47 protein-coding genes, 1 tRNA gene and 3 pseudogenes (2 of these 51 running past the window's edge) are annotated in these 57,671 nt (G+C 71.4%); 32 read left to right on the top strand and 19 right to left on the bottom strand.

All coding sequences use genetic code 11. From position 1 onward, the window contains the following. The 5 genes from AB0N16_RS24935 to AB0N16_RS24915 form a co-directional block, all read left to right on the top strand. Positions 1-434 carry the 3' portion of a type II secretion system F family protein gene (locus AB0N16_RS24935; RefSeq protein ID WP_365800625.1) on the top strand. The gene continues 418 nt to the left of window position 1, outside the view, so the window shows 434 of its 852 coding nt (coding positions 419-852); its start codon lies beyond the left edge, outside the window; its stop codon occupies positions 432-434. Continuing rightward, positions 431-1,210: a type II secretion system F family protein gene (locus tag AB0N16_RS24930; RefSeq protein WP_365800204.1), complete on the top strand. Its 780-nt coding sequence runs from the start codon at positions 431-433 to the stop codon at positions 1,208-1,210. Before AB0N16_RS24935 ends, AB0N16_RS24930 begins: the two co-directional genes overlap by 4 nt. Positions 1,211-1,277: 67 nt before the next feature. Further along, a complete protein-coding gene (locus tag AB0N16_RS24925; RefSeq protein WP_365800202.1) occupies positions 1,278-1,457 on the top strand; it encodes a DUF4244 domain-containing protein in 180 nt (59 codons plus the stop codon). A gap of 28 nt (positions 1,458-1,485) precedes the next feature. Further along, the gene (locus tag AB0N16_RS24920; protein ID WP_365800200.1) at positions 1,486-1,806 is read left to right on the top strand and encodes a TadE family type IV pilus minor pilin; all 321 of its coding nucleotides are present in this window, start codon (positions 1,486-1,488) and stop codon (positions 1,804-1,806) included. Beyond that, positions 1,803-2,189, top strand: coding sequence for an Rv3654c family TadE-like protein (locus tag AB0N16_RS24915; RefSeq protein ID WP_365800198.1), 387 nt, complete (start codon positions 1,803-1,805; stop codon positions 2,187-2,189). Before AB0N16_RS24920 ends, AB0N16_RS24915 begins: the two co-directional genes overlap by 4 nt. Here the strand turns inward: AB0N16_RS24915 and AB0N16_RS24910 are convergent. Further along, complete coding sequence (locus AB0N16_RS24910) at positions 2,140-4,608, bottom strand: DEAD/DEAH box helicase (protein ID WP_365800196.1); 2,469 nt, start codon at positions 4,606-4,608, stop codon at positions 2,140-2,142. The genes AB0N16_RS24915 and AB0N16_RS24910 overlap by 50 nt on opposite strands. Positions 4,609-4,691: 83 nt before the next feature. Here AB0N16_RS24910 and bldG point away from each other — a divergent pair, with 83 nt between their 5' ends. The 11 genes from bldG (at position 4,692) to AB0N16_RS24855 (ending at position 21,771) form a co-directional block, all read left to right on the top strand. After that, positions 4,692-5,033, top strand: a complete 342-nt coding sequence (gene bldG, locus AB0N16_RS24905) for an anti-sigma factor antagonist BldG (RefSeq protein ID WP_010986038.1) — start codon at positions 4,692-4,694, stop codon at positions 5,031-5,033. Positions 5,034-5,270: 237 nt separating this feature from the next. Then, positions 5,271-5,705, top strand: a complete 435-nt coding sequence (locus tag AB0N16_RS24900; RefSeq protein ID WP_365800194.1) for an ATP-binding protein — start codon at positions 5,271-5,273, stop codon at positions 5,703-5,705. Between the two features lie 326 nt (positions 5,706-6,031). After that, entirely contained in the window at positions 6,032-8,440 is a 2,409-nt protein-coding gene (locus AB0N16_RS24895) for a sodium-translocating pyrophosphatase (RefSeq protein ID WP_365800192.1), read from the top strand. Between the two features lie 297 nt (positions 8,441-8,737). Then, positions 8,738-9,346 (top strand): small secreted protein, encoded by a 609-nt coding sequence (locus AB0N16_RS24890; protein ID WP_365800190.1) that lies wholly within the window; start codon positions 8,738-8,740, stop codon positions 9,344-9,346. Between the two features lie 331 nt (positions 9,347-9,677). Then, a complete protein-coding gene (locus AB0N16_RS24885) occupies positions 9,678-11,207 on the top strand; it encodes a class I SAM-dependent methyltransferase (RefSeq protein ID WP_365800188.1) in 1,530 nt (509 codons plus the stop codon). 409 nt (positions 11,208-11,616) lie between these two features. Then, on the top strand, positions 11,617-11,814 hold the full coding sequence (locus tag AB0N16_RS24880; RefSeq protein ID WP_365800186.1) for a hypothetical protein: 198 nt from the start codon (positions 11,617-11,619) through the stop codon (positions 11,812-11,814). Between the two features lie 255 nt (positions 11,815-12,069). Then, the gene (gene topA, locus AB0N16_RS24875) at positions 12,070-14,892 is read left to right on the top strand and encodes a type I DNA topoisomerase (RefSeq protein ID WP_365800184.1); all 2,823 of its coding nucleotides are present in this window, start codon (positions 12,070-12,072) and stop codon (positions 14,890-14,892) included. Between the two features lie 199 nt (positions 14,893-15,091). After that, positions 15,092-18,379, top strand: a complete 3,288-nt coding sequence (tmk, locus tag AB0N16_RS24870; protein ID WP_365800182.1) for a dTMP kinase — start codon at positions 15,092-15,094, stop codon at positions 18,377-18,379. A 274-nt stretch (positions 18,380-18,653) separates the two neighbouring features. Beyond that, on the top strand, positions 18,654-19,859 hold the full coding sequence (locus AB0N16_RS24865; RefSeq protein WP_365800180.1) for a DNA polymerase III subunit delta': 1,206 nt from the start codon (positions 18,654-18,656) through the stop codon (positions 19,857-19,859). A gap of 105 nt (positions 19,860-19,964) precedes the next feature. Then, on the top strand, positions 19,965-21,590 hold the full coding sequence (locus AB0N16_RS24860) for an alpha/beta hydrolase (protein ID WP_365800178.1): 1,626 nt from the start codon (positions 19,965-19,967) through the stop codon (positions 21,588-21,590). Between the two features lie 107 nt (positions 21,591-21,697). Next, a tRNA-Thr gene (locus AB0N16_RS24855) sits at positions 21,698-21,771 on the top strand. 204 nt (positions 21,772-21,975) lie between these two features. Here the strand turns inward: AB0N16_RS24855 and AB0N16_RS24850 are convergent. Together AB0N16_RS24850 and AB0N16_RS24845 are read right to left on the bottom strand one after the other, a co-directional pair. Further along, positions 21,976-22,935: a D-2-hydroxyacid dehydrogenase family protein gene (locus tag AB0N16_RS24850; RefSeq protein WP_365800176.1), complete on the bottom strand. Its 960-nt coding sequence runs from the start codon at positions 22,933-22,935 to the stop codon at positions 21,976-21,978. Positions 22,936-23,152: 217 nt separating this feature from the next. Beyond that, positions 23,153-23,317: a hypothetical protein gene (locus AB0N16_RS24845; RefSeq protein WP_365800174.1), complete on the bottom strand. Its 165-nt coding sequence runs from the start codon at positions 23,315-23,317 to the stop codon at positions 23,153-23,155. Positions 23,318-23,611: 294 nt separating this feature from the next. On the opposite strand from AB0N16_RS24845, the gene AB0N16_RS24840 reads away from it, so the two are divergent. Continuing rightward, complete coding sequence (locus AB0N16_RS24840; protein ID WP_365800172.1) at positions 23,612-24,505, top strand: glycosyltransferase; 894 nt, start codon at positions 23,612-23,614, stop codon at positions 24,503-24,505. Between the two features lie 410 nt (positions 24,506-24,915). After that, positions 24,916-28,136: pseudogene (locus tag AB0N16_RS24835) on the top strand (BTAD domain-containing putative transcriptional regulator). Here AB0N16_RS24835 and AB0N16_RS24830 read toward each other — a convergent pair. Both AB0N16_RS24830 and AB0N16_RS24825 read right to left on the bottom strand, forming a co-directional pair. Continuing rightward, positions 28,137-29,825, bottom strand: a complete 1,689-nt coding sequence (locus AB0N16_RS24830; RefSeq protein ID WP_365800170.1) for a bifunctional 3'-5' exonuclease/DNA polymerase — start codon at positions 29,823-29,825, stop codon at positions 28,137-28,139. 83 nt (positions 29,826-29,908) lie between these two features. Next, entirely contained in the window at positions 29,909-30,724 is an 816-nt protein-coding gene (locus tag AB0N16_RS24825; protein WP_365800168.1) for a Clp protease N-terminal domain-containing protein, read from the bottom strand. Positions 30,725-30,868: 144 nt separating this feature from the next. Between AB0N16_RS24825 and AB0N16_RS24820 the strand changes: the two genes are divergently transcribed. Next, the gene (locus AB0N16_RS24820; protein WP_365800166.1) at positions 30,869-31,999 is read left to right on the top strand and encodes a DUF2786 domain-containing protein; all 1,131 of its coding nucleotides are present in this window, start codon (positions 30,869-30,871) and stop codon (positions 31,997-31,999) included. Positions 32,000-32,273: 274 nt separating this feature from the next. Here AB0N16_RS24820 and AB0N16_RS24815 read toward each other — a convergent pair whose 3' ends face one another. The 3 genes and pseudogenes from AB0N16_RS24815 to rpsN form a co-directional block, all read right to left on the bottom strand. Further along, complete coding sequence (locus AB0N16_RS24815) at positions 32,274-32,789, bottom strand: DUF4232 domain-containing protein (protein ID WP_365800164.1); 516 nt, start codon at positions 32,787-32,789, stop codon at positions 32,274-32,276. 172 nt (positions 32,790-32,961) lie between these two features. After that, entirely contained in the window at positions 32,962-33,444 is a 483-nt protein-coding gene (locus tag AB0N16_RS24810; protein ID WP_365800162.1) for a hypothetical protein, read from the bottom strand. Positions 33,445-33,718: 274 nt separating this feature from the next. Further along, a pseudogene (rpsN, locus tag AB0N16_RS24805) lies at positions 33,719-34,022 on the bottom strand (30S ribosomal protein S14). Between the two features lie 26 nt (positions 34,023-34,048). On the opposite strand from rpsN, the pseudogene AB0N16_RS24800 reads away from it, so the two are divergent. Both AB0N16_RS24800 and AB0N16_RS24795 read left to right on the top strand, forming a co-directional pair. Beyond that, a pseudogene (locus AB0N16_RS24800) lies at positions 34,049-34,174 on the top strand (cobalamin biosynthesis protein CobW); the annotation flags it as partial. 660 nt (positions 34,175-34,834) lie between these two features. After that, on the top strand, positions 34,835-35,104 hold the full coding sequence (locus AB0N16_RS24795; protein ID WP_351712088.1) for a DUF397 domain-containing protein: 270 nt from the start codon (positions 34,835-34,837) through the stop codon (positions 35,102-35,104). An 88-nt stretch (positions 35,105-35,192) separates the two neighbouring features. On the opposite strand, the gene AB0N16_RS24790 is transcribed toward AB0N16_RS24795, so the two are convergent. Then, on the bottom strand, positions 35,193-35,672 hold the full coding sequence (locus tag AB0N16_RS24790; protein WP_365800160.1) for an ATP-binding protein: 480 nt from the start codon (positions 35,670-35,672) through the stop codon (positions 35,193-35,195). A gap of 354 nt (positions 35,673-36,026) precedes the next feature. On the opposite strand from AB0N16_RS24790, the gene AB0N16_RS24785 reads away from it, so the two are divergent. From AB0N16_RS24785 to AB0N16_RS24775, 3 genes are all read left to right on the top strand, one after another. Next, complete coding sequence (locus tag AB0N16_RS24785) at positions 36,027-36,851, top strand: helix-turn-helix transcriptional regulator (RefSeq protein WP_351747270.1); 825 nt, start codon at positions 36,027-36,029, stop codon at positions 36,849-36,851. Positions 36,852-37,022: 171 nt separating this feature from the next. Next, on the top strand, positions 37,023-38,483 hold the full coding sequence (locus tag AB0N16_RS24780; protein ID WP_365800158.1) for an aldehyde dehydrogenase family protein: 1,461 nt from the start codon (positions 37,023-37,025) through the stop codon (positions 38,481-38,483). 103 nt (positions 38,484-38,586) lie between these two features. After that, on the top strand, positions 38,587-39,126 hold the full coding sequence (locus AB0N16_RS24775) for a DinB family protein (RefSeq protein ID WP_365800156.1): 540 nt from the start codon (positions 38,587-38,589) through the stop codon (positions 39,124-39,126). A 7-nt stretch (positions 39,127-39,133) separates the two neighbouring features. Here the strand turns inward: AB0N16_RS24775 and AB0N16_RS24770 are convergent, their stop codons facing one another. Beyond that, entirely contained in the window at positions 39,134-40,543 is a 1,410-nt protein-coding gene (locus AB0N16_RS24770) for a glutamate decarboxylase (RefSeq protein WP_365800154.1), read from the bottom strand. Between the two features lie 47 nt (positions 40,544-40,590). After that, positions 40,591-41,877 carry an ion channel protein gene (locus AB0N16_RS24765; protein ID WP_365800152.1) on the bottom strand — a complete coding sequence of 429 codons (1,287 nt, stop codon included), beginning with the start codon at positions 41,875-41,877 and terminating at the stop codon, positions 40,591-40,593. Positions 41,878-42,007: 130 nt separating this feature from the next. Between AB0N16_RS24765 and AB0N16_RS24760 the strand changes: the two genes are divergently transcribed. Further along, a complete protein-coding gene (locus AB0N16_RS24760) occupies positions 42,008-42,769 on the top strand; it encodes a MerR family transcriptional regulator (RefSeq protein ID WP_365800150.1) in 762 nt (253 codons plus the stop codon). 166 nt (positions 42,770-42,935) lie between these two features. Here AB0N16_RS24760 and AB0N16_RS24755 read toward each other — a convergent pair whose 3' ends face one another. Continuing rightward, positions 42,936-43,304, bottom strand: a complete 369-nt coding sequence (locus tag AB0N16_RS24755) for a YbjQ family protein (protein ID WP_365800148.1) — start codon at positions 43,302-43,304, stop codon at positions 42,936-42,938. A 140-nt stretch (positions 43,305-43,444) separates the two neighbouring features. Here AB0N16_RS24755 and AB0N16_RS24750 point away from each other — a divergent pair, with 140 nt between their 5' ends. After that, positions 43,445-44,386, top strand: a complete 942-nt coding sequence (locus AB0N16_RS24750; RefSeq protein ID WP_365800146.1) for a VTT domain-containing protein — start codon at positions 43,445-43,447, stop codon at positions 44,384-44,386. A gap of 152 nt (positions 44,387-44,538) precedes the next feature. On the opposite strand, the gene AB0N16_RS24745 is transcribed toward AB0N16_RS24750, so the two are convergent. Both AB0N16_RS24745 and AB0N16_RS24740 read right to left on the bottom strand, forming a co-directional pair. After that, positions 44,539-46,194 (bottom strand): threonine/serine exporter family protein, encoded by a 1,656-nt coding sequence (locus AB0N16_RS24745; RefSeq protein WP_365800144.1) that lies wholly within the window; start codon positions 46,192-46,194, stop codon positions 44,539-44,541. Positions 46,195-46,346: 152 nt separating this feature from the next. After that, positions 46,347-46,838 (bottom strand): inorganic diphosphatase, encoded by a 492-nt coding sequence (locus AB0N16_RS24740; RefSeq protein ID WP_046730908.1) that lies wholly within the window; start codon positions 46,836-46,838, stop codon positions 46,347-46,349. A gap of 124 nt (positions 46,839-46,962) precedes the next feature. On the opposite strand from AB0N16_RS24740, the gene dacB reads away from it, so the two are divergent. From dacB to folE, 6 genes are all read left to right on the top strand, one after another. Next, positions 46,963-48,561 (top strand): D-alanyl-D-alanine carboxypeptidase/D-alanyl-D-alanine-endopeptidase, encoded by a 1,599-nt coding sequence (dacB, locus tag AB0N16_RS24735; RefSeq protein WP_365800142.1) that lies wholly within the window; start codon positions 46,963-46,965, stop codon positions 48,559-48,561. 143 nt (positions 48,562-48,704) lie between these two features. After that, positions 48,705-49,838: a zinc-dependent metalloprotease gene (locus AB0N16_RS24730; protein ID WP_365800140.1), complete on the top strand. Its 1,134-nt coding sequence runs from the start codon at positions 48,705-48,707 to the stop codon at positions 49,836-49,838. Positions 49,839-50,029: 191 nt separating this feature from the next. Beyond that, positions 50,030-51,142, top strand: a complete 1,113-nt coding sequence (tilS, locus tag AB0N16_RS24725; protein ID WP_365800138.1) for a tRNA lysidine(34) synthetase TilS — start codon at positions 50,030-50,032, stop codon at positions 51,140-51,142. A gap of 49 nt (positions 51,143-51,191) precedes the next feature. Next, on the top strand, positions 51,192-51,752 hold the full coding sequence (gene hpt / locus AB0N16_RS24720) for a hypoxanthine phosphoribosyltransferase (protein ID WP_351747268.1): 561 nt from the start codon (positions 51,192-51,194) through the stop codon (positions 51,750-51,752). A gap of 208 nt (positions 51,753-51,960) precedes the next feature. Next, positions 51,961-54,000: an ATP-dependent zinc metalloprotease FtsH gene (gene ftsH / locus AB0N16_RS24715; protein ID WP_365800136.1), complete on the top strand. Its 2,040-nt coding sequence runs from the start codon at positions 51,961-51,963 to the stop codon at positions 53,998-54,000. A gap of 135 nt (positions 54,001-54,135) precedes the next feature. Continuing rightward, complete coding sequence (gene folE, locus AB0N16_RS24710; RefSeq protein WP_362575957.1) at positions 54,136-54,741, top strand: GTP cyclohydrolase I FolE; 606 nt, start codon at positions 54,136-54,138, stop codon at positions 54,739-54,741. Positions 54,742-54,758: 17 nt separating this feature from the next. On the opposite strand, the gene AB0N16_RS24705 is transcribed toward folE, so the two are convergent. From AB0N16_RS24705 to folP, 5 genes are all read right to left on the bottom strand, one after another. Beyond that, positions 54,759-55,244 (bottom strand): DUF3180 domain-containing protein, encoded by a 486-nt coding sequence (locus AB0N16_RS24705; RefSeq protein ID WP_365800134.1) that lies wholly within the window; start codon positions 55,242-55,244, stop codon positions 54,759-54,761. A 50-nt stretch (positions 55,245-55,294) separates the two neighbouring features. After that, positions 55,295-55,906, bottom strand: coding sequence for a 2-amino-4-hydroxy-6-hydroxymethyldihydropteridine diphosphokinase (gene folK / locus AB0N16_RS24700; RefSeq protein ID WP_365800132.1), 612 nt, complete (start codon positions 55,904-55,906; stop codon positions 55,295-55,297). Further along, entirely contained in the window at positions 55,903-56,262 is a 360-nt protein-coding gene (folB, locus tag AB0N16_RS24695; protein ID WP_351748877.1) for a dihydroneopterin aldolase, read from the bottom strand. Before folB ends, folK begins: the two co-directional genes overlap by 4 nt. A 257-nt stretch (positions 56,263-56,519) precedes the next feature. Beyond that, positions 56,520-57,023, bottom strand: coding sequence for a nuclear transport factor 2 family protein (locus tag AB0N16_RS24690; protein ID WP_351712126.1), 504 nt, complete (start codon positions 57,021-57,023; stop codon positions 56,520-56,522). Continuing rightward, a protein-coding gene (gene folP, locus AB0N16_RS24685; protein ID WP_365800129.1) for a dihydropteroate synthase crosses the window boundary here: on the bottom strand, positions 57,020-57,671 show its 3' portion. Its footprint extends 338 nt past the window's final position; the window shows 652 of its 990 coding nt (coding positions 339-990); the start codon falls outside the window, past its right edge — the gene reads right to left on this strand; the stop codon is at positions 57,020-57,022. Before folP ends, AB0N16_RS24690 begins: the two co-directional genes overlap by 4 nt.

Raw genomic sequence — 57,671 nt, 5'->3', positions numbered from 1 at the left:
GTGGGCTGGGCGAGGCCCAGGCGGCCGTGGTCGCGGCGGCACGCTTCGGCGGGGACGTGCCGGGCGCGCTCGCGACGGCCGCACGCCAGCCGGGCGCCGACGGCCTGCTGGGACTCGCGGCCTGCTGGCGGGTGGCCGTCGACCAGGGCGCCGGGCTCGCGGCCGGCCTCGACCGCCTGGACGCGGCCCTGCGCGCCGAACGGGACCAGCGCGCAGACCTGCGCGCCCAGTTGTCCGGCGCCCGGGCCACCGCGGTGCTGCTCGCCGCGCTGCCCGCCCTCGGCCTCCTGCTCGGCTCGGCCATGGGCGCCGACCCGCTGCGTGTACTGCTGCACACCGGGGCCGGGCTGGGCTGCCTGGTCGTCGGAGCGGCGTTCGAGGGCGCCGGGATGTGGTGGGCGGCCCGGATCGTGCGGGGAGCTGAGTCGGCATGAGCGCGGAAGTTGTCCACCGGCTGGGGATGACGGTCGTGGCGCTGCTGGCCCTGGGCTGGGCGGCGTGGTGGCTGGAGCGGGCCAGGCGCAGGCGCTGGGCCCGGCGCAGGGTGGCCGGAGTGCTGGCCCTGCAGATGCCGGAGCGGCGGTCCGACGTCGGCGGTGCGGTCCGCGGGTGGCTGCCGGCGGTCGGTGCGGTGTGCGGCGGCTGGGTGCTGGTCGGTGGGGTCGTCGGAGCGCTGCTGGGGCTGGGCGTCGCCGTGGGGCTGTGGCAGTGGCGGCGCCGGGAGGGGGACGCGGGACGGGCGGCGCAGGCAGAGGCGTCCCGGGCGGCGCGCCAACTCCCGCTCGCCTCCGACCTGCTGGCCGCCTGCATCGCAGCCGGGGCGGGTCCGGTGGTGGCCGCCCAGGCAGTCGGCGAGGCGCTCGGCGGACCCGTCGGGGAAGGGCTCGCGCGGGGTGCGGCGGAGGTCCGGCTGGGCGGTGAACCGGCCGAGGCCTGGCGACGGTTGGCGGCCTTGCCGGGTGCCGCCGCCCTTGCCCGGCTGCTGGAGCGCGCGGACGAGTCCGGGCTGCCGGCGGCCACCCCGGTCGCGCGGCTTGCCGCGGACGCCCGCGCGGAGTGGGCGAGAAGCGCGACCACGCGTGCGCGGCGGGCGGCCGTGCTGATCTCCGCGCCGGTGGGGCTCTGTTTCCTGCCCGCGTTCATCGCGGTCGGGGTCCTGCCCGTGGTGATCGGGCTGGCGGGCGGGGTGCTGCGAGGGGGTGGTGGATGACACGGGGGCGACGACGGGCCGTCAACAGGAACTGATCACTGGATTCAAGGGATTCAAGGGAGTCGAGATGTACCAGAAGATGCGTAAGTTGCTGCGCGGGGACGCGGGAATGGTCACGTCCGAGTACGCGATGGGGATCATCGCCGCCGTCGGGTTCGCGGCGGTCCTCTACGCGGTCGTGACGAGCGGACAGGTCAGTGCGGAACTCCAGAACATCGTGAAACGAGCCCTCAGTGCGCGGATGTGAGCAAGTACGCGGGGCGGACCGCGGGTTCGTGACGGCGGAGGCGGCCGTGGTGCTGCCGGTGCTGGTGGCGTTCACGATGGCGCTGGTGTGGGGGCTGCTCGTGATGGCCGCCCAGATCCGGTGCGTGGACGCCGCCCGCACCGGGGCGCGGGCCGCCGCGCGGCAGGACGCCGAGGACGCGGTGGTCACCGTGGCGAAGCAGGCGGCGCCGGACGGGGCGACGGTCACGATCGGCCGGGAGGGCGACCAGGTGCGGGTGACCGTGGCGGCGCGGCCACCGCTGCTGGGCGGGTTGCCGTTCCAGGTACGGGAGTCGGCGGTCGCGTTGGCGGAGGAGGCGGGGCCGTGAGACGCCGGTATTCGGATCGAGGGTCGGCCACCGTCTGGAGCGTGGGCGCGATCGGCGTCCTCTGCGTGGTGTTCGGCGTGGTGCTCGGGCTGGGGCAGGTTGTCGTGGTCCGGCACCGCGCGGCCGGGGGTGCCGACATGGCGGCCCTCGCCGCCGCGGATCACTGGGCCGAGGGGACCACCGCGGCCTGCGCCCGGGCGGACCGGGTGGCGAGGGCGCAGGGTGCACGGCTGACGCGGTGCGTGATCGTGGGGGACGTCTCGGATGTGACGGCTGCGTCGGGTGGTGGGCCGTTCACGGCGGAGGTCCGGGCCAGAGCGGGCCCCACCGCCGCTAGCCCTCCTCCGGCTTCTCCTCCGGCGCCCCCTGCAGCAGCACCGTGAGGAGCCGTACCGCCCCCCGCTTGTGCAACGGATCGTTTCCGTTCCCGCACTTGGGCGACTGGATGCAAGAGGGGCACCCGGCGTCGCACTCGCACGCGGCGATCGCCTCCCGTGTGGCCGTGAGCCACGCGCGGGCCGTGTGGAACGCGCGCTCCGCGAAGCCGGCGCCGCCCGGGTGGCCGTCGTAGACGAAGACCGTCGGCAGCAGCGTGTCGGGGTGCAGGGGGATCGACACGCCGCCGATGTCCCAGCGGTCGCAGGTCGCGAAGAGCGGGAGCAGGCCGATGGAGGCGTGTTCGGCGGCGTGCAGGGCGCCCCCGAGGATCTCCGGGTTGATCCGGGCCTCGTCGAGCTGGTCCTCGGTGACGGTCCACCACACGGCGCGGGTGCGCAGTGTCCGAGGAGGGAGATCGAGTTTCGTCTCGCCCAGCACCTCGCCGGTGATGAGCCGGCGGCGGAGAAAGGAGACCACCTGGTTGGTGACCTCGACGGAGCCGTAGCAGAGGCGGCCGTCGCCCCAGGGGATCTCGGTGTCGGTCTCCAGGACGGAGATGGCCGTGGTGTCGCGGGCGACCGTGGAGTACGGCGGGTCCGCCTGCTCGACCAGCGCCACCGAGTCCTCCAGGTCCAGGGACCGAACGAGGTAGGTGCGGCCCTGGTGGAGGTGGACCGCGCCCTCGTGGACGGTGGAGTGGGCGGCGCTCGCGTCCACCGTGCCGAGCAGCCGCCCCGTGCCCGCCTCGACGACCTGCACCGGGCGGCCGCCCTCGCCGCGGATGTCGGTCAGGTCGGCGGCCCGCTCCCGCCGGGTCCAATGCCAGGCCTTGGTACGGCGGCGCAGCAGCTTCGCGGCCTCCAGCTGCGGCAGCAGGTCCTTGCAGGCGGGACCGAACAGGTCGAGGTCGTCGTCGGTGAGCGGGATCTCGGCCGCGGCCGCGCACAGGTGCGGGGCGAGGACGTACGGGTTGTCGGGGTCGAGGACCGTCGATTCCACCGGTTGGTCGAACAGGGCCTCGGGATGATGGACGAGGAACGTGTCCAGCGGATCGTCGCGGGCCACCAGGACCGCGAGGGCGCCCTGCCCGGAGCGGCCCGCGCGACCCGCCTGCTGCCACACAGAGGCCCTCCTGCCCGGGTACCCGGCGATCAGTACGGCGTCCAGCCCGGAGACGTCCACGCCCAGCTCCAGGGCCGTGGTGGCGGCAAGTCCGAGGAGTTCCCCGGAGTGCAGCGCGCGTTCCAGGGCGCGCCGCTCCTCGGGGAGGTAGCCGCCGCGATAGGCCGCGACACGCCGGGCGAGGGAACGGTCTACCTCGGCGAGTCGTTCCTGGGCGATGAGGGCGATCAGCTCGGCGCCGCGCCGGGAGCGCACGAAGGCCACCGACCGCACGCCCTGCACGGCGAGGTCCGTCAGCAGATCGGCGGTCTCGGCGGTGGCGGTACGGCGGACCGGGGCGCCCTTCTCGCCGTGCAGCTCGGTCAGCGGCGGCTCCCAGAGGGCGAAGACCAGCTCGCCGCGCGGGGAGGCGTCCTCGGCGATCTCCACGACCGGCAGCCCGGTGAGACGGCGGGCGGCGACGGCCGGCTCGGCGGCGGTCGCGGAGGCCAGCAGGAAGACCGGGGAGGCGCCGTAGCGGGCGCACAGGCGGCGCAGCCGGCGCAGCACCTGGGCGACGTGCGAGCCGAAGACGCCCCGGTAGGTGTGGCACTCGTCGATGACGACGTACTTGAGCGACTTCAGGAAGGAGGACCAGCGGGCGTGCCCGGGAAGTATCCCGCGGTGCAGCATGTCCGGGTTGGTGAGCACGTAGTTGGCGTACTGGCGGATCCACTCCCGTTCCTCGTACGGGGTGTCGCCGTCGTAGACCGCGGGCCGTACGGCGGCACCCAGCGGTTGTGAAAGTTCCTTCACCGATCGGCACTGATCTGCCGCCAGTGCCTTGGTGGGAGCCAGGTAGAGGGCGGTGGCGCCGCGGCCGTTGGGCGCCTCGGAACCGTCCAGGAGGGTGGAGAGGACCGGCACGAGATAGGCCAGGGACTTGCCGGAGGCGGTGCCGGTGGCGACCACCACCGAGTCGCCGTCCAGGGCGTGCTCGGCGGCCAGCGCCTGGTGTTCCCAGGGGTGCTCGATGCCGCCCGCCTGCACGGCGGCGACAACCTCCGAACGAATCCGGTCAGGCCAGACGGCATGCCGACCCGCCCGCGGGGGCAAGTGCTCCGTATGAGTGATGCGCGAAGCCCGGCTCGGCCCGGAGGCGAGCCGGCCCAGGACCGTGCCCGGAGAGAACCCGGACGCGGCCGGAACCGAGGGTCGATCGGATCGGTGATTTATGGCCATCGGGACCGAGTGTGTCACTGGCGTGACGGACAATGGGGCCAAGGCGTCGTGCACGCCTGCCGGTAAGTGATTGAATGCCATCGCGGCTGGCGTACCGTCCCGGGGGCCGCAAGCCGAGGTGTCCCAAGGGGCGACCCGCTCGATAGCAAGGTGCTGGAGGATCCGTGGACCTGTCCCTGTCGACCCGTACCGTCGGCGATCGCACGGTCGTCGAGGTCGGTGGTGAAATCGACGTATATACCGCGCCAAAGCTGCGCGAGCAGCTGGTCGAGCTGGTGAACGACGGGAATTTCCACCTCGTCGTTGACATGGAGGGCGTGGACTTCCTCGACTCCACCGGGCTCGGCGTACTGGTCGGCGGCCTGAAGCGGGTGCGAGCCCATGAGGGCTCACTGCGCCTGGTCTGCAACCAGGAGCGCATTCTGAAGATCTTCCGAATCACCGGCCTCACCAAGGTGTTCCCGATCCACACCTCGGTCGAGGAAGCGGTGGCGGCCACCGACTGACCCGGGCCGGCCGACGGCTTCCGGACCGCCGATCGGTCCGCGCCGTCCGGTCGGCCTCCGACACGGGCTCGTACAGAGCAGTACGCAGCCCCGTGTCGCCCCCGCCCGCGCGGGCCCGCGTGCTCGTGCCGGCAGCCGTTCACGGGCCGCAGGCCCGTGGCGGACGCAATTCATCGGGGGGCCGGGTTTTCGGCGATCCGGCCCCCTACCGCACGCCCGTAGTTCCGAGGGGGACGTATGGCCACCGTTGAACTCCGCTTCAGCGCGCTGCCCGAGCACGTCCGCACCGCCCGACTGGTGGCGGCGGCGGTGGCACGCAGGGCCGGAGTGGACGAGGCCGTCCTGGACGAGGTCCGGCTGGCCGTCGGCGAGGCCTGTTCCCGCGCTGTCGGTCTGCACCAGAGCGCCGCTATCACCGAGCCGGTGCGGGTGGCGCTGATCGAGGATGAGAAGCAGTTCTCCATCGAGGTCGGCGACGAGGCACCCCGTTCCGCCCCCGTCGACCGGGCGACCGGTGCGGCGCCGGACGCGGACGTGGAGGCCGAGGAGGACGAGATGGGCCTCGCGGTCATCAGCGGTCTCGTCGACGACGTGGAGGTCACCGCCGGGGAGCACGGCGGCCTGATCCGCATGACCTGGCCGACCACCCCGCCCGGAGTCGCGCTCACCTGAGAGTCACCCGACGTGAGAAGGGTCCTGCTGAGCAGGGCCCTTCTTCTTATTTTCCGGCGGATGTCAGCCGGTCGCCGAAATCGTGAAAGAATTCACGATCAATGTTCCGGCGGATCGCCTGATAATTTGATCAAGCGCCGAATAGGCCAGTGGTGATCGTCAATGCTTTTAGAGCGTTACCACTTTCGGGTTCGTCGGCGTGACCTCGATCATTTGCTGAAGAGCACGAGAAGGCCAATTCCGCTTACCGGCCCCTGTTTAGATCACTCCCGGGTACCTAGAATCCGTCCACATCTTGAGCTCAGCCCAAGCGTCAAGGAGGACGAATGGCGGGGCTTTCTACCCCTCATCAGTTCGGTCACCCCACAACCCTCGCGGCCGCGGTCCTGACCGACGACAACCGGGTCCTGGTCGCGGTGATCGCCGTCGTGGCGCTGGCCGCGCTCGTGGTCGCCTGGATCCTGGTACGCCAGGTACTCGCGGCCGGCGAGGGCACCGACAGCATGAAGAAGATCGCAGCGGCGGTCCAGGAGGGCGCGAACGCCTATCTGGCCCGGCAGTTGCGCACCCTCGGCGTATTCGCCGTCGTGGTGTTCTTCCTGCTCTTGCTGCTGCCCGCGGACGACTGGAATCAACGCGCCGGCCGATCGATCTTCTTCTTGATCGGCGCGGCCTTCTCGGCGGCCACCGGCTATATCGGCATGTGGCTCGCCGTACGCAGCAATGTCCGCGTCGCCGCGGCCGCCCGGGAAGCCACCCCGGCGGAAGGCGAACCGGAAAAGGATCTCACCGCCGTCTCGCACAAAGCCATGAAGATCGCTTTCCGCACAGGCGGCGTGGTCGGCATGTTCACGGTGGGGCTCGGCCTGCTCGGCGCCTCCTGTGTGGTGCTGGTGTACGCGGCCGACGCGCCGAAGGTGCTCGAAGGATTCGGCCTCGGTGCCGCCCTGATCGCCATGTTCATGCGTGTCGGCGGCGGCATCTTCACCAAGGCCGCCGACGTCGGCGCCGACCTGGTCGGCAAGGTCGAACAGGGCATTCCGGAGGACGACCCGCGCAATGCCGCGACCATCGCTGACAACGTGGGCGACAACGTCGGCGACTGCGCGGGCATGGCGGCCGACCTCTTCGAGTCGTACGCGGTGACCCTGGTCGCCGCGCTGATCCTCGGCAAGGCGGCCTTCGGGGACGCGGGTCTCGCCTTCCCGCTCCTGGTACCGGCCATCGGTGTGCTTACCGCCATGATCGGCATCTTCGCGGTCGCCCCGCGCCGCAGCGACCGCAGCGGCATGAGCGCCATCAACCGCGGTTTCTTCATCTCCGCGGTGATCTCGCTCGCACTGGTCGCGATCGCGGTCTTCGTGTATCTGCCGGGGAAGTACGCCGACCTCGACGGCATCTCCGACGCGGCCATCAGGACCAAGGACGGCGATCCGCGGATCCTCGCGCTGGTCGCCGTCGCCATCGGCATCCTGCTGGCGGCCGTCATCCAGCAGCTGACCGGCTACTTCACCGAGACCAACCGGCGTCCGGTCATGGACATCGGCAAGTCCTCGCTGACCGGCCCGGCCACCGTAGTCCTCGCCGGCATCTCGATCGGCCTCGAATCGGCCGTCTACACCGCCCTGTTGATCGGCCTCGGCGTCTACGGGGCGTTCCTGCTGGGCGGCACGTCGATCATGCTGGCGCTGTTCGCGGTGGCGCTGGCCGGCACCGGCCTGCTCACCACGGTCGGTGTGATCGTCGCCATGGACACCTTCGGGCCGGTCTCCGACAACGCCCAGGGCATCGCCGAGATGTCCGGTGACGTCCAGGGCGCGGGCGCGCAGGTGCTCACCAACCTGGACGCCGTCGGCAACACCACCAAGGCCATCACCAAGGGCATCGCCATCGCCACCGCCGTCCTCGCGGCGTCGGCGCTCTTCGGGTCGTACCGGGACGCGATCACCACGAACGTGCAGGACGTGGGGGTGAAACTGACCGGTACGGGCGCTCCGTTGACCCTGTCGATGGACATCTCGCAGCCCAACAACCTCGTCGGCCTCATCGCCGGCGCGGCGGTCGTCTTCCTCTTCTCCGGACTCGCCATCAACGCGGTGTCGAGGTCGGCGGGTTCGGTGGTCTACGAGGTGCGGCGGCAGTTCCGCGAGCACCCCGGGATCATGGACTACACGGAGACGCCCGAGTACGGCAAGGTCGTCGACATCTGCACCAAGGACGCCCTGCGCGAGCTGGCCACGCCGGGACTGCTCGCCGTGATGGCGCCCATCTTCATCGGGTTCACGCTCGGCGTCGGGGCCCTCGGCTCCTATCTCGCCGGCGCGATCGGCGCGGGCACCCTGATGGCCGTCTTCCTGGCCAACTCCGGCGGTGCCTGGGACAACGCCAAGAAACTCGTCGAGGACGGCCACTACGGCGGCAAGGGCAGCGAGGCCCACGCCGCCACGGTGATCGGCGACACCGTCGGCGACCCCTTCAAGGACACCGCGGGACCCGCGATCAACCCGCTGCTCAAGGTCATGAACCTGGTCTCGCTGCTCATCGCACCAGCGGTGATCAAGTTCTCGTACGGCCATGACAAGAGCATCGGCGTCCGGATCCTGATCGCGGTTCTCGCGCTGGTCGTGATCGTCGGAGCGGTGTACGTCTCCAAGCGGCGCGGTATCGCCGTCGGCGACGACGAGGACAGTGCGGAACGCGTGGCCAAGTCGGCCGATCCAGCGGTGGTTTCGTAAGCGGTCTTAAGACGGCCGCCAGGGCTCTCGCGAGGGGGCTCGGCCAACGAGCGGGCGGATGGCGTGTAGTGACACGCCGTCCGCCCGTTTCGTGCGCCGGGGGCGCCCGCCGGTGCTCGTGCGTGGCCGAGTGGGTCGCGCTCTCCGGCTCCGGGTGTGCCCGTCGTCTCGTCGTGAGCCTTCTCTCCCACGGTGCAAAGCTGCCTAAAAGCGTACTTAATGGACGCTGTCCATGGGGGTGCTGTCCGTGCGCCGTGTAGATTCCGGGGGCCGAGAGCCATTGAAGGGACCTATCCGGTGAACAAGAAGCTCACGGCCGCACTGTCCGGCGGTGCGGTACTGGTAGTGGCGCTGTCCGGGTGCAGCAGCAACAAGGGCACCGACCCCAAGCTGATCGCCTGGGCCAAGACCGTGTGCGACGCGGTGCCGGCGCAGGACGCGAAGATCAAGGCGGCCAACGAGGCCATCGCGCAGACGGCCTCGGACACCACGAGTTCGCCCGCGACCATCCAGAAGACCGACTCCCAGGCCTTCCAGGACATGTCCGACGGCTACAAGGCGCTCGCCACGGCCATCGGCAGCGCCGGCGCGCCCCCCGGGATCGACGACGGCGCCAAGCGCCAGCAGGACGTCGTCAAGAACCTCAACAGCCTCGCCGCGTCCTATGCCGACCTGAAGAAGAAGGTCGACGGGCTCAACACGAAGAGCCAGGCGAAGTTCGCCTCCGGTCTGCACGACGTCGCCTCCCAGATGGCGGACCTGGAGACGCAGAACAAGAGCGGCACCGCAGCGCTTCAGGCCCTGGAGCAGGGCGAGGTCAAGAACGCGATCGCCGAGCAGGCCAGCTGCAAGAAGGTCTCCGTGACGACGTCGGCGTCGGCGTCGGCCTCGACGACCACGAGCTGACGACACGAGTCGGCCTCCGCCGCTGAGGCCCGGTGTCTGGCGCGGGGGGCTGAGGTCCGCTGGGGGTTCGGTGTCTGGCGCGGGGGCTGAGGTTTGCCGCGGGTCCGGTCTCCCGCGCAGGGGTCCGAGGTTCGCTGCGGAGGTCCGCGCTCTGGCGCGGGGTCCGGCGATCGCTCCGGAAGCCGGAAGCCGGAAGCCGGATGCTGAGGGGGCCCCGGTGAACCTTTGGGCGCCCGGAGTCGCAGGGCGTGCCCCCAGGGGTCGGCGGGTGCCGGCAAGAGCCTCGGTCGCCGCGAGCTGAGGCGGTGTCCGCAAGGGGGCGCGGGCCACAATGGAGGACGTGACTGACTCCGGCCTCGCCACCCTGCCCGCTTCCGACCGCCCCGATGTCGCCGCCCGGCTGCGCACCGCCCTGCTGGGCGCCTCCTTCACCGCCGACGGGCTCCTGGAACTGCTCGGCGCGCCCGCGTACGCGGCGCTGGCCCGCAGTGAGACGGTGCCCGCCCTCCGGGCCACCCGCGGGGAGACACCGCTGGAGACGCTCGTCCGGCTGTTCCTGCTCCAGCAGCCCGTGCCGCACGCGCGCGTGGCGGACATGCTGCCCGTCGACGACCTTCTGGGAAGCGGCTGGCTGACCCGCGCCGGCGGCGACGAGGTCGCGGCCACCGTGGACGTACGGCCGTACGGCGGGCCCGATGGCGAGGACTGGTTCATCGTCTCGGACCTCGGCTGCGCGGTCGGCGGCGCCGGCGGCATCGGGCAGCGCCACGAGGGTGTCGTCCTGGGCGTCGGCGGCGCGTCCACGACGCTGGCCGGCATCACCGTCCGCACGCCTGTCTCGGCCGCCCTCGACCTCGGCACCGGCTCCGGAATCCAGGCTCTGCACGCCGCCCAGCACGCCACGCGCGTGACGGCGACCGACCTCAACCCGCGTGCGCTGCACATCACGGCGCTCACGCTGGCGCTGTCCGGCGCCCCCACGGCCGACCTGCGCGAGGGCTCGCTGTTCGAGCCCGTCAAAGAGGGGGAGACGTACGACCTCATCGTGTCCAACCCACCGTTCGTGATCTCGCCGGGGGCCCGACTGACGTACCGGGACGGCGGGATGAGCGGGGACGATCTGTGCCGCTCGCTCGTTCAACAGGCCGGGGAGCGGCTGACCGAGGGCGGGTTCGCGCAGTTCCTCGCCAACTGGCAGCACGTCGCGGGGGAGGACTGGCAGGACAGGGTCAGGTCGTGGGTGCCGCGCGGGTGCGACGCGTGGATCGTCCAGCGCGAGGTGCAGGACGTCAACCAGTACGCCGAGCTGTGGCTCCGGGACTCCGGCGACCATCGCGGGGACACGGCGGAGTACCAGGCGCGGTACGACGCGTGGCTCGACGAGTTCGAGGGGCGCAAGGTCAAGGGGGTGGGATTCGGCTGGATCACGTTGCGGAAGACCGGGGCCGCCGTGCCTTCGGTCACAGTGGAGGAATGGCCGCATCCGATCGAACAGCCGCTCGGCGAGACGATCCGCGCGCACTTCGAGCGCCTCGACTATCTCCGTGAGCATGACGACGCGGATCTGCTCGAAGGCCACTTCAGGCTCGCCGTCGAGGTGGTCCAGGAGCAGGTCGGGCTGCCCGGTGCGGAGGACCCGGAGCATGTGGTGCTGCGCCAGCACCGCGGGATGCGCCGCGCGACCAAGGTGGACACGGTGGGCGCCGGGTTCGCAGGGGTGTGCGACGGCTCGCTGAGCGCGGGGCGGATTCTCGACGCCATCGCTCAGCTGGTGGGCGAGGACCCGGTGTTGCTCCGCGACCGCACGCCCGCGCAGATCCGGCTGCTGGTGGAACAGGGGTTCCTGGAGCCGACGGGCTGACGAAGGGGGAGGCCGGACCGGGAGGCCGCGCTGACGGAGGGGGACGCGCCGGCCTGCCCCGCCCGGGAGGCGCCGCCGTGGGACGCGCCGGCCTGCCCCGCCGCCCTGTCCCGCCCGGGACGCGCCGCCCTGCCCCGCCCGGGACGCACCGCCCCGCCCCGCCGGGGACGCGCCGGCCTCGGCAGGGCGCTGCCGGGGCGTTCCGGCCGTCCCCGGACACGCGGGGATGGAAAAGGGCCGGAAAAATGTGGCCAGAATGTTCACCTCGTAGCCATTCGATCGTATGTTCGAGTGAGTGTCGGTGTCTCGTTCACCTCGATTTCGCCCGCCCGCCTCCCGCCCGCCGCCCGCTCGTGTCAGTCTCCCGGCGCTGGGCAGTCACGGACGGCAGGGAAGGGGCGCGCGGGCCATGGAGAGCGGACCGGCGATCTTCGCAGGGGTGGTGTTCGCCCTGTTCGGAGGCGCACTGCTGGTGTGGACCGGCATCCGGGTCCGGCGTGGTGAACCCGTCGCCCATGGTGTGAGTCAGGTCGCATCGGCGACCCTCGCGAGCCTCGCCGCGGTGATCGTGCTGGGCGTCGGGGCGTACTGCCTGACCCGCCTCTGACGACGCCGTTCCGGTAATCGGAGCATCACGCTCCGGACAGGGCCGAGAGAGCGGCCGGGGACTCCGGGCGGCAGGAATGGCGGTAGTCGGGTTACCGTTCGAGTGGCCGTTGTGGGCTTTTCCCGTTTGACACGGGGGCGGGATGTACCGTCACACTCCGCAGCGTCACCAAGTGAGCGGGTATCCGTGCCCGTGCCACGACCCCGGGAGCAAGGCCTGGGGAGGCCCCAGCGTCGACCGGAGAGAAGAGCGAAGTTGTCCCCGACCAGCGAGACCGCACAGGGCGGCCGCCGACTCGTCATCGTCGAGTCGCCTGCCAAGGCGAAGACGATCAAGGGCTATCTGGGCCCCGGATACGTCGTCGAAGCGAGCGTCGGGCACATCCGTGACCTTCCCAACGGCGCCGCGGAGGTGCCCGAGAAGTACACCGGCGAGGTCCGGCGCCTCGGCGTGGACGTCGAGCACGACTTCGAGCCGATCTACGTCGTCAACGCCGACAAGAGGGCGCAGGTCAAGAAGCTCAAGGACCTGCTGAAGGACTCCGACGAGCTCTTCCTTGCCACCGATGAGGACCGCGAGGGCGAGGCCATCGCGTGGCACCTCCTGGAGGTCCTCAAGCCCAAGGTCCCGGTCAAGCGGATGGTCTTCCACGAGATCACCAAGGACGCGATCCGCGAGGCCGTCGCCAATCCGCGCGACCTGAACCAGCGCATGGTCGACGCCCAGGAGACCCGCCGCATCCTCGACCGCCTCTACGGCTACGAGGTCTCGCCGGTCCTGTGGAAGAAGGTCATGCCGCGTCTGTCGGCCGGCCGTGTCCAGTCCGTCGCGACCCGGCTCGTGGTCGAGCGGGAACGCGACCGCATCGCGTTCCGTTCCGCCGACTACTGGGACCTGACGGGCACCTTCGCGACCGGCCGCGCGGGCGATCCGTCGGACCCGTCCTCGCTCGTCGCCCGCCTGCAGGCCGTCGACGGCAGGCGCGTCGCACAGGGCCGTGACTTCGACTCGCTCGGGCAGCTGAAGACCGCGAACACCCTCCACCTCGACGAGGTGAACGCACGCGCCCTCGCCGCCGCCCTGGAGAACACCCGGTTCGCGGTCCGCTCGGTCGAGTCCAAGCCGTACCGCCGCTCGCCGTACGCCCCGTTCCGTACGACGACCCTCCAGCAGGAGGCCAGCCGCAAGCTCGGCTTCGGCGCGAAGGCCACCATGCAGGTGGCCCAGAAGCTGTACGAGAACGGCTACATCACGTACATGCGTACGGACTCCACGACGCTGAGCGACACCGCGATCGCGGCCGCCCGTGCCCAGGTCACGCAGCTGTACGGCGCCGACTACCTGCCCTCGTCCCCCCGCGTGTACGCCGGGAAGGTCAAGAACGCCCAGGAGGCGCACGAGGCGATCCGACCCTCGGGTGATCGTTTCCGCACCCCGGCGGAGACCGGCCTGACCGGCGACCAGTTCAGGCTCTACGAGCTGATCTGGAAGCGGACCGTCGCCTCCCAGATGAAGGACGCGACCGGTAACAGCGTCACCGTGAAGATCGCCGGCACCGCCGCCGACGGCCGGGACGTCGAGTTCAGCGCCTCCGGCAAGACGATCACCTTCCACGGCTTCCTCAAGGCCTACGTCGAGGGCGCCGACGACCCGAACGCCGAGCTGGACGACCGCGAGCGCCGGCTGCCCCAGGTCGCCGAGGGCGACGCGCTCTCCGCCGAGGAGATCACGGTCGACGGGCACTCCACCAAGCCCCCGGCCCGCTACACCGAGGCCTCGCTGGTCAAGGAGCTGGAAGAGCGCGAGATCGGCCGCCCGTCGACGTACGCGTCGATCATCGGCACGATCCTCGACCGCGGCTATGTCTTCAAGAAGGGCACGGCCCTCGTGCCGTCCTTCCTGTCCTTCGCCGTGGTCAACCTGCTGGAGAAGCACTTCGGCCGGCTGGTCGACTACGACTTCACCGCCAGGATGGAGGACGACCTCGACCGCATCGCCGCCGGCCAGGCCCAGGCGGTGCCGTGGCTGCGGCGCTTCTACTTCGGCGAGGGCGCGTCCACCGGCGGTGCGGCCGACGCGGGCAACGGCGACGGCGACCACCTCGGCGGCCTCAAGGAGCTGGTGACCGACCTGGGCGCGATCGACGCGCGCGAGGTGTCGTCGTTCCCGGTGGGCAACGGCATCGTGCTGCGGGTCGGCCGTTACGGCCCCTACGTCGAGCGCGGCGAGAAGGACTCCGAGGGCCACCAGCGCGCGGACGTGCCGGAGGACCTGGCGCCCGACGAGCTCTCCGTCGAGCTCGCGGAGGAGCTGCTCGCCAAGCCGAGCGGCGACTTCGAGCTGGGCGCCGACCCGGAGACGGGCCACCAGATCATCGCCCGTGACGGCCGCTACGGCCCGTACGTCACCGAGGTGCTCCCCGAGGGCACCCCGAAGACCGGCAAGAACGCGGTCAAGCCGCGTACGGCGTCGCTCTTCAAGACCATGTCCCTGGACACGGTCACCTTGGCGGACGCCCTCAAGCTGATGTCGCTGCCGCGTGTTGTCGGCGCCGACGCCGAGGGCCAGGAGATCACCGCGCAGAACGGGCGCTACGGGCCGTACCTGAAGAAGGGCACGGACTCGCGTTCGCTCACCTCCGAGGACCAGCTCTTCACGATCACCCTCGAAGAGGCGTTGGCGATCTACGCCCAACCCAAGCAGCGGGGCCGGGCCGCCGCCAAGCCGCCGCTGAAGGAGCTGGGCACCGACCCGGTCAGCGAGAAGCCGGTCGTGGTGAAGGACGGCCGCTTCGGGCCGTACGTCACCGACGGGGAGACCAACGCGACCCTGCGCTCCGGCGACAGCGTCGAGGAGATCACCCCGGAGCGCGGGTTCGAGCTGCTCGCCGAGAAGCGGGCCAAGGCCCCCGCCAAGAAGACGGCGAAGAAGGCGCCCGCGAAGAAGACGGCGGCCGCCAAGAAGGCCGCGCCCGCGAAGAAGACGGCTGCCAAGAAGACCGCCGCCAAGACGACGACGGCCGCGAAGAAGACGGCCGCCAAGAAGGCGACGGCTTCCAAGGCGGCCGCGGAGGACTGAGCCACCCTCAGGTACTCATACCGGCCGCACCGGTTCATACCGGTACCACCGGTTCATATCGGCCAGGCCGGTTCATACCGGCCGCACCGGTTCACACCGCCTTCGCAATGCGAACGCCCCGGCATCAACTTGGTGTCGGGGTGTGCGTACCTGTGGACGGTCGCGACGGCCTGTCGGTGGCTGCCGATAGGCTGAAAGCATGACGCCAGCCGAGCAGCCAACGGCCCCCCAGACAGAACCGGACGACGCACTGGTAGCGGATTCCCGCGAACGCGCCGTCCGCTCGCTGTTGCGCCGACCCGAGCTGAGGCGGTTGTGGAGCGCCCAGCTAGTCAGCGGCGTCGGCGACACGCTCGCCCTCCTCGTGCTTGTCGTGCTCACGCTCCAGGCGGCGATCGCGCAGGGTTCGTTCGGCGGTGGCTACCGTGGTGTGGCGTTCGCGGTGGCGATCGTCTTCGGGGTGCGCATTCTGGCCACCCTGCTCTTCGGCGCGGTTCTGCTGGGCCCGCTGTCCACGCTGACCGCCCAGGACGGCCCGCTGGACCGCCGCTGGACCATGGTCGGCGCCGACGGCCTGCGCGTGGCCCTGCTGATCATCGCGCCCCTGTGGATCGACTGGACGCCGGAGAACGCCCTGGCGGTGCTGCTGGTGACGGCCTTCGTCACCGGCGTCGCCGAGCGCTTCTGGACGGTCTGCCGGGAGGGCGCGGCCCCCGCGCTGCTGCCCGCCCCGCCCCCGGAGGGTGCGACGGTACGGCCGCTGCCGGACCACCTGGACGCACTGCGCCGCCTGTCGCTGCGTACGACCTTCCTGGCGGTCCCGCTCGCGGCCGCCGCGCTCGTCGTCGCCTCTCTGATCAACAACCTGCTGGGCACGGGCATCGAGTGGTTCGCCCAGCACCAGGCGGCCCTCGGGTCGTACCTGGCGGCGGGGCTGTTCGCCGCCTCCCTCTCGGTGCTGGTCTACCTGGAGGTGCCCGGCACGCGCACCCCGCGCGCGCGGTCGCCGCTGGAGGGCCTGCGCCGCCCCAAGTCCGGCACCGGCATCGACCGGGGCCGTACCGGCGCCATCCCGCTGCTCGTGACGGCCTGCGCCGCCGTCGCCGGTGCGATCTCCACGGCGGTCGCCGTCTCCGTGCTGCACGCCAAGGACCTGGGCGGCGGCCCGGTCCTGTACGGCCTGCTGGTCCTCGCGCTGACCGGCGGGGTCGCCATCGGCATCCGTACGGCGCCCGCGCTGCTGCCGACGCTCTCCCGCCGCCGGCTGCTCTCGCTGGCCATCGCCTTCACCGGCATCGCGCTGCTGGCCGCCGGCCTGGTCCCGGACGTCACCACCGTGCTGCTGATCGTCGCCCTGGCCGGTATCGGCGCGGGCGTGGCCGCCAACACCGGGCACACCCTGCTCGACCAGGAGACCGAGGACTACCGCAAGGCCCGCACCACCGAGCATCTGCATGCGGTGGTCCGGGTCGCCATAGCGCTCGGTGCGGTGATCGCGCCCGTGGTGGCCGCCCTGATCGGGCCGCACCGGCTGGAGAACGGCAAGTTCGTGTTCGCGCACGGTGGCGCCGCGTTCACCCTGATGCTGGCCGGGGCGCTGCTGCTGCCGGTGGCCGCGCTCGTGCTGGCCAAGGTCGACGACCGCGCGGGCGTACCGCTCCGACACGACCTGCGGGACGCGCTGCTCGGCGGCGACGACCCGGCGCAGGCGCCCACGGCCAACGGGTTCTTCATCGCCCTGGAGGGCGGCGACGGTGCCGGGAAGTCCACCCAGGCCGAGGCCCTCGCCGAGTGGATCCGGGCCAAGGGCCACGAGGTCGTCCTCACCCGCGAGCCGGGCGCCACCCCGGTCGGCAAGCGGCTGCGCTCGATCCTCCTCGACGTCTCGTCGGCCGGTCTGTCGCACCGCGCGGAGGCGCTGCTGTACGCCGCCGACCGCGCGGAGCACGTCGACACCGTCGTCCGGCCCGCCCTGGAGCGCGGCGCGGTCGTCATCTCCGACCGGTACATCGACTCCTCCGTCGCCTACCAGGGCGCCGGCCGCGACCTGTCACCGACCGAGGTCGCCCGCATCAACCGCTGGGCGACCGCCGGACTCGTCCCGCACCTGACCGTCCTGCTGGACGTGGAGCCGGGGACCGCCCGCGAGCGGTTCACCGAGGCGCCCGACCGGCTGGAGTCGGAGCCCGCCGAGTTCCACGCGCGCGTGCGGGCCGGTTTCCTGACGCTGGCCGCCTCCGACCCCGGCCGCTACCTGGTGGTCGACGCCGGCCAGGAGCCCGAGGCCGTCACCACCGTCATCCGGGCCCGGCTCGACACCGTGCTGCCGCTGTCCGAGGCCGAGATCAAGGCCGCCGAGGAGGCGCGCAAGAAGGCCGAGGAGGAGGCCCGCCGCAAGGCCGAGGAAGAGGCCGCGCGCAAGGCCGAGGAGGAGCGCCTGGAGCGCGAGCGCCAGGAGCAGCTCGCCAAGCTGCGCGCCGAGGAGGAGGAGCGCAAGCGCCGCGAGCTGGAGGAGGCGCAGCGCCGCGAGGCCGAACGGCAGGCGGAGGAGGCCCGGCTGCGTGCCGAGGAGGCCCGCAGGCGTGCCGAGGAGGAGCAGGCCCGGCTGCTCGCCGAGGAGAAGGCCCGTGCGGAGGCGGAGGCCCGCCGCCAGGCCGAGGAAGCACGGCGCCGCCAACAGGCCGAGGAGGAGGCCCGGCTGCATGCCGAGGCCGAGGAACGGCGCCTGGAGAAGCAGCGCAAGGCCGAGGAGGCCCTGCTCAAGGCCGAGCAGGCGCGGCGCGCCGCGGCGGAGGCGGCGGCCGCGGCCGACGTGGCCGCCCGGGAGTCGTCCGCGCCGCGACCGACGGCGCCCGGTGTCACACCCGAGGCGACGACCATGCCGACCCCGGTCGTGCGGCCGGACGACGAGCCGCCGGCCGCACCGAGGCGCGCGGTGGACGAGACGACGGTGCTGCGGCCGGTCCGTGCGGACCGCGAACCCGCGCCCCGGGAGTCCGAGTCCGAGGTGACGGCGCAGCTGCCGCAGCCGCCTGCGGGTGCGGCCGACGAGACGGCGGTGCTGCCTCCGGTGCCGGGGGCAGCGGACGAGACGGCGGTACTGCCCTCCGTGGCGCCGGGCGCCACGGACGAGACGGCCGTGCTGCCTCCGGTGGGTGCGGCCGACGAGACCGCCGTACTGCCTCCCGTGCGCGGCGACGCCCCCGCTCCCGCCGACGCCCCGGCGGACCGGATGCCGCCCGGCTTCTTCCGGGACGAGCGGGCGGGCGGCCCGGGCGGGAACCCCGACGGCTCCGAGGGCCGTACGCGTGAGCTGCCGCAGGTCGACGAGGACGGCACGGCCCGGCGACAGCGCCCCCGGCCCGATTGGGCCGAGGAGACCCCGCTGGACGACCTGCCGTCGCTGGCGGACGAGCTGCTGGGGTCGTACGAGGAGGAGGAGTTCGACGACGAGCGGGGCCGCCGGGGTCGCGGGCGGCGCGGCTGACCCGCCCGGGCCGGAGACGCTCGTACGGGGGTGGTGCGGGTCGGGATGCCGGCCCCTGCCACCCCCGTTGCCGTCGGTGCGGCGGCCGTCGGTGTGCCAGACCCGGTCGCCGGCGCGGTGCCTGTCGCGCGGGGCCCGTAGGTGCGGAACCCGTCGGTGCGGAACCCGTTGTCAGTGGGCGCCCGCACAATGGAGTCCGGGCCATGGAACCGGTGGACTCGGGATCAGGGCTCAGAGACCAGGACGTGTGAGGGACGAAAGGGCGGCGTGACCCATGACCGTATGGGACGACCTCGTCGGGCAGGAGCGGGTGAGCGAGGTGCTCACCGCCGCCGCCCGGGATGCCGACGCCCTGGTCACCGCGGCCGCGGCCGACCAGCCGCTGCCGGAGACGTCGAAGATGACGCACGCGTGGCTGTTCACCGGCCCGCCCGGTGCCGGCCGGAACCAGACGGCGCGGGCCTTCGCCGCCGCCCTCCAGTGCGTGAGCCCCGACCGCGCCCTCGGCGGAGTCCCCGGCTGCGGCTTCTGCGACGGCTGCCACACCGCCCTGATCGGCACCCACGCGGACGTCGCCGCGGTCGCCGCCGTCGGCTCCGAGATCCTGGTCAAGGACATGCGCGACACGGTCCGCAAGTCCTACACGTCCCCGGCGACCGGCCGCTGGCAGATCATCCTCGTCGAGGACGCCGAGCGGCTGAACGAGAAGTCGGCCAACGCCGTCCTCAAGGCCGTCGAGGAGCCGGCCCCTCGCACGGTCTGGCTGCTCTGCGCGCCGTCGATCGAGGACGTGCTGCCGACGATCCGGTCCCGCTGCCGTCACCTGAACCTCAGCACCCCCTCGGTGGCGGCGGTCGCCGACATGCTCGTACGGCGCGAGGGCATCGAACCCCAGGTGGCCGCGGCGGTCGCCCGCGCCACCCAGGGGCATGTCGACCGGGCCCGCCGGCTGGCCACCGACCCGGCCGCCCGTGAGCGCCGTGCCGCCGTGCTGAAGCTGCCGCTGCGGCTGGACGAGATCGGCGCGTGCCTGAAGGCCGCCCAGGAGCTGGTGGACGCGGCGGCCGAGGACGCCAAGCAGCTCGCCGAGGAGGTGGACGGCAAGGAGACCGAGGAGCTGAAGGCGGCGCTCGGCGCCGCCCAGGGCGGACGGCTGCCGCGCGGCACGGCGGGCGTGATGAAGGACCTGGAGGACATGCAGAAGCGCCGTCGTACCAGGACCCAGCGGGACAGCCTCGACGTCGCCCTCACCGACCTCACCGGCTTCTACCGCGACGTCCTCGCCCTCCAGCTGGGCTCCAGAGTCGCGATCGCCAACGCGGACGCCGAGGACGCCCTGGAGCGGCTGGCCCGCGCCGGCTCGCCCGAGGCCACCCTCCGCCGGATCGAGGCGATCGCCGCCTGCCGGGACGCCCTCGACCGCAATGTGGCGCCGCTGCTGGCGGTGGAAGCGATGACGATGGCACTCAGAGCGGGCTGAGCCTCGTACCGGGGGCGGCGTTCACGCCGTTGACCGGGGTCACCCGTACGAGCCATGGTCAACACGCACCGCACGTAGATCATCTCTCAGCGTTACGCTCGATTGATGCACACCAGGCGAACCCTCCGCCGTACCCGGATCCGTAGCCATTCCCAGACGCGTACCCGGACTCGCACCAGCGCCCTGACCGCGGCGGCTCTGCTGGCGGCCGCCGCCCTGCTCGTCTCCGCGTGCTCCTCCCCGGAAAGCGCGTCGGCCTCGGCCTCGGCCGGCACCGCCCAGCTGGCCGCGCTGCCCCGCTCGACCCCGTCCGCGCTGGCGCCGTACTACGACCAGAAGCTCAGCTGGCGCAGCTGCGGCGTTCCCGGCTTCCAGTGCGCGACGATGAAGGCCCCGCTCGACTACGCCGAGCCCGGCGCGGGTGACGTGCGGCTGGCGGTCGCCCGGAAGAAGGCGACCGGCAAGGCGAAGCCGCTCGGTTCGCTGCTGGTCAACCCGGGCGGACCGGGCGGCTCGGCGGTGGACTACCTCCAGCAGTACGCCGGTATCGGCTACCCCTCGCAGGTGCGGGCACGCTACGACATGGTGGCGATGGACCCGCGTGGAGTCGCCCGCAGCGAGCCCGTCGAGTGCCTCGACGGACCGCAGATGGACACGTACACCGAGGTCGACGTGACGCCCGACGACCGGCAGGAGACGGCCGAACTGGTCGGGGAGTACAAGAAGTTCGCGGAGGCGTGCGGGACACACTCGGCGGCACTGCTGCGCCATGTCTCCACCGCCGACTCGGCGCGCGACTTGGACATCCTGCGGGCGGTGCTCGGCGACCCGAAGCTGAACTACGTGGGGGCCTCCTACGGCACCTTCCTCGGCGCGACCTACGCGGGGCTGTTCCCGGAGCGGGTCGGGCGGATGGTCCTGGACGGTGCGATGGACCCCTCTCTGTCCGCGCGCCAGATGAACCTGGAGCAGACGGCGGGGTTCGAGACGGCGTTCCAGTCCTTCGCGAAGGACTGCGCGAAGCGCACCGACTGCCCGCTGGGCGCGAAGGGCAGCACGCCGACGCAGATCGCGGACAACCTCAGCACGTTCTTCCGGAAGCTCGACGCGCACCCGATCCCGACCGGTGACGCGGACGGCCGCGGGCTCACCGAGTCCCTCGCCACGACCGGTGTGATCGCGGCGATGTACGACCAGGCGGAGTGGGAACAGCTGCGTGACGCGCTGCGCGCGGCGATGAAGGAGAACGACGGCGCGGGCCTGCTCGCCCTCTCCGACAGCTACTACGAGCGCGATCCCGACGGCCGTTACGCGAACCTCATGTTCGCCAACGCCGCGGTGAACTGCCTGGACCTGCCGCCCGCCTTCACCGGCCCCGAGCAGGTCGAGAAGGCGCTCCCCGAGTTCGAGAAGGCGTCGCCGGTGTTCGGGGCCAACCTGGCGTGGGCCTCGCTGAACTGCACGTACTGGCCGGTGCGGGCCACGGGGGAGCCGCATCGCATCGAGGCGAAGGGCGCCGCGCCGATCGTCGTGGTCGGCACCACCCGGGACCCGGCGACGCCGTACCCCTGGGCCCAGTCCCTGGCCCGCCAGCTCACCTCGGCCCGGCTCCTCACCTATGTCGGCGACGGCCACACCGCATACGGCCGGGGCAGCGCCTGCATCGACTCGGCGATCGACACCTACCTCCTCAAGGGCACCCCTCCGGCGAAGGGAAAGCGCTGCTCATAGGCCCTGCCCACGCCCCGGGGGCCCCGCTGCCGGGGCGTGTCCCGAGCACCCTCGGAAACTGTGTAGACTTACCGACGTCGCCGATCGCACCATAGTGCGGGCGACGCGCCGCCTTAGCTCAGATGGCCAGAGCAACGCACTCGTAATGCGTAGGTCTCGGGTTCGAATCCCGAAGGCGGCTCTACTGGAAACCCAGCTCAGACAGTGTCTGAGCTGGGTTTTTTCGTTCGGTGGACTCGGTGGCGGCGCTCGGTGCGGGCCGGGCGGGGCATGACGGGGTCCCCATGCGGCGGATCGCGTCCTTCGAGAGACGCGACCGGCGTCCCTCGGGGTGTGCGTGGAGGTGCTGCTGCCAGGCGGCACGGCCGCCGGGGCACGACGGTCGTCAGCCGAGGACCCGGATCGGGGTGCCGTCGAGGTAGGCCTGGATGTCCTCCACGGCCTGGCCGTAGTACCGCTCGTAGTTGGCGTGGGACACATAGCCGAGATGCGGGGTGGCGAGCAGTCGCGGCGCGGTGCGCATCGGGTGGTCGTCGGGCAGGGGTTCCACGTCGAAGACGTCGACGCCGGCTCCGGCGATACGGCCCTCGTGCAGCGCGGCGAGCAGGGCGTCCTGGTCGACGATCGCGGCCCGCGAGGTGTTGATCAGATAGGCGGTGGGCTTGAGCAGGGCGAGCTCGGGGGCGCCGATCAGGCCCCGGGTCCGGTCGCCCAGCGCGAGGTGGACGGAGACGAAGTCGCTGTTCGCCAGCAACTCCTCCTTGGAGGAGGCGAGTCCGACGCCGACCTCGTCCGCGCGTTCCTCGGTGAGGTTCTGGCTCCAGGCAGTGACCTTCATGCCGAAGGCCAGCCCGACCTGGGCCACCCGGCTGCCGATCTTGCCCAGCCCGAGCAGGCCGAGTGCCCGGTCGTCCAGGTCGGCGCCGACGGTGGACTGCCAGGGGCCGCCGTCGCGCAGGGCGTTGTTCTCCTGGACGATGCCGCGGGCGAGGCCGAGCAGCAGGGCCCAGGTGAGCTCGAGCGGCGGTGTCGAGGAGCTCTGGGTGCCGCACACCGTGACACCGGCCGCCTGCGCGGCCGCGTAGTCGATCACCGAGTTCCGCATACCGGAGGCGATCAGCAGCTTCAGGCGGGACAGCCGGCTCAGCAGCGAGGCCGGGAAGGGGACCCGCTCGCGCAAGGTGACCACGAAGTCGAAGTCGGCGAGGGCCGCGGCGAGTTCGTCCTCGGTGGCGAAGTGCTCGGTGAAGGAGACGACCTCCACCCGGTCGCCCAGCGTCGACCAGTCGGCGTACGTGCTCGCCACGTTCTGGAAGTCGTCGAGTATGGCGCAGCGGAATCGCATGTCGGTTCTCCCAGGTGTTCTCGCTGTCGGGGCACGGGCGCGCGCCCGGTCCGGGTTCGCCCGGCAGCACGATCCTGCCCTGGTCGATCACGGCAGCGCGGAACGGGTCGGCCCTCAGGTTGAGTAGGCCGCGGAGGGCCGGCCGCCGGGCCGGCGTCATCATGTCCGGGGCGGCGCGCAGGCCGCCGTGCGGGGGTTCCCGTTCCGGCGGCTCGGGTCAGAGGTCGGTCGGTGCGGAGTTCCTGAGTTCCGGGAGGCGTTGGGCCAGGCGGTTGCCGAGGGCCGCGTGGCGGAACTGGTAGGTGCGGCCGAGTTGGGTCCCGGCGACCGGTACGGCGAGCAGCGCGCCGACCGCGTGCCGGCGGGACCAGCCGCATCTCACCGGAGGTCCCGCCGACCGCGTGCCGGCGGGACCTGCCGGTGAGATGCGGCTGCAGCAGCAGTACGGCCGTGAAGGCGCAGCCCAGTTCGAGCGCGTCGCTCACCTCACCGCGGGGACCGGTGACCGCGGAGGGGAACTTATGGTCGGTGAAAATAGTCGATCAAATCATTGTCAAAGCCGACACAAGGTGGGCTCATGCCCGGAGCTTTGAGGTATCTGAGGCAACATCCTGGTGAACGGTGAGTGCCCCTCGGTCAGGCGCGGGCACCGCCGTCGGCCGGATGGGGTGAGGGCATGGTGCAGCCGAGGCTCGCGGTTGCCGTGGTGACCATGGGGAACCGGCCCGACGAAGTCGACGCCCTGCTCAGGTCCGTCGCCAAGCAGGACCTCGCCCCCGACCGTATCGTGATCGTCGGCAACGGCTGCCGGCTTCCCGAGTTCGCCCGCCGCCTCGACCTGCCCGGCGAGGTCACCACCGTCGACGTCGAGGAGAACCTCGGCTGCCCCGGCGGCCGCAACATCGCCCTCGCCCGGCTGCGGGCGTACGGCGACGTGGACGTCGTCGTCGAACTGGACGACGACGGGGTGCTCGTCGACGTCGAGGTGCTCCGGCAGGTCCGGGATCTGTTCGCCGCCGACCCCCGCCTCGGCATCGTCGGCTTCCGTATCGCGGACGAGCAGGGCGAGACCCAGCGGCGGCACGTGCCACGCGTCGGCAACGCCGACCCGATGCGCGGGGGTTACGTCACCGGCTTCCTCGGCGGGGGGCACGCCCTCAGCATGGCCATGCTCACGGAGACCGGTGACTGGCCCGCCGAGTTCTTCTTCGCGCACGAGGAGACCGACCTGGCCTGGCGGGCCGCCGACGCCGGCTGGAAGATCCTCTACGCGCCCGAGCTGCTCCTCCTGCACCCCCGGACCTCGCCGGCCCGGCACGCCGTCTACTTCCGGGTGACCGCCCGCAACCGGGTCTGGCTGACCCGCCGTCGGCTGCCTCTGCCGCTGATCCCGGTCCACCTGGCCGTGTGGACGCTGATCACCCTCCTGCGCACCCGTTCGACGGGCGGGCTGCTTGCCTGGTTCGGGGGCTTCGTGGAGGGGATGCGGGAACCTGCCGGTGAGCGTCGGCCCATGCGCTGGCGCACGGTCTGGCGGCTCACCCGGCTCGGCCGCCCGCCCGTCATCTGAGTCCGGCGACCGTGCCGGAGACGGGACGAGGGTCCCGGTCGTTCACCTCCGCCGACCGGGACCCTCTCGCGTCCCCGGATCCAGGCCTGCGGCGACACTCCCCCGAGTTGCGCGTATACACGCGCGCCGTCGGGCCCGGTCCGATGCGAAGATCACATCAAGGCTCGCCAACGGATCGCTAACATATGGCCAGCAGTTCCTCCGGAGGTCGCCAACCGGTTGGCGTGAAGGCATCCCCCGACTCGGGAACAGGCCGGAAATCCTGTGGATTCCGGCCCGGACGGCACGGAGAAGGTGGCGGGAATTCGTTCTCGACGGGATCGGATTCCGCCAGGAGCCGGGCACCGGCGGGCATCCCCGCCGTGCGGCGCGGTCGGCCATGACCGTACGGGAAGGCGATGGGCGGAGTGATGCGGCGGTACGAGCTGCGGTTCGGACTGCTGGGACCTCCGGCGCTGTATCTCCCCGGTGGCGAAGTCCGGCCCATCGGCAGCCCCAAGGTGCGCGCGCTGCTGGCCGCGCTGCTCCTGGAGGCCGGGCGGGTCGTCTCCGTCGAGTCGGTCAAGGACGCGCTGTGGGGCGGGGCGCCCCCGGTGTCCGCGCAGGCCTCGCTGCACAACCACGTCACCCGACTGCGCCGGCTCCTCGACGACCCGGAGCGGCTGCGCGCCGTGCCGCCCGGGTATCTGCTGCGCGTCGACGACGGTGAACTGGACGTCGGGGTGTTCGACACGCGGGTGGCGTGGGCGCGCGCGGCGCACGGGCGCCGGGAGTGGGCGCCGGTGCTGCGCGCCTGCGCCGACGCGCTCGCGCTCTGGCGCGGCAGCCCGCTCTGCGGCCTCCCCGCCGACTTCGGTGGCTACGCCTTCGTGCAGCGCCTGGAGGAGGCCCGACTGCTTCTGCTGGAGTGGCGCTACGACGCGGAGCTCGCCATCGGCGGCCCGCGACTGGGCGGTGTCGTACCCGAGTTGGCGGCGCTGGTCGCGGAGCACCCGCTCCGTGAGACCTACCACCGCCAGCTGATGCTCGCCCTCCACCGCACCGGCCGCCAGGCCGAGGCCCTCGCCGTCCACCGCGACCTGCGCAACCGCCTGCTCGAGGAACTCGGCGTCGAGCCGGGCGCGTCGGTACGCGAGGCCCATGTGCAGGTGCTGCGGGGGAGGGGCGGGGCGGGGGAGACCGACGGCGGGTCATACGAGGGCGTGCGGGGCGACGGTGTGGCCGGCAGGGATGGGCTGGACCCGCGGGTGACGGGCGAGGACATGCTGGACGCGGGCATGCCACCCGAGGGGGCGGGTGAAGGCGGTGAGGCGGGTGCGGGGGCGTCGTGGCGGGTCACGCAGTTCCCCGCACCCCTGACGGGTACGTCGGCGGACCGTCAGGCGGCAGACGAGGGCGCTGACGCTGGTGCGGGGTATGACCGGGATGAGGAGCGGCCCGCCGGCCCCGGTTCTACGCGCGGCGACTCCCGGGCACCCCGGCCCGCTCAACTTCCTCCGCCCCCGGCCTACTTCACCGGACGCACCACTGTCCTTGAGGAACTGGGCGGTGCCCTCACCTCGGCGCCCGCCCCGGCCGTCGCCGTCGTCAGCGGTATGGCCGGGGTAGGCAAGAGCGCGCTCGCGCTGCAGGTCGCCCATCAACTGCGGGAACGTTTCCCTGACGGCCAGCTCTACGTCACCCTGCACGGCGCCACCCTCGGCGTACCCCCGCTGCCCCCCGCCCAGGCGCTCGCCGCGCTGCTGCGGGATCTAGGCGCCGACCCCCGGCACATCCCCGAACACCCGGACGCTGCCGCCGCGTTGCTGCGCTCCCTGCTCGCGCCGACCCGCACCCTGCTGCTGTTCGACGACGCCGCGAACGCCGCCCAGGTGCGGCCGCTGCTCCCCGGTGGCCCCGGCTGCGCGGTGATCGTCACCAGCCGTTCGCCGCTCACCGCGCTCGACGGTGCCCGCCGGTTCCCGCTCGGACCGCTGACCGGCGAGGACAGCGCGGCCCTGCTGCGCACGGTCAGCGGGCGGGAGGAGATCGACGCCGGGCACCCGCTCGTCGGCCTCACCGGCCGGCTGCCGCTCGCCCTGCGGGTGGTCGCCGCCCGGCTGGCCGCCCGCCGCGCCCTCACCCCCGAGGTGCTGGCCAATCAACTCGCCGCCAGAGCAGGTTGCAGCACCTCGAATACGACGACCTGAGCGTCCGGCGCTCCCTCGCCGTCGCCCATGACGCCCTCGCCGCCTCCGACCGGGCACCCGACCGCGACGCCGCCCTCGCCCTGCGCCACATCGGAGCGCTGGACCTGCCCACCTACGGCGCACCCCTGATCGCCCGCCTCACCGGCACCGACGCGCGCCGCGCCGAGGCCGCCCTGGACCGCCTGGTCGACGTGGCCCTCCTGGAGGAGACCGCCTACGGCCGCTACACCCCGCACGACCTGGTACGGGACTTCGCACGGGAGCTGGCCGAGGGGTCCGGCCGGACCGGCCGGACCGACCGCACCGAGGCCGCTCTCACCGCCCTGCGCTGGTTCGCCGCCGTCGCCGAACTCGCCCTCGTCGCCATCCTCGAACCCGGCCTCGAACAGGGCGACCGGCTCCGGCCCACCGCCGCCCAGCCCGCCGAACACCAGCCGTACACCGCTGCCCTGCCCCCCTTCGAGTGTGCCGAGCACGCCTTCGCCTGGGGCGATCTGGAGCTGGAGAACATCGTCGCCCTGGTGGAGCGGTACGCCGACACCGCCGACCTGCGGATCAGCGCCCACCTCTCCACGCTCGTCCGGCTGCTCTTCCCCTATGTCCTGCGCAGCGGCCGGGTCGCCGAGATGGAGGTGCTCGGCACGGCCGGTCTGGCCGCCGCCCGGCGCCTGGGCGACGAGCCCGCCGAGGCCTACGCCCTGGGCGACCTCGCCGGGCTGCGCTTCCTGACCGGCCGCCAGCGGGAGGCCCTCGCCCTGACCGACCAGGCCCTCGCCGTCTGGCGGCGGCTGGACGTGGTGTCCTGGATCCGGCGCTGCCTGAACAACCGGGGGCTGCTCCTCGAGGGGCTCGGGCGGTACGACGAGTCCGGCGAGGCGCTGCGGCAGAGCCTGGAGTACTCCCGGCAGCTGAACGACCCCTACGGCGAGGCCGTCACCCACAGCCACCTGGGCAACCTCTACGAGCACACCGACCCTCGAGCCGCCATCGAGCAGCACCGGCGCTCACTGGCAATCGGGGACGCCATCGGCGCCGTCATCGTGCAGCATTCTGCGCACTGCAACATCGGCTACGCCCATCTCGCCCTCGGTGAACCGGCGGCCGCCGCCACGCATTTCGAGGAGAGCCTGCGCATCCTCGGCGGCCACGGCGACTGGCACGGCGAGTCGCAGACCCGGCTCGGTCTGGTCCGTGCCCTGCGCGAGCTCGGCCGCACCGACCGCGCCCACCACGAGTGCGGCGAACTCCTGCACCGCGCCGACGCCCGCGCCGACCGCTACAGCGGCGGTCTGGCCCGCCACCAGCTCGGTCTCATCCTGCGAGAGCAGGGGCGTACGAACGAGGCGCAGGACGTCTGGCGCGCGGCCCTGGCCGCCCTGGACGGTACGGACGAGCACACGGTCCTCGTGGAGCTGCGCGAGCTGCTGGCGGACGGTGACTGATCACTTCGCGTCGGCATAGCACTCCACCACCGCCGTCGTGAACGGGAAGCGGACCGGCGTCTCCCCGAACGTCAGCCGTCCCGCCAGGTCGGCCGCTTCCCGGATCGCCGCCACGACCGCCCCGGTCTCCTCCTCGGGGCAGTGCACGATCACCTCGTCGTGCTGGAAGAAGACCAGCTCGGCTGCCAGGTCCGCGCAGGTCCGGCGCAGCGCCGCGAGCATCAGCAGAGCCCAGTCGGCGGCGCTGCCCTGGACGACGAAGTTACGGGCGAAGCGGCCTCTGGCACGGGAGTTGGTGGACGCGTAGCCCGGTACCCAGCTGTCGGCCGCAGGCTCCTCCGCTTCCTGTTGGGGCATGCCCGCCTCCTCCGTGCCGTCGCCCGCACCGGCCGCCGGCGGACAGGTCCGGCCCAGCCAGGTCCGCACCAGCCGGCCCTCCTCGCCGGCCCGCGCCGCGTCGTCGACGTAGGCCACCGCCCGGGGGAAGCGGCGTCTGAGCGCGGCCAGGTTCTTCAGGCCGTCGCCGGAGGTCTGGCCGTAGACCGCGCCCAGGACGGCGAGCTTGGCCTGTCCGCGGTCGCCGGAGAAGGCACGGTCGGAGACGGACTGGTAGAGGTCGGTCTCCCGCCCCGCGACCTCCATCAGCCCGGGGTCGCGAGAGATCGCCGCCAGCACCCGCGGCTCCATCTGGTCGGCGTCGGCGACCACCAGCCGCCAGCCGGGGTCGGCGACCGCGGCCCGCCGGATCACCTTGGGGATCTGCAGCGCGCCCCCGCCGTTGGTCACCCAGCGTCCGGTGACCGTGCCGCCCGCCTGGAACTCGGGCCGGAAGCGGCCGTCGCGCACCCAGTCCTGGAGCCAGGTCCAGCCGTGCGCCACCCAGATCCGGTACAGCTTCTTGTATTCGAGGAGCGGTTTCACCGCCGGGTGGTCGATGCCGGAGAGCTCCCAGCGGCGGGTGGACTTCACCTTGATCCCGGCCTGGGCGAAGGCCTTGACCACATCGGCGGGCAGATCCGGGCGCACCCGCCTGCCGAACGCGGCCGACACCTCGTCCGCCAGCTCGGCCAGCCGGCGGGGCTCACCGCCGCCCGCGTACCGCTCGCCGAGCAGCTCGCGCAGCACCTCACGGTGGACCTCGGCGCTCCAGGGCAGGCCCGCGCGGTTCATCTCGGCGGCGATCAGCATCCCCGCCGACTCCGCGGCCGTCAGCAGCCGCATCCGGTCCGGGTGTTCGGCCCGGTCGTGGCGGCGCTGCTGCTCGGCGTAGACCTCGAGGAGTTCGTCGAGCGTCAGGCGGGCGGTGCCCTGTGGCTCGAACAGCCGGGACTGCGCGCCCGGTTCGGCCGAGCGCTGTGGTGGATCGGGCGGTACGGGGCCGCCGCGGAGGCGGGCCAGGGCGGCGGCGGCCGAGTGCGGCTCGCCGGACCGTCCCTCGTGGCCCAGCAGGAGTGTCTCGGCGTCCTCGATGTCGTAGCACCGCTCTACTCGCACCCCCGTGGCGAGCAGACGCGGGTAGACCTCGGCGGTCGACCGCCACACCCAGCGCGTGACCTCCGGGCGGCCCCTGACCGCCCCGGCGAGATCGGACTCCCGCCGTACCGGCCCGGCGGGCAGCCCGTCCGGACCGAGGGGGGCGAGATCCACGCCACCGTCCTCGGCCGGAGCGAGAGCCCACCGGTCGGTCATGCCGCGAGTGTGGCACCCGGCACTGACAATCGGCCTGACCTGCGGATTCAGTGGCGGGTGGCCGTCGCCCCCCACGACCTTTCTCAGCTGGTCCCCTCTGCCTCCCCCTCTGCCTCCTCCTCCCCTTTCCCCGTCTCCTTCTGCTCGTCCGTCGCGTCCGCTGCCTCCGCCACCGCGTTCCGCTGTTCCATCCACAGGCCCAGCACCTTCGCGATGTACTCCTCGGTGGCCGGCTTGGTGATGCCGAGTCCGCTGAGGACGCCCTCGCCGTTCTCGTGTTCCAGGAGGGCCAGCAGCAGGTGTTCGGTCCCGATGTAGTTGTGGCCGAGGCGCAGGGCCTCGCGGAAGGTGAGTTCGAGGGCCTTCTTGGCCTCGGGGCCGTAGGGGATGAGGTCGGGGACGTTCTCGGCGGCCGGCGGAAGCGCGGCCGTCGCCGCCTGGCGCACGGAGTCCAGCAGGACGCTCTGCGCGATGATCGCCTTCGCCGCGATGCCGTCCGGCTCGGAGAGGAGGCCGAGGACCAGGTGCTCGGGGCGGCCCTCGGGGTTGCGTGCCGCGATTGCCTCGTTGTGGGCCGCCATGACCACGTTCTTCGCGCGCGGGGTGTAGCGGCTGAAGCCCTGGTTGGGGTCGAGGTCGGCCGACTCCTTGGGCACGAAGCGCTTCTGGGCCGCCTGCCGGGTCACACCCATGCTCTTGCCGATCTCGGTCCAGGACGCGCCCGAGCGCCGGGCCTGGTCGACGAAGTGGCCGATCAGGTGGTCGGCCACGTCGCCCAGGTGGTCGGCGGCGATCACCGCGTCCTGGAGCTGGTCGAGGGGTTCGGGGTGAACCGTCTTGATCGCCGCGATGAGGTCGTCGAGGCGTACGGATGCCGTGGTGTTCGGGTTGGTCGCCATGTGTCAACCATAGGTTGACACCCGTGAGGCGTCAACCCTTGGTTGACAGTGCACTCCTGCCCCTTGTGTCGGGGGGGCGGAGAGTTGTCCACAGGCTGTGGACGGCCGCCGACCTCTGTCGGTGGCGCGTGGCACGATCGACGTGTGACCAGCAGCCAGCCCACCACCATCGACCGAGCCTTCCAGACGGCCCTGTACGACGGCACCGACTCCGGCCTCGACGCGGGCGCGTCCCTCCTCGCGGCCGATTCCGCCGCGGACGCGGAACTCGCGCGCCGGGGCCGGGAGTTCGTCGCGGCGGCCTGGCGGCGCGGCTGGCAGCCCGCCGACGTCGTACGGCTGGTGCGGCGCGAGTTGGACGACCCGCACGTGCGGCTGGCCGCCGGGCTGATCCGGGCGCAGGCGCCGGACGACCGGCGGCGCGGCCCCCGCTGGCAGGCGCAGCTGGACGCGCTGCCGGACGGCCACGCACGCGTGGGCGACCGTTTCTCGCACGCCACTGCCGTGCTGGAGCTGTACCGGCTGCTGCTGCGGCTGCCCGCCCTGGAGCCCCTCGACGAGTCCGGGCCCCGTGCGGACCCGCACCGGCCGGAGTCCCGCATGCTCACCCGGATCCGCGCGCTGCTCGCCAAGGCCGAGGCGACCGGCTTCCCGGAGGAGGCGGAGGCGCTCAGCGCCAAGGCGCAGGAGCTGATGGCCCGGCACAGCGTCGACGAGGCGCTGCTCGCGGCGGGGGCGCCCGCGCCGGACGCGCCCGGAGCATGCCGGCTCGGGGTCGAGCCGCCGTACGAGCAGGCCAAGGCGGTGCTGCTGGACGCGGTCGCCACCGCCAACCACTGCCGGGCGGTGTGGAACGAGCCGCTGGCCTTCTCGACGGTCGTCGGCTTCGAGGCGGACCTGGAGGCGGTCGAGCTGCTCTACACCTCACTGCTGGTGCAGGCCACGCACGCGATGACGAAGGCGGAGGCGGTGCAGCGGGCGGGCGGCCGGAAGCGGACGAAGACCTTCCGGCAGTCCTTCCTCGCGGCGTACGCCCACCGGGTCGGTGACCGGCTGGCGGCCGCCGCGCGGGCGGCCGTCAACGAGACCGAGTCGCCTCAGGACCTGCTGCCGGTCCTGGCCGGCAGGGAGATGGCCGTGACCGACCGCATGGAGCGGATGTTCCCGGAGACCACCACGACCCGCCTGCGCGGGGTGACCGACGAGGCGGGCTGGACGGAGGGCACGAGAGCGGCGGACCGGGCCCAGGTCCACTCACGCTCCCGACTGCCCTAGGCCCAACGCGCGACCCGGTCCGGGCCGGCCCGGCTCAACACGCGATCGGGCCCGACCGGTTCGTCTCAACACGGGGTCCGGTCCACTCTCGTCCACACCGGCGCGATCCGGCGCGATCCGGCGCGGTCCGGTTCGGTCCGGCGCGGTCCGGTGCGGTCCGATCCGGTCCGGAGCGGTCCGAACCAGTCCGGTCCGGCCCGATCCGGCGGCGCGGGACAACCCCACCCGACCCCACCCGACCCCACCCGGTCCGACCCGGTGCGGCCGTCCGGAATCAGTCCCCCGCCTGCTGGAACGCCCCCACCGTCGCGTTCGGCTTGTCCGCGGTGCCCTTGCCCGCCACCGGCCCGTACTTCCAGGGGAAGCTCTCCGTCGCGTCGCTCCCGGGCAGGGACACCGCCACCGACGTGGCCGCGAGGCTCGCCTTGTCGCCGTCCTTGCCGCGCACATAGCTGATCGAGAACGTCGCGGAGTCGCCCTTGGCGAGCTTGAGCTTCTCGGACTTCGCGCCCGGCAGGGTGGCCACCGTCGCCGAGGTACCGCCTGCCTTCAACGTGACGCCGGCAAAGCCGTCCAGCGTGCACGGCGCGCTCTGGTTGGTGATGCTCACCGGCACCTCGCCGGTGTCCCCCGCGGCCGGCGCGACACTCGCGGAGCCGACCTGGACGGAGACCTTGCCGACCTCGCAGGCCGAGCTGTTCTTGCCACTGGTGCCGGCGTTGCCGTCGTCGCAGGCGGTCAGGGCGAGGGCGGCGGCGAGGGCTGTGACGGTGAGCGGAATGGCGCGCATGAGCAGATCCCCATCGAGGTCGTGGCGGTGTCCCAGCATCATCACGCCCCTGCCGGGGTCCCGCGCGCCCGCCCCCGCCCTCGATCGCTTCGCGCCGTGCTTTCGCCGGTCGGCGCGGACCGGAGAAAGTACGCCTCAGACGCCGATTGCGCCCTGATTGCCCCCTATTGCCCTACTGCCCGAGGCTTGCCGTCGGCAGTCCGGACGGCAGCTTGCCGCCCTCCGCCTTGGTGTAGGTCTCCTCGCCGGATTTTCCGGACCAGGTGACCTTCATGCCGCTCTTGCTGACCGAGTCGACCATTCCGGTGACGCGGTCCTTGCTGCCGCCCGTGCAGCTGAGGTGGATCATCCGCATCCCGGCCTCCTCGCCGGCGGTTCCGCTGCACACGGACCCGCCGGTCTCGAAGAGTCCGGCCTGCTTGCCAGTGATCACAAGGGCGACGATCTTGCCACCGCTCGTGGTGATCCAACTGCCCTGCAGCGCGTCGGACGAGGCCGTGGCGCCGTCCGATCCGGACGTGGCGGTCGAGGCCGCGGATGTGCCCGACGAGGTGGCCGAGGAGTCGCCGGAGCCGCCGGAACTGCCTGAGTCACCGCCGCCACTGCACGCGGCCAGCGCAAGCGCGCCCACCAGCGCCGCCGCCGCGGCGGCCACGACCCGCACGGCTGGCCGCGCGGCCGATGCGCCACGCGCCGCAGCCGATGCCCCGGCGGAAGCCGTCACCGGGTGCGCCGCAGCAGCCGTAGCCGTAGCCGGAGCCGCAGCCGTCTCCGGGTGCGCCGCAGCAGCCGTAGCCGAAGCCGAAGCCCCAGCCGTCTCCGTGTGCGTCGTAGCCGTACTCGCCATAGCCGTGGTCACCGCAACGCTCCCAAGCTCTAGGGGGGACGACCGCCCGTTCGCCCGAACGACAGCGGCAAGCTACCAGGCGTCACCAGGAGGACTTGCGGACGCCGGGTAGGTATCCGCTGTGAGCCTGCACCCGCAGATTCACGCGGGACAGACCGAAAGCACGGAAGTAACCGTGCGGGGCCGTCCACCTGGTCGCGGTTGCGTACGCGCGTGGCGCTCGCGTCGCGCGGCTGCCTGCGCAGCTCACGCTGGGCGGCGAGCCGCTCGGCCGCGGTGCCGGCCGGCCGCCGGAGGATCTGCTTCAGTTCGGTCCGGCGTGCGGCGTGGCGGGCGACGATCCCCTGCCGCCGCTGGCTCTTCGCGATCTTGCTCTTCTTCGCCATATCAGGGACCGGCTACGCCTACGCGATCCGCTGCTGGAATCCTGCGTGACCCGCTGCTGGAGTCCTGCCTGCTGACCGACGCCGAGTACGCCGGCGGGCGCGCCGCCTGGAAACGGCCGCCGCCCGCCTTCGGCGCCCTCCCGGAGGTTTGACCCCGCCCTGCCCCCCGCGCGACCGACCGCGAGCCAGTGAAGAGCGGCCCCATCCGCTGGAACGGGGGCGGGCGTGACCTACCATCCGCAGGGAGCGGTTCCTTCCGCACCCGCCCGCGAAGGCCTGCCGCACCCTCGCGGAACCCGATCCGCACGTGCAGCGGCAGATGCAGGGGGTCGAGAACTTCCGTCCTGAGGTCGGTCACCGGCACCGGGCGACCCCGGTCCCGCCCCCGGCCATCGCTCCCGGGCGTCGACGACGTGCGGGTGCCCGCCCGCGACCGGGAGCGGACGCGGTCCGTCCAGGGGTCCGATCCCGATCCGGCCGATCTCGCGCACCGGACCATCACATGGACGGTGGAACACCAGGGCCGCGGTACGCGTCTCTTCCTAGTGCATGAGGGGTTCGATTCGGACGACCCGCGCAGGTGATGGCGCGCAAGATCATGGACGGGGTCGGCGGTCGCATGCCTGTGCAGCTCCGGGGCAGACGCTGGAGCAGCTTGGGTAAAGCGGGCGTCAAAGCTGTAACCGGAGGCGCACTCCGCGTGCACGTGCATCTGCTCATGCATCTGCACGTGAACAGGGTTATGATCCGGGTTAGTTGACCGCAGCATCAATGGCCACATCAGCCAGTTAGTGCACCACCGGGGAGCGACTGTGGACCTCGACGTTGACGGCGTGTACGGGGGGTTTGACGTGTACAACGGCATGGCTGCGACGCAGCTGGACGGAGTGGCCTGGCAGAAGAGCAGGCACAGCAACTCGCAGGGTTCCTGCGTCGAGTTCGCGCGGTTGCCGGGCGGTGACGTGGCGGTCCGCAACTCGCGCTTCCCGGACGGCCCCGCGCTCGTCTACACCCGCGCGGAGATCGAGGCGATGCTCCTCGGCGTCAAGGACGGCGAGTTCGACCACCTGATAGTGAGCTGAGGTCGCGCATCAGGAGAAACCCGGTGCATTCGGCACAGGATGCGCGGTAACGCGCGTAGAAACCCGGCGTCCGAAGACGCCGGGTTTCCTATTCCGCGGGGTGGAGCCGGAACAGGGCCCACACGACCTTGCCACTGAGGGTGCCCGCCAGTGGGTGCCAGCCCCAGCTGTCACTGAAGGAGTCGACCAGGAAGAGCCCGCGACCGGACTCCGCCGAGAAGTCGTCGGAGTCTCCGGGGGCGGGGGTGTCGTGGCTCGGGTCGCGTACCGCGCACACCAGTCGCTCGGTCCACCGCATCAGGTGCAGCCGCACGGCCGGCGCCTGCGGCGCGGCAGGGTGCTCGGACTCGCCGGGCAGCGCGTGCCGCAGGGCGTTGGTGACGAGCTCCGAGACGACGAGGCAGATGTCGTCGAAGCGCTCACCGACGTCCCACTGGTCGAGCGTTCTCCGGGTGAACAGCCGGGCCTCGCGCACCGCCTCGTAGCGGGCCGGCAGGGCGCAGGAGGCGGCGTTGGACACGGCCGCGGGATCAAGCGGCGGAAGGCCCTGCCGTAATGGCTTGAGCATGGTCGATCCATTCGTCCCCATGCGAGGCACTCCCGGGAATTCGCGGTCGTTGCGATGCAGCGGTGGCGCGGGACCATGGTTTCGGATGCGCACAGCAGATGCAAGGGCAGATGCACGTGCACGCGACCGAATTGGACCCTCCCGTACCGCTTGTTGGCCATTTTTTCCGCCAACTTGCAGCCGATGGCTCACTACCTGCTTGCAACTTCCTGTGCTTAAACTTTGGCCGCTTTCCGTTTCCGTAACCGGACGAGTACTGCTCGAAGTGTTTTAGTGGCAGACTGCGGGCCCTGAAGACGGTTGGGGAGGCTGGCGAACGTGAGCGCGGGAGAGCCCGGATCGGTGGTGCGGCGAATGCTGCTCGGCTCGCAACTCAGGCGGCTGCGTGAGGCCCGGGGCATCACCCGCGAGGCCGCCGGGTACTCGATCCGTGCCTCCGAATCGAAGATCAGCCGTATGGAGCTGGGGCGGGTGAGCTTCAAGACGAGGGATGTGGAAGACCTGCTGACGCTGTACGGCATCACCGACGAGGCCGAGCGCGAACAGCTCGTCTCCCTCGCCCGGGAGGCCAACGTGGCGGGCTGGTGGCACAGCTACTCGGACGTCCTGCCGAGCTGGTTCCCCACCTACGTCGGCCTGGAGGGCGCGGCGCATCTGATCCGCGCGTACGAGGTCCAGTTCGTGCACGGCCTCCTCCAGACCGAGGAGTACGCGCGCGCCGTGGTGCGGCGCGGCATGAAGGGGGCCAGCGAGGAGGACGTCGAGCGCCGGGTCACCCTGCGCATGGAGCGGCAGAAGTACCTGGTGGCCGAAAACGCCCCCGACTTCCACATCGTCCTCGACGAGGCCGCCCTGCGCCGGCCCTACGGCAGCCGCGAGGTGATGCGGGGTCAGCTCCAGCATCTCGTCGAGATCTCCGAGCGGTCCAACGTACGGCTCCAGATCATGCCGTTCAGCTTCGGCGGCCACTCCGGCGAGGGCGGCTCCTTCACGATCCTGAGCTTCCCGGAGTCCGACCTGTCCGACGTGGTCTATCTGGAGCAGCTCACCAGCGCCCTCTACCTCGACAAGCGCGAGGACGTCGCCCAGTACGAGCAGGCGCTCAAGGAGCTCCAGCAGGACAGCCCCGGACCGGACGAGAGCCGGGACCTGCTGCGCGGACTGTTGCAGCTGTCGTAGATATATAGCTGTCGTAGATATATAGATGCACCTGGGGATTTCCCTAGATCATCGAACTGATGCCCCAACTCCCCTGTCACGCAAGTACGATGACGCGTGATCAGACCGTGATGTGGATGTGGATCGGGTGTCTGCATCGACTGCCGACGCAGCAGGGGATCGAGGGATCACATGTCGTCCTACTTCACCGACCTGGCCCAGCAGTACATCGACGGTGAGTGGCGCCCGGGGACCGGTTCTTGGGACATCATCGACTTCAACCCGTACGACGGGGAGAAGCTCGCATCGATCACCATAGCCGCGGTCGAGGAGATAGATCAGGCCTACCAGGCCGCCGCGCGCGCCCAGAAGCAGTGGGCCGCCACCAACCCCTACGCCCGTCGTGCCGTCTTCGAGAAGGCCCTGCGCCTCATCGAGGAGCGCGAGGCGGAGATCTCCGAGGCGATCATCGCCGAGCTCGGCGGCACCCGCCTGAAGGCCGCCTTCGAGCTGCACCTCGCCAAGGAGTTCCTGCGCGAGTCGATCCAGTGGTCGCTGCGCCCCGAGGGCAGGATCATGCCCTCCCCGGTGGACGGCAAGGAGAACCGCGTCTACCGCGTGCCGGTCGGTGTCGTGGGCGTGATCAGCCCCTTCAACTTCCCCTTCCTGCTGTCGATCAAGTCGGTCGCCCCGGCGCTCGCGCTCGGCAACGCCGTGGTCCTCAAGCCCCACCAGAACACCCCGATCGTCGGCGGCACCCTGGTCGCGAAGCTCTTCGAGGACGCGGGCCTGCCGGGCGGCCTGCTCAACGTCGTCGTCACCGACATCGCGGAGATCGGCGACGCCTTCATCGAGCACCCGATCCCGAAGGTCATCTCCTTCACCGGCTCCGACAAGGTAGGCCGGCACGTGGCCACCGTCTGCGCCTCGCTCTTCAAGCGCTCGGTGCTCGAACTGGGCGGCAACAGCGCGATCGTGGTCCTCGACGACGCCGACATCGACTACGCGGTCGACGCGGCGGTCTTCAGCCGGTACGTCCACCAGGGCCAGGTCTGCATGGCCGCCAACCGCGTGCTCGTCGACCGCTCGATCGCCGAGGAGTTCACCGAGAAGTTCGTCGCCAAGGTGAAGACCCTCAAGGCCGGCGACCCGAGCGACCCGGCGACCGTCATCGGCCCGCTGATCAACTCCCAGCAGGCGGAGTCGATCTCGGCCACGGTCGAGCAGGCCATCGCCGAGGGCGCGACGGCCCTGCTGCACGGCACGACCACCGACAACCTGGTCGAGCCCTCGGTCCTCACCGACGTCCCGGCCGACTCCGACCTGCTCCGGCAGGAGGTCTTCGGCCCGGTCGCCTTCCTCATCCCGTTCGACGGCGAGGAGGAGGCCGTACGGCTCGTCAACGACACCCCGTACGGCCTCAGCGGCGCGGTCCACACCGGTGACATCGAGCGGGGCGTGTCCTTCGCCAAGCAGATCGACACCGGCATGTTCCACGTCAACGACGGCACCGTCCACGACGAGCCCGTCGTCCCCTTCGGCGGTGAGAAGCACTCCGGCCTCGGCCGCCTCAACGGCGACACCACCGTGGACTCCTTCACCACCCTGAAGTGGATCTCGGTCCAGCACGGCCGGAGCGGCTTCCCGTTCTGAGATCCGCCTGGCCGCGGCGGGCCCTTTAGGACGCGATCTGTCCTAAAGGGCCCGTAGCTTCGTCGGTGTCAGGGCAACACGACCCGAGGAAAGGCGGCCGGTCATGGTCACTCACGTTTCCGCCGAAGCACAGGGCGACGAGCGCGGAGCACTGCTCTCCTTCATCGAGGAGCAGCGCGGCGGCATCCGCCGGACACTGCTCGGCGTGACCGACGAACAGGCGGCGAGCAGGCCCAGCGCCAGCGAGCTGACCCTGGCGGGCTTGCTCAAGCATGTCGCCGAGGTCGAGCAGAACTGGATCGCCCGCGCCAAGCAGGAGCCGCCCGCGATCCAGCGCGACCAGTCGAACTGGCACGAGACCTTCCAGCTGGTCGGCGACGAGACGGTGGCCGCGCAGCTCGCCTACTGGGAGGAGGTCGCCGCCGAGACGGAGAAGTTCATCCGCTCCGTCCCCAGCCTCGACGACACCTTCCCGCTCCCGCCCCAGCCCTGGTTCCCGCCGGAGGGCCGGGTCTCCATGCGCTGGCTCTGCCTCAACCTGATCCGCGAACTCGCCCGGCACGCGGGCCACGCCGACATCGTCCGCGAGTCCCTGGACGGGAAGACGGCGTTCGAACTCGTGGACCTGGAAAGGGCCTCCTAGCCACTTTCTAGTGGTGGAAGCTGGTGGCCGCGTCCTTGTCCCTGGTCAACGGATGCGGCTGCCGGCGCAGTTCGGGCAGCAGCCGGGTCAGGTCCTCCAGGAACAGCTCGGCCAGGTCCTTGGAGAAACCGTTGCGGCACACCACCCGCAGCACGGACAGGTCCTCCCGGTTCGCCGGGAAGGTGTACGCCGGCACCAGCCAGCCGCTCTCGCGCAGCCGCCGGGAGACGTCGAAGACGTCGTACGACGTCACGTGGTCGGCGGTGGTGAAGGCGAACACGGGCAGCTCGTCGCCCCGGCTGAGGAGCCGGAAGTCGCCGAGCGCCTCGACACGTGCGGCGAGCCCCGTCGCCACGTCCCGCGAGGCCTGCTGCACCGCGCGGTAGCCGTCCCGGCCGAGACGCAGGAACGTGTAGTACTGCGCGACCACCTGGGCGCCGGGGCGGGAGAAGTTGAGGGCGAAGGTGGGCATGTCGCCGCCCAGGTAGTTGACCCGGAAGACAAGCTCCTCGGGGAGCGCCTCCTTGTCGCGCCACAGTGCCCAGCCGACGCCCGGGTAGACCAGGCCGTACTTGTGCCCCGAGGTGTTGATCGACGCCACCCGCGGGAGACGGAAGTCCCACACCAGGTCCTCGTCGAGGAAGGGCGCGATCATCGCGCCGGACGCGCCGTCGACATGGACCGGGATGTCGAGGCCGGTGCGCTCCTGAAGGGCGTCCAGGGCGGCGCAGAGTTCGGCGATCGGCTCGTACGACCCGTCGAAGGTGGAGCCGAGGATGCCGACCACCCCGATGGTGTTCTCGTCGCACAGCTCGGCGGCGCCCTGCGGGTCCAGGTGGTAGCGGTCGCCCTCCATGGGCAGGAACCGGGGTTCCACCTCCCAGAAGTTGCAGAACTTCTCCCAGCAGACCTGGACGTTGATGCCCATGATCAGGTTCGGCCGGGCGGCGCCCGGATAGCGGTCGGCGTTGCGCTGTGCCCAGCGGCGCTTCATCGCCAGCCCGGCCAGCATGCAGGCCTCGCTGGAGCCCGTCGTCGAACACCCGATGGTGCCGGTCGGATCCGGCGCGTTCCACAGGTCGGCGAGCATCGCCACACAGCGCTGCTCCAGCTCGGCGGTGCGCGGGTACTCGTCCTTGTCGATCATGTTCTTGTCGTCGCACTCCGCCATCAGGACCCCGGCCTGCGGTTCCATCCAGGTGGTGACGAACGTGGCCAGATTCAGCCGGGCGTTGCCGTCCAGCATCAGCTCGTCGTGAACCAGCTGGTAGGCGGTCGAGGGCGGCAGCGGGCCGTCCGGCAGCCGGTGCGTGGGCGGGGCCTCGGCCATGCCGGCGACCGGGTTCGCCTCACCGAAGAACGGGTTGACGGACATGGAGCGCTCGCGGTGCTTCCCGGATCCTTTGTGGAGCGGCATGGCAGGTGCCTCCTAGAGCAGTTTCACAAGTCTCGGCTTCAGAAAGTTCAGCGCAGGGCCGTGCCGTCCGCCCGCAGTTGCATCTTCGGCCGTCCGGTCACCAGCAGCCAGGCGGGCAACGACGCGATGCACAGGAGGGCGAGGATGGTCGGCGAGGCCACGAGCACGGCGGCCGTGAACAGGCTCACCCAGCCCTGTCTGGTGATCGCCAACAGCATGCCCAGCACCCCTGCCGCCACGCCCACCGACGGCTGGACGGCGGGCACCAGGGCGTGGGCGCACAGGCCGAGGGCCGCGCCGATGAAAACCGACGGGAAGATCCGGCCACCGCGGAAACCGCAGGCGGCGGCCACCAGCAGCGCGGCCAGTTTGACGACCGTCATCACCGCGAACTGCCCGGCCGACCAGCCCTCGGGGTCCTTCGCCAGCTCCGCGACCTCGTCCAGTCCCTTGAAGAGCGTCAGATGGCCGCCCAGCGCGCCCAGCAGGCCGAGAACGACACCTCCGGCCGGCAGGGCCACCATGGGGTGCCCGAGGCGCCGGAAGGCCCCGTGGACGTACGGGAAGGCGTAGACGGCGAGCATGCCGAGCAGCGCGGCCACGGGGGCGATCACCAGAGCCGCCAGCAGGTCGGCCCAGCGCAGCCGGCCGACCGCGGGCAGCCCGAGGTCCAGGGCCGGACGGGCCACCAGGGCGGTCGTCATCGCACCCGCACCCGCCGCGATCAGCGGGCCGAAGAGGTTGTCCCACAGCGCCCCCTTCAGCGGCTTCCCGGCCAGCGCCTCGGAGATCACCAGGGCCGCCGCCACCGGCGTACCGAACAGCGCGCCGAGGGTCGCCGCGTCGGCCAGCGCGGGCCACAGCGAGCCCGGCATCCGGGGCATCGCGAGGCGCCCCAGCCACAACGCCAGCCCCACGTTCACGGCGATGATCGGGTTCTCGGGGCCGAGACTCGGCCCGCCCGCCAGCATCAGTACGGTCGCCAGCAGCAGCCCCGGCAGGACGACGGGCGGCAGCGCCACCGCCTCCAGGCCCAGGGTGGCCGGATCGGGCCCCGCGTGCCCGGGCACCTTCCACACCACCAGCCCGACCGCCACACCGGTCGCGGTCAGCATCACCAGCATCCACAGCACCGAGTACCGCCCGATGCCGAGCGCGTCCGGCAGGTTGTTCCAGAGCACGTGCTGCAACCGCTCCGCCAGCGAACTCACCAGCAGGTACAGCAGGCTGCTGCCGCCCCCGACGACCAGGGCGGGCAGGATCAGCGGCAGCAGGGCACGCGCGGGGACCGAGGGCGGGGTGGGCGGCGCCTGCCGCGCGGTGTCCTGGGCCACGGCCCCACCATAAGCGGGCAAAACCGACGCAACATCCTGAAGAAAACGGACGTCGGAGAGGCCTCGAACCCCAAGGACTTGCACCTCACGTGACGTGAGGACCCAAGGTGGAGCACGGAAAGGAGCGGAAGTGAGCTACTCCGTAGGACAGGTCGCCCGATTCGCCGGCGTCACCGTGCGCACCCTGCACCACTACGACGAGATCGGCCTGCTGGTCCCGGGCGAGCGCAGCCCCGCCGGGCACCGGCGTTATGGCGACGGCGACCTCGACCGGCTGCAGCGGATCCTGTTCTACCGGGAGCTCGGCTTCCCGCTCGACGAGGTCGCGGCGCTGCTCGACGATCCGGACGCGGACCCGCGCGCGCAGCTGCGCCGCCAGTACGAACTTCTGACCGCCCGGATCGAGAAGCTGCGGAAGATGGCCGCGGCCGTGGAGCACGCCATGGAGGCACGCAGGATGGGCATCAACCTCACGCCCGAGGAACGCTTCGAGGTCTTCGGCGACAAGGACCCCGAGCGGTACGCCGAGGAGGCCGAGCAGCGCTGGGGCGGCACCGAGGCCTACGCCGAGTCGCGGCGCCGGGCCGCCCGCTACACCAAGGCCGACTGGCAGCGCATGAAGGCCGAGGCCGACGACTGGGGCGAGCGTTACGCCGCCCTGGTGAACGAGGCCGAGCCGCCCGTCGGCGGGCGGGCCATGGACATGGCCGAGGAGCACCGGCGGCACATCTCGTCCTGGTTCTACGACTGCCCGTACGAGATGCACCGCTGTCTCGCCGGGATGTACGTGTCCGACGAGCGCTTCAAGGCGTTCTACGACTCGATGGCCCCGGGCCTGGCCGAACACCTGAAGGGGGCGATCGAGGCGAACGCGGCGCGGCACACGACGTGACCCGGCGCCTGTCGGGGCCTGTCCGCGCCTGTCCGGGCCTGTCGGGGCCTTGTCGGGTCAGCCTCGTCGGGTCAGCCTGGTCGGGCTGGTCGGGCTGGTCGGGCTGGTCGGGCTGGTCGGACTGGTCGGGCTCGTCGGGCTCGTCGGGATGGTCGGGCTGGTCGGGCTAGTCGATCTTGTCGACGACGACGGCCGTGCCGTACGCGCACACCTCGGTCCCCGTGTCCGCCGCCTCGGTCACGTCGAACCGGAAGGCCAGCACGGCGTTGGCGCCACGCGCGCGTGCCTGTTCCACCAGCCGCTCCATCGCCTGCGTGCGGGTCTGGACGAGCGTCTTCGTCAGCCCCTTCAGCTCACCGCCGATCATCGACTTCAGACCGGCGCCGATCTGACTGCCCAGGTGCCGGGAGCGCACGGTCAGCCCGAAGACCTCGCCGATGACCTCCCGCACCCGGTACCCGGGAACGTCGTTCGTGGTGACCACCAGCACATCGGGGTGAGGGCCCTGACCGCCGCCGAATTCCTCGATACCCATGTCCACAGCTATTCCCCAGGGCGGGCACAGTGCATCCTGGATCCACCGGTGGAACCTGGGGTGGACACATTGCGTTGATAGCTTTGTGCGGCCGCACAAGGAACGCCCGCTGTGCCTTCACCCCACAGGAGCCCGGAACCGTGATGACGCTCGCCCTCGGCCCGAGCTGGCTGGATCCGAACAACCTTCTCGACTCGTTCGGTATCTGGGGCCTGCTCCTGGTGGTCTTCGCCGAGTCCGGCCTTCTGATCGGCTTCTTCCTCCCGGGTGACTCCCTCCTGTTCACCTGCGGCCTGCTGATCACCTCGAACCAGCTGGACTTCCCCCTGTGGGGCGCCATCGCGCTGATCTGCGTCGCCGCGATCCTCGGCGACCAGGCGGGCTACATGTTCGGCAAGAAGGTCGGCCCGACGCTCTTCAACCGCCCGAACTCCCGCCTCTTCAAGCAGGAGAACGTCGCCAAGGCGCACGAGTTCTTCGAGAAGCACGGCCCGAAGTCCCTGATCCTGGCCCGCTTCGTGCCGGTGATCCGCACGTTCACGCCGATCATCGCCGGCGTCAGCGGCATGGCCTACCGCTCGTTCCTGGTGTTCAACGTCATCGGTGGTGTCCTCTGGGGCGCCGGTGTCACCCTGCTCGGCTCCTGGCTCGGCAAGATCGACGTCGTCAAGAACAACATCGAGGCGATCCTGATCCTGATCGTCCTCGTCTCGGTGATCCCGATCATCATCGAGTTCCTGCGGGCCCGCTCGAAGAGCAAGAAGGCGACGCCGGCGGAGCAGCCGCTCCCGCAGCACCCCGCCCCGCCGATGATGGACGACGCGACGACCCAGCTCCGCAGGATCGCCCCGGCGTACGGCCAGCCCCAGCAGCAGCCTCAGCCTCCGCAGCAGCCTGAGCCCCAGCAGCAGTACGGCCGGCAGCAGCCTCCGCAGCAGCAGTACGGCCAGCCGCAGCCGCAGTACGGCCAACCGCAGCAGCCGTACCAGCAGCAGCCGTATTACGGCGACAACGGCTACAGCCAGAACGGCTACGGCCAGCAGCAGTATCCGTACAGCGAGGACCCCTACCAAGCACCGTAAGCGGCAACGCCCTGCTTTCTTGGGGGCGCGGGGAACTGCGCGATCAACCCCCACGACCTGCGGTCGCGCACGGACCGATGTGCCCCCCCGAGGCGCTCAGACCGCGCCGCTCATACCGATGGGCTCAGACCGCGCCGCTCAAACTGACGCGCTCAGAACCCCCGCGTCCGCTTCGCGGCCCGCCGCTTCCCCGCCGAACCCACCCGCAGCCCCAACCGTGAGATCTCCGACCCCAGATTGACCCCGATGGCGATGGCCATGGCGAGCGACGCCGCCTTGGCCAGCGACACCAGGCCCTTGTCGACCTCGTTCTGGGCCATCGACAGCAGCCCGAAGTAGGTCGCCGAACCCGGCAGCAACGGCCCGATCGCCGCGGTCGTGTACGGCAGCGCGGAAGCGAACCGGTACCGCGACAGCAGCTGCCCGAACAGCCCCACCAGCCCGGCCGCCGCGGCCGTGGAGGCGACCGGCGAGATCCTCCCGGCGTAGTGCATCGCGCCGTAGACGCACCACGCCACCCCGCCGTTGAGGGTCACGGCGAGCACGGTGGATCGTTCCTGCTGGAGCAGCACCGCGAAGGTCAGCGACAGCACCATCGACGCGGTGATCTGCAGCAGCGGCCGCTCGGAGCCGGACAGCGTCGCGTCGGGGTTGAGCCGGCCGCCCAGCTTCACGCCGAAGTACAGGATCGTCAGCACCCCGATGACGATGCCGACGAAGAAGTACATGACCTCCAGCAGACGCGCGGCGGCGGTGATGTAGAAGCCGGTGAGCCCGTCCTGGACGCCCGCGACGAGGGCCCGCCCGGGCAGCAGCGCGAACAGTCCACCGGTGACGACGGCGGACGCCGCGACATCGACGTGGGCGAGAGCGAACGCCACCCCGATCGCGGCCGGCGGCATCGCGGCGATCATGAACTGGTAGAACTCCGGCAGCCCCCGCCCCGCGCACAGCCACGCCAGCCGGTCGCCGAGCATCGCGCCGATCGCGGCCGCCACGAACACCAGGTAGTCACCGCCGACGAGCACCGAGGCGGCCCCGGCGAGCAGCCCGCTCGCGCCGGTCAGCGCCCAGCCGGGGTACGGGTGCCGGTTGCGGCGGATCTCCGCGAGCCGACGGTAGGCCTCCTCCAGGGAGACATGAGTCTCGGGGTCGGTGAGGTCGTCCACGAGACGGAAGACGGCGGCCAGCCGTGTGTAGTCGGTCCCGCGCCGCCGTACCGTCCGGGACGCCGTCACCGGGTCGTCGACCAGCGAGGGCTGGTAGGAGATCGCCAGCAGCGTGAAGGTGACGCCAGGCTCGCAGCGGTCGAGGCCGTACGACCGGCAGACCGCGAACATCGCGGCCTCCACGTCCTCCGCGCCCTCGCCGCCGGCCAGCAGCAACTCCCCGATACGCAGCGTCAGGTCGAGCACGCGCGGAACGGCTGGCCCGCCCTCCTCGGCCTTCTGCACCGGCTCCGGCGCAGGCCGCTCGGCCACCGGCATACGCAGCATCGTGCGCATCCGGTCCTGCCAGGGCGCGTCCTTGACGAGACTGACCGTGGGGAACCCGGAGGCGGGCGTGAAGGCGGCCGGAGCGTCGTAGGCGCTGAAGGTGCTCGGCGTGGTGAACGCCGAGCCCTCCGGCTCGCCGGGCACCGGCTGCGACGTCGCCAGCCCCTTCGGCACCACGAACTCGGACGTGGTCTCGGGCTCGACGCCGGCCTCGGGGACCGCGATGCCCGCCGGAAGGGCGAACTCGGACGTGATCTCCGGGTCGTACCGCGCCTCGTCCGACCGGGGCTTGCGGTCGTCCTCCTCCGTCACCGTCGTAACGCTCCCTGAACGACAACTTCACGTACGCCTCAGTATGCGCGTGACCACACAGTGGCCACCCAAAACACGGCCCGCGCGAGGCGGCCGCCACGAAAAACGGGCCTCACGCGTGCGTGCGGCCCGTTTTCCGTGCGCGGACTGGATCAGTGACCGCCCTGCTCCTTGAAGCGCTTGTACGACCGCTCGATCTCCACCTCGGCGTCGGTGCGGCCCACCCAGTTGGCGCCCTCGACGGACTTGCCGGGCTCCAGGTCCTTGTAGACCTCGAAGAAGTGCTGGATCTCCAGGCGGTCGAACTCCGACACGTGGTGGATGTCGCGCAGGTGCTCCACGCGCGGGTCGGTGGCCGGGACGCACAGCAGCTTGTCGTCGCCGCCGGCCTCGTCGGTCATCCGGAACATGCCGATCGCGCGGCACTTGATGAGGCAGCCCGGGAACGTCGGCTCGTCAAGAATGACCAGCGCGTCCAGCGGGTCGCCGTCCTCGCCGAGGGTGTTCTCGACGAAGCCGTAGTCGGTCGGGTAGGCGGTCGAGGTGAAGAGACGACGGTCCAGGCGGATCCGACCGGTCTCGTGGTCCACCTCGTACTTGTTCCGCGAACCCTTCGGGATCTCGATCGTGACGTCGAACTCCACCGGTGGCTCCTCCATGATCAACACATAGTTCTGGTGGTTAAGTGTCCCTCACGCAGGTGTGTGATCGCGAAAGGGGCTGGTGGTCGTGCCAGAGCTGAGGCCTTGGCAGTCCGCGAAACCGCGTGTGCGGAAGATCGCGGGTGCCGTGCGACCGCGTCTGGCACGCCTGGTGACCGCCACGAAACCGCAGGTCAAGCGGTTGACGCGGGCAGTGGGGCCGCAGCTGGCACGCATCGGGCGCGCGACTGGACACCGGCCGGCCGCCCTCATCCGACCCCCTCGTCCTCGGACCTTCAAGACCTGGCAGTACACCGCGGGCGCCGCCACGGCCGGGCTCGCGCTGGCCGCCGGTGCGGTGACCGCGGCGGGCCCGTGGGACGCCGACGGTCAGCGTACGGCCGAGCGGGACCGGGCCGCCGCCCTGGAACGGACGGGTGGCGCAGATCACGGTTCCGACACCGCCGCGGCAGAACCCGGCCCCGCGCCCAGCGCCGGCTCAGTCCTGACGGGCCTGGGCGCCGCCACGAACACCGTGAAGTCGGCGCCGAGCGGGGAGCCCGCCGGAATCGGCGGAACGGCCGTCACGGACCTCCTGGGGCCCCTTCTGGACGCCTCGGCGCTCGGCGGCACCCACACCGCCGTGGTCGTCGACGTGGCCACCGGCGCGCGCCTCTACGGGGCCGGCGCCGACACCGCCCTCACTCCCGCGTCCACCACCAAGATCGCCACCGCCGTCGCGGCCCTCTCCGCGCTCGGCCCCGACCACCGCATCACCACGCGCGTGGCCCTCGAACCCGGCACCAGGGAGGTCGTCCTGGTCGGCGGCGGCGACCCCACCCTGACCGCCCGTAAGAACGCCGAAGGCTGGGCCAGCCTGCGCACCCTCGCCGCCGAGACGGCCAGATCGCTGACCGCGCGGGGCATCAAACAGATCACGCTCTCGTACGACACCACGCTCTACAGCGGCCCCGACCTGCACCCCATCGGCGTCAACGACAACCTCGCGCGCGTGAGCCCCCTCATGGCCGACGAGGCTCGCACCGACGGCTCCGTCGAGGGGCCGGTGACCCGGGTGAGCGACCCGGCGGCCGGCGCGGCGCAGAAGTTCGCCGGGTTCCTGGCCGAGGCCGGCATCAAGACCTCGGCGCCCGGCACCTCCAAGGCGAGCAGCCGGGCCGACACCCTCGCCGCCGTCTCCTCGCCGCCACTGTCCGCGATCGTCGAGCGCATGCTGACCAACAGCGACAACGACATCGCCGAGGCCCTGGCCCGCCAGACCGCGCTCGCGAGCGGCAGGCCGGCCAGCTTCGACGGGGGAGCCGCCGCGATCGACGCGCAACTCACCAAGCTGGGCCTGCCGATGACCGGCGCCTCCTTCCACGACGGCAGCGGCCTGAACCGCGACGACCGGCTGACGGCGAACCTGCTCACCGCCCTGCTCGTCAAGGCCGCCGACGCGGACCGGCCGGGCCTGCGGCCGGTTCTCACCGGCCTCCCGGTGGCCGGCTTCACGGGCACCCTGAGCAGCCGTTACACGGACGGCGCGGCAGGCGTCGTACGCGCCAAGACGGGCACCCTGACAGGCGTCAACACCCTGGCGGGCACGGTCGTCGACAAGGACGGCCGGCTACTGGCGTTCGCCTTCCTCGCGGCGGACACGACGAGTCCGCAGGAGGCCCAGGAAGCACTGGACCGGACGGCGACGGCCTTGGCGGGCCTGTGAACCGCCGCGCTCCCCGTCCGCGGACGGACCGTCCGCCTCGGCCGACGCACGCACCACCGGCCCCGCCCGCCGCACAAAACAGCCGCACCTCCACCAACCTCCACGGCCTGCCCCAAGTGGGAGCACTAACGTACGGTTGACGCATGACGAGCATCGGTGGCGCTGCTTCTTCTGGGATGGTCGACTGGAATCTCGCGGTGGCGACCGCGACCCGGCTCGTGCGGCCGGGCCCCGAGGTGAGCCGCGACGAGGCCCGGGCCATCGTCGCGGAGCTGCGGCGGCACGCGAAGGCCTCGGAGGAACACGTCCGGGGCTTCACTCGTATGGGCAACGACGACATCCACGACACCCCCGTCCTGGTGGTGGACCGCCCGGGCTGGGTGAAGGCCAACGTCGCCGGGTTCCGTGAACTCCTCAAGCCGCTCCTGGACAAGATGCAGGAGCGGCGGGCCGGCAGCCCGGGCGGTGCGGTCCTCGGCGCGGTCGGCGGCAAGGTCACCGGCGTGGAACTCGGCATGCTGCTGTCGTTCCTGTCGTCCCGGGTGCTCGGCCAGTACGAGACCTTCGCTCCCGCCTCCCGCGATCTCCCCGCGGACGAGCACGGCGGCGGACGGCTGCTGCTGGTCGCCCCGAACATCGTCCACGTGGAGCGCGAACTCGACGTACAGCCCCACGACTTCCGCCTGTGGGTGTGCCTGCACGAGGAGACCCACCGCACCCAGTTCACGGCGGTGCCCTGGCTGCGCGCCCATCTGGAGGGCGAGATCCAGGCGTTCCTGTCGGAGACCGACGTCGATCCGATGACCGTCCTCGAACGGATCCGGGACGCCGCCCAGTCGCTCGCCGGGAGCCGCCCCGAGGCCGAGGAGGACGACGGCGGACGGTCGTTCGTCGAACTCGTGCAGACCCCGGCCCAGCGCGAGATCCTCGGCCGGCTCACCGCCGTCATGTCCCTCCTGGAGGGCCACGCCGACTTCGTCATGGACGGGGTGGGACCGTCGGTCGTACCGACCGTCGCCGAGATCCGGGAGAAGTTCCAGCAGCGGCGTGCCAAGGGCGCCTCCCGGCTGGACATGACCCTGCGCAAACTGCTCGGCCTGGACGCCAAGCTCCGGCAGTACCGGGACGGCGAGCGGTTCGTGCGGGCCGTCGTCGAACAGGTCGGCATGGACGGCTTCAACCGGGCGTGGACCTCCCCGAACACCCTGCCGACCAAGGCGGAGATCGCCAAACCGGCGGACTGGGTCGCGCGGGTGCATCGCAAGGCCGAGTCGTGAACCGACGCAGGTGTGGTGAATCGGATCCTGCCCACGGCAGGCGAACGCCCCTCCAATCACCCGTCCGAGGGACCGTGAGCGAGGGGTAGGCGTGCGATGCTCGGGGAACGGCCCGTTTCTGTCACCATCGACACACTCTGAGTGACCGATCTCGGGTTCACCCCCCGAAAACTTCATGAAGGGAACCGGACATGGGTCCCCATCCTGCGGTCGCGGCGATACGCCTGGCGGTCCGCCGCGTCCTCCACGACATCCTCACCGATACCAGCCGATGCAGCCGCACCACCGGTGAGCGCGCCGGCGGGCGCATCGTCGCGCGCCTCACGCGCCCCGTCGGAGACATCCGCCCCGTCGGAGACATCCCGGAACAGTCACCGAACGAGCGGCCCCCCTCCCCGCTCGTCCTCGTGGCGTGCTCCGGCGGTGCCGACTCGATGGCGCTCGCCTCCGCCCTCGCCTTCGAGGCCCCCAAACTCGGCGTCCGCGCGGGCGGCATCACCGTCGACCACGGCCTGCAGCCCGGCTCCGACCTGCGGGCCGAAGAGGTCGTCCTACGGCTGCGCGAACTCGGCCTGGATCCCACCGAGTCGATCACCGTGACCGTCGGCCGCGACGGCGGACCCGAAGCCGCCGCCAGGGACGCCCGCTACGCCGCCCTGGACGCCGCCGCCGAGCGGCACGGCGCCACCGCGGTCCTGCTCGGCCACACCAGAGACGACCAGGCCGAAACCGTCCTGCTCGGCCTCGCCCGCGGCTCGGGTATCCGCTCCCTGTCCGGAATGGCCGCGGTCTCGGGGGCCGACGGCCGTTACCGCCGCCCGTTCCTCCAGCTGGACCGGCAGACCGCCCGCAAGGCCTGCATGGTCCAGTCCCTGCCGGTCTGGGACGACCCGCACAACGTGGACCCGGCCTACACCCGCTCCCGGCTCCGCCACGAGGGCCTGCCCGCCCTGGAGAAGGCCCTCGGCAAGGGCGTCGTCGAGGCGCTCGCCCGCACCGCCCAGCTCTCCCGCGACGACGCCGACGCCCTGGACACCTGGGCCAGCCAGGCCGAGGCCTCCGTACGGGACGCGGCGGGTCTGCTGGAATGCGCCAAGCTCTACGCCCTGCCACCCGCCGTGCGCCGCCGGATCCTGCGCCGCGCGGCCATCGAGGCGGGCGCACCGGCCGGTTCGCTCTTCGCCCGGCACATCGAGGAAGTCGACCGGCTGATCACCGGCTGGCGTGGTCAGGGAGCCATCAATCTCCCCGGCAAGGTCGTGGCCCAGCGCCAGGGTGGCAGACTGGTGATCCGGCAAGGCTGATTCCGTACCCCCCGGGGTCCGGGCTCCGCCGGTGGGACGACCGAAAGTGATGCGGGTGGACGCGAAAGACATGGGTGCCGACCTTCAGCGGGTACTCATCACCAAGGAAGAGATCGACGCGAAGCTGGCCGAGCTGGCCGCGAAGATCGACGCGGAGTACGCGGGCAAGGACCTGCTCATCGTCGGCGTCCTCAAGGGCGCCGTGATGGTCATGGCAGACCTCGCCCGGGCGCTGTCCACCCCCGTCACCATGGACTGGATGGCCGTGTCCTCCTACGGGGCGGGCACCCAGTCCTCCGGTGTGGTGCGGATCCTCAAGGACCTCGACACCGACATCAAGGGCCGGCACGTCCTGATCGTCGAGGACATCATCGACTCCGGACTGACCCTGTCCTGGCTGATCAACAACCTCGGCTCCCGCGAGCCCGAGACCCTGAAGATCTGCACCCTGCTGCGCAAGCCGGACGCGGCCAAGGTCGCCATCGACGTCGAGTGGGTCGGCTTCGACATCCCCAACGAGTTCGTCGTCGGCTACGGCCTCGACTACGCCGAGAAGTACCGCAATCTCCCGTTCGTCGGTACGCTCGCGCCTCACGTCTACGGCGGCTGAACCCCGGCTGATACGCCGGAGGGTCCACTTACGTAAGACGATCGGGAACCCCAGCGGGTTTCGCGCCGTTGGAGCATGCAGAGACGGGCTTGCCAGCCGTCCGAGCCGCTCCGCGCGGCTTCGGGCACTCATGCTGGGGTACCGTCAGAAGAACTGTCTTATCAAACTCACTATGGCAGGAGGGACGGAGCGACACCGCTCCGTATGGATGGACGTGAAGCGATACTTCCGTGGGCCGGTCATGTGGATCGTGCTGGCCGTCCTTGCCGTGGTCGTGTTGATGCAGGTCGTCGGCTCGTCCGGCGGCTACAAGACGGTGGACACCGGCCAGGTCGTGGCGGCGATCAACAACAACAAGGTGGAATCGGCGAAGCTGACCACCGGTGACGAGCAGACCATCAAGGTCACGCTCAAGAACGGCGAGAAGGTCGACGGCAGCTCGAAGATCCAGGCGAGCTACATCGGCGACCAGGGCGTGACCATCGCCAACACGCTGCAGACCAAGTTCCAGGACAAGCAGATCCCCGACGGTTACACCGTCTCGCCGACCAAGCAGAACGCTTTCGTCGGTGTCCTGCTCTCCCTGCTCCCCTTCGTCCTCATCGTGGTCGTCTTCCTGTTCCTGATGAATCAGATGCAGGGCGGCGGCTCCCGGGTCATGAACTTCGGCAAGTCCAAGGCGAAGCTCATCACCAAGGACACCCCGAAGACGACGTTCGCGGACGTCGCGGGCTGTGACGAGGCCGTCGAGGAGCTCCACGAGATCAAGGAGTTCCTCCAGGAGCCGGCCAAGTTCCAGGCGGTCGGCGCCAAGATCCCCAAGGGCGTGCTCCTCTACGGCCGTCCCGGCACCGGCAAGACGCTGCTCGCGCGTGCCGTCGCCGGTGAGGCAGGGGTGCCCTTCTACTCGATCTCCGGTTCCGACTTCGTCGAGATGTTCGTCGGTGTCGGTGCCTCCCGGGTCCGTGACCTCTTCGAGCAGGCCAAGGCGAACGCCCCGGCGATCGTCTTCGTCGACGAGATCGACGCGGTCGGCCGCCATCGCGGCGCCGGCCTTGGCGGCGGTCACGACGAGCGTGAGCAGACGCTGAACCAGCTGCTCGTCGAGATGGACGGTTTCGACGTCAAGGGCGGTGTGATTCTCATCGCCGCGACGAACCGGCCCGACATCCTCGACCCGGCGCTGCTGCGCCCGGGCCGTTTCGACCGCCAGATCGCGGTCGACCCGCCGGACCTGCTGGGCCGTCTGGAGATCCTCAAGGTCCACCAGAAGGGCAAGCCGGTCGCGCCCGACGTCGACCTCGCGGCGGTCGCCCGCCGCACGCCGGGCTTCACCGGCGCGGACCTGTCGAACGTGCTGAACGAGGCGGCGCTGCTCACGGCCCGCAGCGATCGCAAGCTCATCGACAATCAGATGCTCGACGAGGCGATCGACCGCGTGGTCGCGGGCCCGCAGAAGCGGACCCGGATCATGTCGGACAAGGAGAAGAAGATCACCGCGTACCACGAGGGCGGCCACGCCCTGGTCGCGGCGGCTTCCCCGAACTCCGACCCGGTCCACAAGATCACGATCTTGTCCCGCGGCCGTGCCCTCGGTTACACGATGGTGCTGCCGGACGAGGACAAGTACTCGACCACGCGCAACGAGATGCTCGACCAGCTCGCCTACATGCTGGGCGGCCGCGCGGCCGAGGAACTGGTCTTCCACGACCCGACCACCGGCGCAGCCAACGACATCGAGAAGGCCACGGCCACCGCCCGCGCGATGGTCACGCAGTACGGCATGACCGAGCGTCTCGGCGCGATCAAGTTCGGCGGCGACAACACCGAGCCCTTCCTCGGCCGTGAGATGTCCCACCAGCGCGACTACTCGGAAGAGGTCGCCGCCCTGGTGGACGAGGAAGTCAAGAAGCTCATCGAGAACGCTCACAACGAGGCCTGGGAGATCCTGGTCGAGAACCGTGACGTCCTCGACAACCTCGTTCTCCAGCTCCTGGAGAAGGAGACCCTGAACAAGGAGGAGATCGCCGAGATCTTCGCGGCGATCCACAAGCGGCCCGCGCGCCCCGCGTGGACCGGCTCCTCCCGCCGTACGCCGTCCACCCGCCCGCCGGTGCTCTCCCCCAGGGAGCTCGCACTGACCAACGGGGCGAACGGCTCGACACCGGCGATCAGCACCGCGAAGTCCACGGCGGCCGAGTCCGCCCCGGCGGTCGAGAAGGCCCCGGAGGACCGTCCCGAGAGCTGAGTCACACCGGTCTCGCCTGGCTCGGAATGGATGCCGCGCCCCCCAGGATCTAGCCTGGGGGGCGCGGCTTTTCGGTATGCCCGCAGATGAGGCGTGTGACCCACAGGCGCCCCCCAATGGAACGAGGCACCCCAGATGACCGATCCCGTGACCCTGGACGGCGAGGGCACCATCGGCGAGTTCGACGAGAAACGCGCCGAGAACGCCGTCCGTGAACTCCTGATCGCGGTGGGGGAGGACCCCGACCGTGAAGGGCTCCGGGAGACTCCGGCGCGGGTGGCGCGGGCGTACCGCGAGTTGCTGGCCGGGAACCACCAGCAGCCGGAAGAGGTGCTGACGACGACCTTCGATCTCGGGCACGACGAGATGGTCCTGGTCAAGGACATCGAGATCGTCAGCCTGTGTGAGCACCACATGCTGCCGTTCCACGGCGTCGCCCACGTCGGCTACATCCCCGCGGAGACCGGCAAGATCACGGGCTTGTCCAAGCTCGCGCGCCTGGTCGAGGTGTTCGCCCGTCGTCTGCAGGTGCAGGAACGTCTCACTACCCAGATCGCCGACTCCCTGATGCGGATCCTGGAGGCCCGGGGTGTGATCGTGGTCGTCGAGGCGGAGCACATGTGCATGTCGGTCCGTGGGATCCGTAAGCCGGGGGCCAAGACGACGACCTCGGCGGTCCGCGGCCAGCTCCGGGACGCCACGACCCGCGCCGAGGCGATGAGCCTGATACTGGCCCGCTGACCTTCCCCGGGCGGGGCTCAGGCGACCGGCTCGGCCCCACTGTGGTTGTCGTCGTCCTCCGGGAGCTTGCACACCCGCTCCAGGAACATCGCCGCCGCTATGACACCGATGCCGGCGACCACGGAGAAGGCCGCGTAGAGGGCCTGGTCGCGGCGGGCGGGGAGGTCGAGGAGCTCCAGCAGGAAGACGCCCGTGCCTCCGTACATGCCGGCGACCAGGGCCGCGACCAGGGCGCTGGCCTGGCCGAAGACGACCGCGCGGGCGGCCATCAGGGGGTCGACGCCCTTGGCGCCCGGGCGGCGCTCACGCTGGGCCCGGAGGCGGGCGCGCAACGAGAGCGCCGTGGCGAGCAGGACTATGGCGATCAGGGCGAGGACGATCGGGGCGGCCACCGGCACGCTGGGCAGGGTCCCCACCGAGTTCCACAGGCGGGCGCCAGCCCAGGACAGCACCCCGGCCACGACGAACACGCCGGCCAGCACCCTGATCCGCAGCTCTTTCACTGTGTTCCTTCAGCTCCCCCGCAGAGATGTGGTCGTGTCGACCTTAACGACTACTCGGGCAGTCGGAGTTCCAGGTCCGCACGTGCTTCCACACCGTGCCGGGTGACGACCGCCAGCAGGTCGGCGATCGCGCCGCGGCCGGGCAGCTGTGCCTCGGGGTCGACGTCGTACCAGGGCGCCAGCACGAAGGCACGCTCGTGGGCCCGCGGGTGCGGAAGGGTGAGCTGTGGATCGTCGGAGACGACGTCCGCGTACGCGACGATGTCGACATCCAGGGTGCGCGGGCCCCAGTGCTCGTCCCGCACCCGGTTGAACGCCTCCTCCACCGCGTGCGCCCGCTCCAGCAGCGAGGACGGCGGGAGGGTGGTCTTCAGCACCACGACCGCGTTGTAGTACGCCGGCTGGCTGCCGGGCTCGACGCCCCACGGCTCCGTCTCGTACACCGGCGACACGGCCTTGATGCGGACGCCCGGAGTGTCCTCCAGCGCGTCGATGGCGCCCTGCAGGGTCTCCAGGCGGTTGCCGAGATTGGAGCCGAGGGCGACCACGGCGCGTTTGGGGTTGGAGAGGGTGGTGTCGGCGGCGTCGACCTGCTCGACGACGGAGGCGGGCACCGGCTGGACGGTCGGGTCACTGGGACCCCGCAGAGAGGATGCGGTCATACTCGGCTCCGGGTAATGGTGACGGTGACGTCGTCGAAGGGGACGGTGATGGGCGCGTCCGGCTTGTGTACCTGGACCTCGACCTCTCTTACCCCCTCGTGTTTCAGGCAGACCTGGGCGATCCGCTCGGCGAGCGTCTCGATCAGGTTCACCGGCTCCCCCTCGACCACGGCGACGACCTCTTCGGCCACCACGCCGTAGTGCACGGTCTTCGTCAGGTCGTCGTCGGCCGCCGCCGGCCGGGTGTCCAGACCAAGGACGACGTCCACGAGGAAGGTCTGGCCCTCCTCGCGCTCCTTGGGGAAGACACCGTGGTGCCCGCGGGCCTTCAGGCCGCGCAGCGCGACACGATCCACGCGAATCACTCCTGCAATCGTCGGTAACGGCGAGGTCGCATCGTGTGCGGACGATCGACCGGCCTCAGTCGAATCTACCTGCGGGCACTGACAGAACCAGGGCACGGGGCGGTGGCCCGCGCCGGGGTCGCCAGGGTTCACCGCGTGTTTTCCCTGGAGAACCCGGCGGCTCATGGGCCGGTAGCCGCACCTACCGGCGAGTTCGTGATTCCAGCCACTTCCTGCGCCACGCGGGCCGCGCGGGCCGGCGCGGACGCTCAGGAGGGCGTGTCGTCGTCCTCGTCCTCGTCGGTCTCGGACAGCACCGGGGAGGCGTGGTGGGACCAGAGCTTCCAGCCGTCCGGGGTGCGCCGAAACACGTTCGTGGCGACGACCAGCTGACCCACCAGCGGGCCGAGCTCCTGCCCGCCCGTGGGGGCCGGGCCGCCGCTGAGGATGTTCTCCGTGCAGGTCACCAGGGCGGTGTCGCCGGTGACGGAGACATGCACGTCGGTGAGGAAGAACTGGATGTAGTCGGTGTTCGCCATGATCAGCGCGTACGACCGCAGGACCTCGCCGCGGCCGGTCAGCACCGGCCAGCCCGGGTGCACGCAGGAGACCACGCCGCTGTCCGCCGGGTCGTGGTACTCCTCGTCGACGCCCAGGTCGGCGGGGGTGAGCCAGAGGCCGGACACCGCCTCGAAATCGGCGCGCTCCAGTGCCTCGTAGAAGGCTGTGTTGGCGGCCTCGACCTGCTCGACGTCGGTGTGGGGGGCGCTCACCGGGCTCCTTCTGCGCGGCGGGGAGGGGTCTGCGAGGCCGGTGCGGGCTGCGGGGCCGGCGCGGGCTGTGAGGCGTGCGCGGGCTGCGAGGCCTGTGAGGCGTGCGCGCCCGGCGTGTCCGGTCCCGCGCGCGCCCCCTCTATGGCGCGCGCGACCCGCACCGCGTCCGCCGTGGCGCGCACCTCGTGCACGCGCACCGCCCACGCGCCGGCGTGCGCCGCGAGCGCGGAGACGGCGGCCGTCGCCGCGTCGCGCTCCCTGGCGGGCGGGGGCGCCCCCGCGGGCCCGGCCAGGACCCGGCCGAGGAACCGCTTGCGGGAGGCGGCGACGAGCACCGGGTGCCCGAGGGCGTGCAGCCGGTCGAGGTGGGCCAGAAGGGTCAGGTCGTGCTCGGAGTCCTTGGAGAAGCCGAGGCCGGGGTCGACGACGATGCGGTCGGGGGAGATGCCGCCGGCCAGGACTGCGTCCACGCGCGCGTGCAGTTCCTCGAGGACTTCGGCGACGACGTCGTCGTACAGGCCCCGGACGTTGCCGCCCTCCAGGAAGCCGCGCCAGTGCATGACGACGAAGGGGGCGCCCGACTCGGCGACGACGGGGATCATGTCGGGGTCGGCGAGGCCGCCGCTGACGTCGTTGACGAGGGCCGCG

Origin of the sequence: Streptomyces sp. NPDC051105 (assembly GCF_040682795.1) — a bacterium.
Taxonomy (GTDB): Bacteria; Actinomycetota; Actinomycetes; order Streptomycetales; family Streptomycetaceae; genus Streptomyces.
This window is presented reverse-complemented; position numbering and strand designations above follow the sequence as displayed.

What these genes read in the sequence shown, in the direction of transcription:
- AB0N16_RS24825 (WP_365800168.1), bottom strand. Translation starts at nt 30,724, where the DNA reads ATGGCGACCAACCCGAACACCACGGCATCCGTACGCCTCGACGACCTC.
- hpt (WP_351747268.1), top strand. Translation starts at nt 51,192, where the DNA reads ATGCGGGTGGACGCGAAAGACATGGGTGCCGACCTTCAGCGGGTACTC.
- AB0N16_RS24930 (WP_365800204.1), top strand. Translation starts at nt 431, where the DNA reads ATGAGCGCGGAAGTTGTCCACCGGCTGGGGATGACGGTCGTGGCGCTG.
- AB0N16_RS24900 (WP_365800194.1), top strand. Translation starts at nt 5,271, where the DNA reads ATGGCCACCGTTGAACTCCGCTTCAGCGCGCTGCCCGAGCACGTCCGC.
- AB0N16_RS24895 (WP_365800192.1), top strand. Translation starts at nt 6,032, where the DNA reads ATGGCGGGGCTTTCTACCCCTCATCAGTTCGGTCACCCCACAACCCTC.
- tilS (WP_365800138.1), top strand. Translation starts at nt 50,030, where the DNA reads ATGGGTCCCCATCCTGCGGTCGCGGCGATACGCCTGGCGGTCCGCCGC.
- AB0N16_RS24775 (WP_365800156.1), top strand. Translation starts at nt 38,587, where the DNA reads ATGGTCACTCACGTTTCCGCCGAAGCACAGGGCGACGAGCGCGGAGCA.
- AB0N16_RS24840 (WP_365800172.1), top strand. Translation starts at nt 23,612, where the DNA reads ATGGTGCAGCCGAGGCTCGCGGTTGCCGTGGTGACCATGGGGAACCGG.
- AB0N16_RS24865 (WP_365800180.1), top strand. Translation starts at nt 18,654, where the DNA reads ATGACCGTATGGGACGACCTCGTCGGGCAGGAGCGGGTGAGCGAGGTG.
- AB0N16_RS24815 (WP_365800164.1), bottom strand. Translation starts at nt 32,789, where the DNA reads ATGCGCGCCATTCCGCTCACCGTCACAGCCCTCGCCGCCGCCCTCGCC.
- AB0N16_RS24860 (WP_365800178.1), top strand. Translation starts at nt 19,965, where the DNA reads ATGCACACCAGGCGAACCCTCCGCCGTACCCGGATCCGTAGCCATTCC.
- AB0N16_RS24755 (WP_365800148.1), bottom strand. Translation starts at nt 43,304, where the DNA reads ATGGGTATCGAGGAATTCGGCGGCGGTCAGGGCCCTCACCCCGATGTG.
- AB0N16_RS24925 (WP_365800202.1), top strand. Translation starts at nt 1,278, where the DNA reads ATGTACCAGAAGATGCGTAAGTTGCTGCGCGGGGACGCGGGAATGGTC.
- AB0N16_RS24880 (WP_365800186.1), top strand. Translation starts at nt 11,617, where the DNA reads ATGGAGAGCGGACCGGCGATCTTCGCAGGGGTGGTGTTCGCCCTGTTC.
- AB0N16_RS24885 (WP_365800188.1), top strand. Translation starts at nt 9,678, where the DNA reads ATGGAGGACGTGACTGACTCCGGCCTCGCCACCCTGCCCGCTTCCGAC.
- AB0N16_RS24730 (WP_365800140.1), top strand. Translation starts at nt 48,705, where the DNA reads ATGACGAGCATCGGTGGCGCTGCTTCTTCTGGGATGGTCGACTGGAAT.
- AB0N16_RS24910 (WP_365800196.1), bottom strand. Translation starts at nt 4,608, where the DNA reads ATGGCATTCAATCACTTACCGGCAGGCGTGCACGACGCCTTGGCCCCA.
- AB0N16_RS24850 (WP_365800176.1), bottom strand. Translation starts at nt 22,935, where the DNA reads ATGCGATTCCGCTGCGCCATACTCGACGACTTCCAGAACGTGGCGAGC.
- ftsH (WP_365800136.1), top strand. Translation starts at nt 51,961, where the DNA reads ATGGACGTGAAGCGATACTTCCGTGGGCCGGTCATGTGGATCGTGCTG.
- AB0N16_RS24785 (WP_351747270.1), top strand. Translation starts at nt 36,027, where the DNA reads ATGCTGCTCGGCTCGCAACTCAGGCGGCTGCGTGAGGCCCGGGGCATC.
- AB0N16_RS24790 (WP_365800160.1), bottom strand. Translation starts at nt 35,672, where the DNA reads ATGCTCAAGCCATTACGGCAGGGCCTTCCGCCGCTTGATCCCGCGGCC.
- folE (WP_362575957.1), top strand. Translation starts at nt 54,136, where the DNA reads ATGACCGATCCCGTGACCCTGGACGGCGAGGGCACCATCGGCGAGTTC.
- folK (WP_365800132.1), bottom strand. Translation starts at nt 55,906, where the DNA reads ATGACCGCATCCTCTCTGCGGGGTCCCAGTGACCCGACCGTCCAGCCG.
- tmk (WP_365800182.1), top strand. Translation starts at nt 15,092, where the DNA reads ATGACGCCAGCCGAGCAGCCAACGGCCCCCCAGACAGAACCGGACGAC.
- AB0N16_RS24780 (WP_365800158.1), top strand. Translation starts at nt 37,023, where the DNA reads ATGTCGTCCTACTTCACCGACCTGGCCCAGCAGTACATCGACGGTGAG.
- AB0N16_RS24830 (WP_365800170.1), bottom strand. Translation starts at nt 29,825, where the DNA reads ATGACCGACCGGTGGGCTCTCGCTCCGGCCGAGGACGGTGGCGTGGAT.
- AB0N16_RS24770 (WP_365800154.1), bottom strand. Translation starts at nt 40,543, where the DNA reads ATGCCGCTCCACAAAGGATCCGGGAAGCACCGCGAGCGCTCCATGTCC.